The organism is Segatella copri (assembly GCF_051861805.1).
In the GTDB taxonomy this organism is placed as follows: Bacteria; Bacteroidota; Bacteroidia; order Bacteroidales; family Bacteroidaceae; genus Prevotella; species Prevotella copri_M.
In genome coordinates this window covers 3,638,014-3,690,832 of sequence record NZ_CP146520.1, presented here as the reverse complement: position 1 = coordinate 3,690,832, position 52,819 = coordinate 3,638,014, and the positions used below count along the sequence as shown (strand labels likewise).

The window sequence follows — 52,819 nt, the reverse complement described above, 5'->3', positions numbered from 1 at the left end:
TACGCAAAGTTACAATATTATTTTGAGATATGCAATACGGCGTTGAGCGGATACTTACGGTACTGCTTATATGTGGATATACAATAAGATAAATGAGTTTGCGATAATAGCAAGAAAAATAGAAAAGTATGCATAGTGGAAATAAACCTACACAAACTCATTTAGTGTATGTAATGGGCTTTAAAAAACAAATATAAAAATTAGGAGGAATATTATGGTTTCTATATTAGTTAAAATAGTCGTTATAGTTGTGAGTGCTATCGCTGGTGGTTTCTTTGGAGCATGGTTTTCTTATCGATTTCAAAGCCGAAAAATCGTCAAGGTACGTCGTATAGCAATCAAGGCATTGGAAATCTTCTTGAATTATGCAAAGAAAAGACAGACTTATGACTTGGCTGCTTCGGAATTTAACAATAAGATTAACATAGTAGAGAAAAGAGCAATATTAGTTGCTTTATGTAAGCTTGGTATTCCTATTGTAAAACCTGTTGATGATGTGTTTTGTATTGAACATGTTCGGTTTGGGCACGAGGAAATTTACCGAGATACGATCAATTTGATGATAGAACAAATCAATAAGGGTAATTGTGATGAATTATTTTTCTCAGATGTTGAAGCCTATTTCTCTTCCAATTCTCGTTTGTTGGCAGTTAGGGCTGTAGCTAAAAAATATGTAGATATAGACTTTTCTAAATGTGATTATGACAAAACGAATAATGTCATTAATCATCCTAATTTTCCTATAGAGTTGTTTACCCCAGGTGAGTTTAATGTTATAAGCGTCTTTAGACTACGTACCAATTGGGATACTTATTTCGATGCTAATGGCAAGGCAATTCCAGAGAAAATGACTACTCTAAAGAAAGAGATAGATTTAGGTATTTGGGATACCTATCTATTTTGGGATTTGGAATCTTATCAGAATATGCAAAACCAAAGCAATATGGCAAATGTTTTTGCAAAAGTGATGTTGCAAAACATGGGTATTCAGCTAAATGCAACAGCCTCTAACGAGAAGTTTGATGGTCACTAAAATGCAGATAAAAGAAGATGTTGTCTGATTGCTTAACTATCTGATTATTAGTGTTTTAGTTGTAAAAAGCTTTGAAAAAACTTGCATATGTCAGAAAAAAGTAGTACCTTTGTAGGCATGAATGACGAAATGAAGTTACGTTTGGCTTATGCTGAGATAGCTCGTCTTAAGGATGAGATGGCAACAGCGTATCGTGGGCAGGTAGATTTGATAGCTCACGATCAAGTCTTGCGTGCCGATTTCGAACGTCAGCGTGAGGAGGATCGCCAGTTCTTCAAGGCTCAGCAGGACAATATGAAGGAGTTCTATATGCAGCAGATGAAAGAACAGACTGAGCGCCATAAGGAGGAACTTAAGCATCTGCGAGAGGAAAACCTGGAAAATGTAAAGCGTATTATGAAGGATAGCAACCTTGAGTTGTCTAACAACCTGGCAGAACAAATGATGAGACACATCAAGCTGAATCTTAAGAACTGTCTGAACATCGGCAGTGAAGATTCTGCGCTTGACTATGCCTTCATGTTTTCTGTCATAGAAAGCTGTAATATGAACAAGTTATCTCCTGGGTGTTATATCAAGGAGCTAGTTAGTCGTCTTACTGCCAAGCCTGTTTGTACAGCAGAAAAAGTGGTACTTTTGCCTTGCTTTATGCAAAAATAAAAGTTAAATCCAATCATTTTTTATTTTTAACATCTCTTGAATCGCCTTTAAATAAAGGCGGTTCAGAGGGTGTATGAAAATATAGATGGTTACTTGAACCCTATCTGTGGTCTTGTTTACGGCAGATAAAAGACTATCTCTGAATAACCCTTTAAATTAAGAATAGTATTATGGCAATATCTGATAAATATAAAGGAAAGTATGTCTTCCACTTTACTGATTTGCGAAATCTAGATTCCATCGTTAAGAATTCTTTGTTGAGCACTAACGAAAAGAAAAGATTAGGAATTAAGCATCATAATATAGCAAATCAGACTATACAGGCGCGTAGGGATGAAATGGACGTTACGGTAGGACCTGGTGGTAAGGTTCATGATTATGTGCCTTTCTATTTTTCTTCTATCAACCCGATGCTACTCTCTTTATTGAATCATAAAAATTGTGATCAGAATTTGATTATCTATTTATGTATCAATATAGAGCGGCTTGATAAAGATGATGCGGTATTTACCAATGCCTCTGCTAATACCACATCACCTCCTACTTTTTATGATGATACAAGTCATCTTGATGAATTGGATTGGGATTTGATATTAAGTAGGAAGTGGAAGATTGATCCTGATGAAGCCAAGCATAAGAAGATGGCTGAAGCTTTGATACACACTAAGGTTGATATTTGTGAAATCGATGCAATTGTTGTGTTCAATGAAGGTGTGAAAGAAAAAGTAGAAAAAGTGTTTAAACAGAATGGTTTAAAAGTTCCTGACATTTTATTTGATCATGATTATAAAATCCGCGAGTATGGATTTTACTATACAAAATTCTTTTTTGACAGCAGAAAAAATGAGACTCTTGTTTTTGGTCCGCAAACTCTTCTTTTTATGTTCCATGATCTATTGAAAGAAGTGAAAAAAGTCAGGCGAGTAAACCAAAAAGGGTATCAATATAAAACAATTGGGGAACTGGTTGAAGCTTTGAACCAAGATATAAACTGTCTTCCTGAGATGAGGGATGCTGTGAAAATTTCTCAGAACTATCCTCCACACAACGATACTGTTGGTGAACATACCCAAAGAGTAGTAGCTGAGATTCGAAAATGTAACTATTATAAAAATGCTTCTAGTCAGGTACAAAATGTATTGTTGCTGGGAGCTTATCTTCATGATATGGGGAAAGGACCTGCTAGTAAATGGAAAAATGGACAGATGAAATCCGCTTATCTTGACCATCCTGTTGATGCTATACCTATGCTCAGACGTATATTGACAGAAGAAATAGAGTCCGTAAGTGATGATGAAATACGCAGGCTTTGTATGCTTGTTGTTTATCATGATATCATTGGCGATTGTTTGTTGAAAGAACGTGAAAAGCAGCAAATTGCAGATATAATAGAAAATGAGGATGATTATGACATGCTTTCTGCTATATCAATTGCAGATTCAACATCTATTAATGATGCTTGGGGAAGAATGATTAGCAAGAATGCACCCGATATGAAAGCCGAAGTAATTAATCTAAAACATGGGTAATTATGGCAAATCAACTGAAATATGTTTTTCGACTGACGCATATAGACAATATTAAGTACATCATGAGTAAAGGATTGGTGCGTGCATCCTCTCCATTGCGAGATGAAAATTATGTATCAATAGGTGATGTTCAGGTTATTCAGGTTAGAAAAGACAGGAAGTATCAAGGTTATCAATTAAGTGACTTTATGCCATTTTATTTTGGCCCCCGTTCTCCTATGCTATATGTAATTCAACATGGATTCAATGGCGTACCTAAGGTGAAACCGGAGGATATTGTATATTGTGTTATTCGGATTGAAGATATTATAAAAAATGATATCGATTGTATTTTTACTGATGGCCATGCTTTAAGTTCTCTGACTAACTATTATTATAAGAGTAGTCTTGCGAATCTTAATAATATAGTCAACTATGACGATGTATATTCCACTTATTGGAATATTGAAGATGATCCTGACTTAAAAAGACGTAAGGAAGCAGAATTGTTGATTAATGAAGACCTTCCTGCACAATATATTCGGGGAATAGTCGTTTATAATGAAACGGCAAAAGAACATCTCATTAGTATCGGCGTTGATGCCAATCTGATAGTAGTTATGCCAGGGTATTATTTTTAAAAGCCAAACAATTATGATACATTACGTTAAAGGAAATCTGTTGGAGAGCGAGGCTGAAGCTTTGGTCAACACTGTAAATACCGTCGGTGTAATGGGTAAAGGGATAGCCTTGCAGTTCAAGGAAGCTTTCCCTGAAAATTTCCGTATATATAAAAAAACTTGCCAGAAAAAAGAGTTGCAGATAGGAAGCATGCTGATAGTTAAGGATTCCAATTTGACAAGCGGTCAGAAGCTAATTGTGAATTTTCCGACTAAGACCCATTGGAGATTACCTTCTGAGTATTCATATATAGAGAAGGGGTTACTGTCGCTGCGAAAGGAAATTGAAACCCGCCATATCCGTTCGATTGCTATCCCACCACTAGGTTCGCACAATGGTGGTCTTGACTGGCTGCGAGTAAAACAGATGGTAGAGCAGGCTCTTTCTGGGGTTGATTGCGATATTTATTTGTATGAACCGTCAGATGCTATTGTAGAACGGATGAAGACAGAACGTGTTAAGTTGACGCCAGCTAGAGCCATGCTCTTGTTGATGTTTGCCGATATGAATCGTGAAGGAGAGTTTGCTTCCGTCTTTGCTGCAGAGAAGCTGATATATTTCATGCAGCGCTATGGAGCCAAGAATTACTTCCGGATAGATTTTAAACCTTATCATTATGGTCCATATTCTGGAGGTAAGGTAGCACATGTTCTTTACTATATGAATGGTAGCTATGTGAAAGGAATGGGAGGCATGAGTGCACGCCCATTTGATTATATCTGGTTAACGGAAGATGCAGCATCTGAAGCACAGAAGTATATAGATAATTACAAGGACAGTAGTTTGCAAGAAATTTGTAATAAGGCTATGCATTTTCTGCGTGGCAATTATTCCAATTATTCATTAGAGCTGCTCTCTACGGTAGATTATTTGTTGGAAAATAGACCAGAGCTGAAAGGGTGGAAAGATGCTGATGAAGAAGAAGTTGTCGCCAGTCTTGTACATGATATGAAAGATTGGAGCATTCGTAAAGGTAAGATGTTTAAGGCTTCATTCATAACGATTGCTTTGAACAAAATAAAGGAATTGTAAAAGGGGGATTATTTTATCAAAGTGTAGAATGATGTCCTACATCTTGGATAGAATAGAAAATTACGTATAGCCATGAATAATCAGATTTTTGATTTCTTGAACGAATATGCAAAACTCCCATCTCCTCAGTATGCAGTCTTGCTACGGGGAAAGTGGGGATGCGGAAAAACTTACTTTGTGAAGAATTGGCTTGCAGAGTTTGACAAGTCTAACAAACTGCCAGCCAATGAAAACAGCATCGAACTGAAACCAATATATGTTTCACTCTTTGGTATGAGAGATATCTCAGATATCAAATCAGCCATTGATAGATGCGTGAATCCATTCTTCTATACCAAGGCTGGAAAAATGCTAAAGATTGCTGGACGTATTGCAAGCAAGATAATCTTCAAGACAGAACTTGATATAGATAAAGATGGAAAAAGTGAAACATCATTCTCTGGAGCGTTGGATTCTCTATCCATTTTTGAGAATGATAATAAAGATGAAGTTAAGGGTGTAAAGTTTATTATCTTTGATGATCTGGAACGATGTCAGATACCGATGAAGCAATTGCTCGGTTTCATAAACTATTTTGTGGAACATTGTGATTGTCATGTTGTTGTGGTAGGTGAGGAGAAATATCTGGATGATAAGACCCTGCATGATTTGCTCGAATTCAAGGAAAAGATAGTTGGTAGAGAGTTTGAAATACTCCCTGATATAGAAGCTGCCATAAAGCTATTTGTTTCAGAACCTATGATGGCAACTGATTTCCTGAGTAAAGAAACTGGGATGATTCAACTGTGCTTTGAGTGTACCGCAACTCATAATTTGAGGTTGTTGCGTCAGTCACTTCTGGATTTCAGTTCGTTAATCTCGGCTTTGCCAACCAGTCTGGTAGAGAATAATCATGACTATTTGCGTTCTTTGTTGTCTTGCTACATTGCTGTTTATGCAGAATATCGGAATATAGACAATCATGATTATATTGTCGATTGGGAAAATTGGGCAGTGAAGGCTTTTGTAGATACCAAGGATGAAGAATCGCAGAAGATTAGGAATCTGATGGGGAAATATAACAGAGTTAATAGCCTTAATCAGTTTGAAGCTTTGAGCAGTGAAATGGTTCCCAAGATAGTAGAACATATAGAAAAAGGACTTAGTCTGGCTCCAATGTTTGAAAAGATTCTGTCTCAGAAATCCAGGAAGCTTACGGCTTTGGAAAGATTAGGTTCATATTGGGATAAGACGAATGATGAATTCAATGAACTATATGACTCATTACTGGAGGAATTGAAGGATGGAACCATATCCGAGCCTGCTAATATGGGCAAATCTGTTGGCTTCCTTGGATATTTTGATGCCATGCACTTTCGTGAACTGCCAGAGGATGCCATCTCTGATATAAAGAACAGATTGTTGGATGTCTATCAATCTTGTACCTGTTTGAAGAATTTGTTCAAATGTCACTATTCATTTATACAGGGCTACAATTATGTAAGAGGATGTGACCATGATAAGATGAAGACAAAATGTATCATAGACTTTATAGCTAAACTCTTTGAGCAAAAGAAGGAAGAACTGCCCGATGATATGCAATTAGCATTGCGTCAACTATCTGATGAGAATGTAGAGAGTTTAGCTTATATAGATTCTGGAACTTATCCTGACCACTCTTCTAGTTTTAGGATGCGTCCTATATTTGCTAAGGAGAATCCGCAGCAGCTCTTTGATTCTCTGCGCAAGATGAGCAATAGGGGACGTAACGCTTTTAGTCAATTCCTGGCATACCATTATGAATTCCTTGTGAATTGTGATTTTTCAGATACATTCCTTCCAGACCATGATGTCTTGCTTAAGCTGAGAGATTTGGTTAAGGAAGAAGCAAAATCAAAAGTCTCGATAGAGAAATGGTCGTATGATGGATTGATAGAGGGATTGGATAAATCCATCAAAAGGGCGAATGGAGAGTCTAGGATAGAATAGATATATAATAAACTTTCTCCCTTTTTAAAGTGGGCTCTTTAATTGAAAAATAAAATCTACAAGTATTTGATGTACAAAGATATTCAAATTATAATCATGGCTGGCAGCGTAGTCAAGGACATCCGATAGTATGAATGCAAGAACTGCGTGGTTCATGCAGCCGATGAAAGCAAGGTGGTAGTTCAAGGCTTGGATGGCTAAAGCTTAGTTAGAAGAATGGGCAACTGCTTGTTTGTTCTTTGAAAGAGAAACAGAGAATCAATGATTTTAAAAAATAAACTTCAGTTTAAGCAAAGAAATGAATCATGAAAGGATTACTTGTTTTATCGTATGTTTTCCTATATAAACTTGTTTTCTAAGTGCATTAATTGATACAATTTAGCGTTATAATAGCAAGAGAATATTGTATAGCCTTTTGTGAAGGCTACTTCTACGCCCAATTAGGCGAGAAGCTAACAAATGGCAAAGTAACAGAACATACACTGGACTTAGCTAAGGAAACGGCTCAGACATGTATAGAGCAACAGATAGCCTATTCTGGTTTTGAGGAAAAGCAAAAGCAGGTGATGAAAGAAAACGTTCATGAATGGGCTGATACTGTGATGCAGGGTTTCAAGAAACGTTTGCGTGAGAGCGGCTGATAGAATTTTGATGATGCGCCAGCCGACAAATAATCGCAACTCTGTTGCGTAGACACTTATTGGCAGCCCTTTAGGGCACAGGCTCCGCTGACGATACCAGAACTCTGGCGGAGGCTATGGCGTAGACCTTTGATGGTCCGCCAACCTTAGAGCGTAGCGGTTCTGAGCACCGGAGGGCGGTTACATCCTTCCTTCTGAGGAGGAAGGCTTGGTTAGAGGTGGAGCTCCCTTTGGAAAGGGAGACGGAGGGATTCGAAAAAATCCTTCTTTAATGGGAAAAAGCGATGCCAGTGAGTGCAATGAAAACTCGCTTTCAAATTGCCGAGTGCAGCTCGCTTTATCAACAAGGAAGGACGGGATAATTTTAGAAATTCTTTTACTTATTTTATCCGAGACAGATATAATTTATCTTATAATGTGGGCAATTGGATACATGAAACGAATGATGATATCAAGCCATTGGATATGCATGCAAAGCCATTTTGACAATCATGTGATGTAATCAGAATGAATACAACGAACAAAGGGGAACGACCAAAGACAGGTTGTTTCCCTTTGTTCGTTTAGAGGCAATTGTATCAGGTGTATCTGTCATCTCTGATTTTCCCATCAATTATCGGCTTGCGGTAATTGGTGGTGAGGAGGGACTGGTAGATGATGCCAACGCCAGGATACTGGCTGCACTATAAGCCACAAAAGTGAATAAAAAAAGGGGATTTTGTAAAATGAACCAAAATGAACCAATTTTCCTGAATCTTTACATAGAAGACACAAAAATGCCGAAAACATTCGTTCAATCAACGACTTAGAAAAATGCGTACGAAAAGAATGCTAAAAAAATGTTGAATTTCGTAGAATGATGTTATTTTTTTAACACGCATAATTTGCTAGTTTCCAACAATTTTCGTATTTTTGCAGGGAGATTCTGTGTCTCTTATATCGAGATTCAGATAATCGACATCAAAATACGAACTTGATTCGCATGATGAAAGAGACAAATATACAATCACAGGTTACGTCCACTATTGCAGGGGACGACGGCGAAGCCATGGCAAAAAGTGAAGGATATGTAGCTGAAAATGGGATAGAAAATTCGCCTTGGAGACTTGGCTTCCTTTGGAAAGACGTATCATGATAAACTCCTTTTAGCTAGCAATGCCAGCCAAAAGGAGTTATAAGAGTTAATCAAGGCGGTGTCGAGCAGCCCAGCTTCCAGCATCCAGACACGGACACTCTTTGGGAGTAGTCCCAGGCAAGTCCCGATGGCCCACAATCTTTGCTTTCGGAAAGAGAATCTTCAGATTCCTGAAAAGATCTACGAGTCTCGTTTCCTGCTCAGCCGTCATGGTGTTGCAAGGTTTGCCTTCCTCATCCAAACCACCCTCATAGCAGATGCCGATAGAGCATCTATTATAAGGTCTGGCATGAGCCCCCACCTCCAGCAATTTACGATGCTGCGACATCGTACCATCCTTTCGGATATAGAAATGATAGCCGATGTCATAAAACCCACGAGCCTTATGGTCACGTCGCAGCTGTTCCACACTATAGTCCTGGTTGCGTCGGGTAGCCGAGCAATGCAGCACCAGAAATCTCACAGAGTCGGCAGACATCATGTATTTGCCGTTTTCAACTCCGGTGAGAAGCGTACGTTCAGATCGTACATTCTCCCCACCGATTTTCATAGGAAATAAATCATTCATCATCATGGCTCAATAGTCTTGTCCTTCTTTTCGTCACCGTACTTGACGAGTTCGATGGTATCGGGAATCAGGTTGTAGATGTGAGTACCATTCTTCAACTTGTGGTATGAAGGTCGGAAGGCAGGAATGATGCTCTTCACGAGTTTGGCATTCGCATCCTTCTCATTCTCCACAGCCTTGCCTGTAAGGAAACGGAGGTAGAGCTTGCCGAATCCAAGCAACTCGATGTCGTAACCCTTCTTCAGGTTCTCCTTCACGTAGTAAGCATAGCGGTCGAGTACCGCCTTGACGTCAGCAGGAGTAGCTGTAGACTCCACTGCGATTTGGGTAGCAACCTCCTCGGTGGTTAAGGTACCGTAACTGTAAGGTCTAACAGAATAGACTGTCTGTCCCTTCTTCTCACCCATATTCATGGTCTTCTTTGACACTTTGTAACTTTTACTCATAATAGTAATCATTTAAACGTTTATAAATAAGTTGCAGAGATAAAAGATCTCCATTGCGTTGTCGGATGATTCTGTTCATCTTTGAATGCAGTGCAAAGGTACTAAATTCTGGAGTCGAAAACAAGCGTCTTAACTGGCGTTCACTATGTGTTTACTTTTCATTCACGATACGTTCACTTTTGATAAAAATCATAGTAATGGAAGATAATAACAAGGCAAATATCGTCTTTAATATCTCAGGAGGTAACAATCAGATTCTGCCCAATGCTACCAAGGCTGAGCAAAACTTCTATGGCGATAAGTATATAGAGGAGATGATGAAGGCGAAGACCAAAAGTCAAGAGTCTGCAATCTCACCAGAGTCAACCCGCCTCTCCCTATATATTAATAATGTGGAAGCATTAGCAGAATATGTAGCCAAGCTTTCTGCATGTGCCAATGCCAAGGAGTTGGCTCAGGTGGTGATGGACATGGTGAATGATCCTGGTGTAAAGGTAGACCAATACAATATGGTGAAGCAGGAGTTCATAGAAGTCTTGCAACCCTTGGCTCCCCAGGTTACGACAGGAATTGGTAATATTCGCAAGTATATCAACGAAGCATGGTACAAGTGGAAATGACCACCAGAAAAGTAACGTGGGAAGAATATTGACGAAAGGCTCATTTACGCACTCCAAAATTTCAGAATTTTCTATCACTCCAAATTCTTTTTGTAGAATCGAAAATATGAAAGTATTCTGTAAGTGATTGATAATTAGAAGTATGTGTAAAATGGAAAATGTGGAAGACCTTCGGAAAATCTATAGTTGTACGACTATAACCTCTATAGTTGTACAACTGTAACTCCAGAGCTGTACAACTATAGCATGTATGGTCGTACAACCATAGCTTTACAGTTGTACAACTATAGAATTTTTAACTCGCAAAACTTGCGGATTGTGGCCAATAAATGCTAAAATAAGGCTTTTATTGATTCTAGATGGTTAGTTTAGTATGGAGGATAAATATTTGTACATGATACGACAGGCACAGGAGTTCATGAATGAGAACCACTATGCCGACATCTCCCGTTTGCATTGTCTGCTACGCAAGATGATGCCCAAGGAGTATCATGACCTCATTGATCAAATCAAGGAGTGCCAGGATCCTCATGTCATCTTCAATATCCATGGTGGAAACAATCTCATTGCGCCCAATGCCAGCCAGGCAGAGCAGAAAGTGGTAGAGAAGTATGTACTCTCTATCAATCCGGAATATCATACCAAACTGTTCCCAGATTCCATTTTGACAAATGAGCTAAAGTATGACCTCATACAAGATGTCTCTGAAACCAATAGTATCTATAAGATATATGTCTGTTGGATGGGTGGGGTTAAGTATTTAAAGAAGGGTGATAAACTCATTATCTATCGCACCAACGATTACAAGGGGGCTGCTGCTTATCGTAGTGTCTGTACCTCTGTTTGCACCGTCTGCGAGGTAAAGACAATCAAGGACTTTGCCAACGAGGATGATTTCGTAAAATATACGAATCGCTATTCCGTCTTTGGCGAGGAAGAATTAAGAGGTTGGTACAAGAATAAGGACTATTTTACCGTTGTCAAGATGGTATACAATATAGCTTTTACCAAAAAAGTAATCAATAAGGTAATGAAAGAGCAAGTCGGTCTGAATCCCAGATATTGGGGCTTCTTCAGATTGACCGATGTGCAGTTTGACAAATTATTAGAATTAGGAGAAATTAATGAACGTTATATTGTCGATTAAACCAGAGTTTGTTGAGAAAATCTTTTCGGGCGAGAAGCAATATGAATACCGCAAGATTCTCTTCAAGCAAAAGGTTGATACCGTATATATTTACGCCAGCCGTCCCATCAGCAAGATAGTAGGTGAATTTAAGATAGACGAAATCCTTTGTGATACTCCAGAGAATATCTGGAAAGAAACCAGATGCCAGTCTGGCGTTACCCGGAAGTTCTTTGATAAGTATTATAAGGGAAGGGAGAAGGCAGTAGCATTGAAGATAAAGGAGTGTAAGGAATATAAGGATGCAATTAATCCCGAGTCATTACTCCCAAACTTCAAGGTCCCCCAATCTTTCATCTATATAGAAGATAAGATTACTCCCCTGACCGAATAGGTCTAAGGAATCTGTGTTAATCTGTGAAATCTGTGGGACATTAGAGCACAAAGCAAAAACTCCTCCAAAAATTTGGTGGTTTCAAAGAAAACCCTTATATTTGCAGGAAAAAAGGAGATACAGTAATGAAGACAATAGATCAGATTTTGAAAATAAAGGCAGTAGTGCTTTATATACTGAAAGCATTCCCTGAAGGAGTTGATTATATTCATCTCTTTAAGGTAATGTATTTTGCGCAGCAAGATCAGTTGAAAGAGTATGGATTGCCAATCATGTACGATACCTTTGTTGCAAGAAAGCATGGTCCTGTACCAGCTTTAACCTATAAGGTGTTGCGTGGTATTGAAGGCAAGGCAGACCTTTCTTCGCCAGAATTGAAGGATTTTGCAGATTCATTGAATATAGCCATCTCTCAGGATGGTCATCAACTTGTTCTAGCTTCCAAGAATACGGAATGCGATATGGATGAACTGTCTGTAGCTGATGTGAAGATGTTGGATAAATGGATTGAAAAGTGCAAGGATGTAGAATCCTTTGACCTATCTGATAAGTCACATGAAGACAGAGCTTGGAAACGTGCAAAACGTCAGGCAGACAAAACAGGTGAGGACTCCAAGATAACCATGTATGATATGGCAGCTGCGGCAGGAGCAAGCAAAGACATGCTATGTATTATTCGTGACCGTCAATCTGTTCAAAAAGCATTGTCATGGATTTAAGGGAGTTAGTTCCATTTTGGAACATACTGCCTCTGATGGCAACTTCTCTAGAGGTAATCCTCTCAAAAGTAGTATAAAAACAATATTCCTCATTCGAGCGACGACAAGTGCAGAGCGATACTGCAATGAGGAACAATATATAAAATCATGAAATCTTATTTCTCAATAAAGCCAGGAGCAACCTTCTTTTTAGGTAGCTCCCGCACCCTCGTCTATCATAAAGACGATGTCGAGATCATTTACAAGACCAAGACACCATCCGTAAATCACCATTAGCCCGTATGGCGGTACCTATATAATATATTACCTTTGCATCCGTAATCAAAACAGTTTGATAATGGAAACAAGGGAATATTTCGAAAAAGTGATGCAGGAACTACAACCAAGATCGTAAAGGTTGTAGTTTGCGCAATTATTTCAGAGGATGTGTAAGTTCCTAAATAATAAATAAGGTGATTTTCCATCGATGACTTGCCGTTCTAAGTACTTGTTTTTTTCTCCAAGCGGTCCCATCCCGCACAACCTGGCGTAGACCTTTGATGGTCCGCCAATCTTAGAGCGTAGCGGTTCCGAGCACTGAGCAGGGCGGTTACATCCTTCCCTTTTCGAGAAGAGAAGGCTTGGTTAGGATGTGGAGCTCTCCTTGCAGGAGAGACGGAGAGGTAGAAATGTCAGCACTAAGGGCGGTTACTTCCTCTCGTCCCTGAGGGAAGAGAGGCTTGGTGAGAAAGGTGGAGCCTTCCTTAATGGTAAGGAAGGTCGGGTAGGTTTTCGAAAAACTCCTTTTTTAACGCTAAAGAAGGACGGGATGATTTTAGAAAAAATGGCAGGCGAAGTGCCAGAAGCTTATTTTATAAGCTACTTTTCGGCTCCTGGCATGGAGCCTGCCTCCTTATAGATATAGAACGATAATGGAAAATAAGGTTTATTACGGAGAATATACCCTGAAACATTGGATTAAGTTGATGCTATCTGGTAATATAGTTTTGCCGGAATACCAACGTCATTTTGTTTGGCGTGAACGTGATGTAAAACGCTTATTGCAATCATTGTCCGATGGACAGTTTGTACAGCCAGTTACAATTGCATTGTATGATGATAGTACCATAAGACAGAATTTGATATTGGATGGGCAGCAGAGGCTTACTTCTTTACTTTTAGCTTATCTCGGCTATTTCCCAGACAAAAAGAAATTTGAGATGGGGGATAGCATAAAAGTGGCAAATGAAGATGATAGTGCTGTTGATGATGGGGCCTCTCCATCTGAAGGCTTCCTATGGCAATATACAGATATACTAAAGTATGGCAAGGATAAGTTTGAAATTATTAGTAACATAAATACCAGTGATAAGTATAACAGAATAACAGATGACCTGATAAATGGTCTTACTGATGAATTCTTTGAGAAAACTTATTTAGGCTTCTCCTATGTCGTGCCTGAAACAAGAATCGCAACAGAAGTACAGAAAAACTTTTCGCAGCTATTTCGAAGTATCAACTATTTTGGTAAGAAGTTGGAACCTATGGATAGCCGCAAATCATTGTATTACCAGAATCAAAAACTTACAAACTTCTTTGAAGGCAAATGCGATGATGGCTCCGATGTGTTGGGTGATTTGAGGATTATGGAGGATTTGCAACCTGTTAAGATAGACTTTGTCAGGTATTTGGCTATTCTTTCTCAATATAGTTCTTCTAATCATGATACAGCTTGTGATGTTATGATGGGATATTCAGCATATAGCTCGCGAGAAAGTTATTATGCAGACTATGTCTCATATATTCTTGGCATAGAACAGGAAGACAGAATTGATAAGTTTGATAGATTCGATTTTGCAGCTACATTCCCTGACGATGTTTGGAAAGAACGTTTCAATACATTGAAAACTACTATTAGTCACATGAAACTTCGCATGGGATTGAAGGATAATACAATATTTTCCTCATGGTATGAAGCTGATTATTGGTTGTTCGGGTTAATGTACTATGTTTTGTTTGAAGGGCGTATGATTCGGGAGCAATATGTCGTAGTGAATGATAGAGGAAGGCATGTAACATTAAAGTCGGAGATAGGAACTGCAATAGAGAGGATGAGAAGAAATCCTTCTTTTCTCAAGAACTCAAATAGAGTGACATTTATACGTAAACGATTGGTTGAATCTTGTAACATTTATTCTTCTTATGTATATTAGTCAGCATTCCGATTTTATCCTTTCACCTTTAATCAAGATATTAAAGGATGGAATTGCAGCGAGTAGGGCCATCGGAGATGGTATCGATTCCTATCCCATGGGTGAATATTTGATGCAATCTTTGTTTTTGAAAATGACAGGTGCTCAAGAACAAAAGATGAAATGTATCTGCTGGGAACTGGCTACGCATGACTATGATTATAGGTATGATTTCCTCAACAGAAAAAAGTATGGTGAATGTTCGACCTATAGCAGTAAAAATGGGATATTCAATGATTGGATAGAGGTAATACAGAAGATGCAACCTTCTTTTAAACCCTCTACTTTGATAGATGCAGCATTCTTGAATAAGATACAGGATGATATAGAGCAATTGTATTCAACTTCAAACTTATGCGTCTGGCAGAACAGGGAATATCTCTTTTTCAAGTCAGAGTTTAGAGCTGTCTTAGATATTAGTCAACTAAATTATCCTTTAGGTCCAGTTAAGTCCTATAGTTTATTTCAATCAACATTGAGTAAAAGGTATGAAGAGTTGGTTTATAGGCATCGAAACCGTTGTGCGCATAATACGCTATCCTATCAAGTAAACAAGCCTGATTTCAGTGTTCTTGCCTCTACGGATTTCTCCTATCAGAGTTATTTCTTTAGATTTGCTTTGATAGTGCTGATAGATGAGATATTCATGGCATTATTTAAGAAATATGTTAGTTTGCAGAATTGATTCTGGAAAGATGGCAATGGTGCTGGATGATTTAAAGCGAGTAAATGGTAAGTTGAATCAACTGACGAATCATTTGATAGAGTTCTTTCATTTTCCAGCGGTTGAGGCTGATACCATTTGGGAGAATGATAGAAAGAGTTTTTTAAATCAATAGAAAAGAAAAAGTAAATGTCAAATCAAACATCAGATAATAATAAACGAATAGCAAAGAATACCTTGCTTCTTTACTTCCGAATGCTCTTTATGATGTTGGTATCGTTATATACGAGTCGAGTCGTATTGAATACATTGGGAGTAGTTGACTTTGGTATTAATAATGTTGTGGGTGGAGTTATAACCATGCTGGGATTTTTGACAGGATCTCTTGGTGCAGCATCCTCTAGGTATATCACTTTTGATTTGGGAAAGGGTAATATGAGTGTGATGAAAAGAACTTTTGGTAATATCAAGAGTATTCATTATATTTTGGCAGGAGTTATATTGCTTGTAGGAGAGACTTTAGGCCTATGGTTTATGACCACCCAGTTGCAAATTCCAGCAGAACGTGAAACTGCGGCTTTCTGGGTATACCAATTTTCCATACTTTCTGCAATGATTGCAGTTATCACTGTTCCCTATAATGCAACTATTATTGCTCATGAAAAAATGTCGGCTTTTGCTTACATTACGATTGTTGATGCAGTTTTAAAATTATTGATTGTTTATTTGTTGGTTGTTATACCATTCGATAAATTAATCATATATTCTTTTTTATTCTTCTGCATTCAAGCTTTTGATCAAATTGTTTATATGATATATTGCTCTCGGCATTTTGATGAAGTACATGCAAAATGCTGTTACGACAAGAAATTATTTAAAGAAATTTTTTCATTTGCAGGCTGGACTATGAACGGAAATTTAGCAGTAATGGGATTTACGCAAGGATTGAATATCTTGCTTAATATGTTTTTTGGTCCAGCTGTAAATGCTGCCAGAGGAGTTGCTGTTCAAGTTCAGAATATATGTCAGCAATTCTGTAATAATTTTCAGATGGCACTAAATCCTCAGCTGACAAAAAGTTATGCTCAAGGCGATTTGAAAATGATGCATGGTTTATTAATAAAGAGTTCTAAATTTTCTTTTTTCATTTTGTTTTTTATAGCTATGCCTCTCATGTTTGAAGCAAATATCGTATTAAAGACATGGTTAGGTATTGTACCAGATTATACTGTGAATTTTCTCAGATTGATATTGATTGTAGGTTTACTTTTTACCTTGTCAAATCCGATTATAGTATCAGTTCATGCTACAGGACGTCTGAAAAAATTTCAGTTAATTGAAGGTACTATGCTTTTGATGATAGTACCCATAGCTTATGTTTGCTTAAAATTTCTAGGAATTCGACCAGAATATGTCTTTGTTGTGCATATATTAGTAGAAATATGTACCCAATATGCAAGACTTAGAATAGTTCTGCCAATGATAAATATGAATCTAGTTGATTATTTTAGACGGGTTGTAAAACCCATTTTGTTTGTGGTAGTATTGTCTCCGATATTGCCGTATGTTACATATAACAATCTTAATGAGGGGTATGCATCATTTTTTATTGAATGTAGCATTTGTGTACTTTGTTCTAGTATGGTAATTTACTCCGTAGGTTGTACTTGTTCAGAACGTATATTCATAAAAGGGAAAATATTTGAATTGATAAATAAAGTAAGAAATCGTAACTAGAGTAAATATGAATAATCCAAAAGTAAGTGTTATTGTACCTGTATATAATGTAGAAAAACTTCTACAACGCTGTATAGATAGCATCCTTGCTCAGACATTTATCGATTTCGAATTGCTCCTTATTGATGACGGGAGTAAAGATAAGTCGGGAGAAATTTGTGATGAGTATGCAGAAAAAGATGCTCGTATAAGAGTTTTCCATAAGCAAAATGGAGGAGTGAGTTCTACTCGTAATCTTGGCATAGATGAAGCTAAAGGAAAATATATAGCTTTTGTTGATTCTGATGATTTCCTTGATAATGATTATTTTGAGCAGCTGGTTAGACGGGATGGAGATTTGATTTTTTGTGGATTCAAAAGTACTGGTGGTAAGCCTCATCAGTTCGTTTATCCCAATAGAGTTGTCGTAGATGACGAAATTGGCTCATGTATGGCAGAATATCTCGCCGATACCCCTGTAGGTGTTCCTTGGAGTAAATTGTTTAAATCAGAGCTTCTAAAGCAGTCTGGCTTGCGGTTTGATGAATCACTTTTTTGGGGGGAAGACCATGTTTTCGTTATGAATTTTTTGATGTTTTGTAAGACCTTGGTGTTCATTAATTATGCAGGCTATAACTATTATTGTCCGCCAGTGAATAAGAAGTATCTACTTAATGAGAAGCAGGTGCTTAATTATTTGGAAAAAGAAATCAGTACACTAAGAGAGTTATGTTCGACATTTAGCTTCGGCAATCAAAAGTTTATGCAGCAAGCTTACGCCCATTCGTTAGGATGTTATATAGACTATCAACAGTCTAATTATAAATATTCATGGAGAGATTATGCAATATATTTGGATTTAGCAAGAAACATCGAATTGCCTCAAGATGTGTCATCGAGTGTTTTTTCTAAACCCGTTCGCGCTTTACTTGGAACAATAAAAGATAAAAAATATATGGTAGGATTTGTCTTGATAAGATTTGTCTTGCCTTTGTATAATGTATTGAAAACGATAATAAGAAAATGAGACCATTACACATTATAATGCCAATGGCAGGTGAGGGTAGCCGTTTCTTGAAAGAGGGATGGACTACTCCTAAACCATTGATTAAGTTGCACGATAAGGAATTGTTTCTTCGTGCCATCGGGAGTGTTAAAGTAGAAGATGCTCCTATGAAGTATTCGTTTATTGTTCGACAGGAACATATAGACAAGTATCAAATAGATGAGAAGATAAAGCAGATTCTTCCAGATGCAAATATCTTCTCAGTTCAAAAGACAACTAGAGGTGCTGTCGAGACTTGCTTGATGGCTCGTTCAGCAATTGCTCCAGAAGATTCCATTGTTGTGATGGATTGCGACTTGGAGTTTAAAAGCAAGGATTATGTAGAAAATATCGAGTCTATTCTGTCTAAGCCAATAGAAGATGTAGATGGTGGAATGCTGGTATCTTTTGACTCAGACCTTCCAAAGTATAGTTATGCTGAAGTGGATTCTGAAATGAATGTTATAAGAACCGCAGAGAAAGAGGTGATTTCTCATCATGCGCTTTGTGGTGCTTATTTCTTTTCAAAAGCTCAGAGCTTCTTGAATGCTGCAGATGCAATGCTGGCTGATACTCACTTCTCAAAGCCTGAATTTTACGTATCCTTGTTATTCAATACACTTTTGCAGAATGGTGAGCATGTAAAGTTAGCTAAAATGGAGGAGTATTACTCATACGGCACACCAGAAGAACTAAAACGCTATATGTAATGTCACAGATAAAACTATTGGTAACAGACTTTGATGGAACTTTGGTAGATACCTTCGAGGCTAATTTCTTGGCTTACCAAAAGGCTTTCTCCCAGTTTGGCTTGAATTTAACAGAGCAGCAATACCAAGATTGTTTCGGTTTCCGATTCGATGACTTTATGGAGCATATGGGAATCTCTGATACTGTCATCAAGCAAGGTATCAGAAAGGCGAAGGGTGATTGTTATCCTCTCTTCTTTGACAAGTTGAAAGTTAACTATTCTCTCCTTACTATGTTGAAGTCCTTCAAGCAAGCAGGTGGATTGACTGCTGTGGCATCTACGGCACGAAAGAAAAACTTAATGACTGCCTTGGAGCATATAGGAGCCTTGGAAGCTTTTACGCTGATTATAGCTGGCGAGGATGTTGAGCATGGAAAACCCAATCCTGAAATCTATAATAAAGTTTTAGAAAAGTTGAATATCCAACCTGGCGAAGCTTTGGTCTTCGAGGATTCTCCCGTAGGTATAGGCGCAGCCGTTGCAGCTAATCTTTCTTATGTTCAAATAACAAAAGACTATTTTTATGGAAATACAAGTAAAAGGTCATAGTGGCTGCCAAATAGATATTGTCAATGACGGCAATAATCTGTATATCTATAAGAGTACACATGACCCTAAATACATCAATCGCCTCTACTTGCAGGCTAAAAAACAGCAAGATGCATGTAGAAGAGCTTATCAGCACATACGTATTCCTGAAATCTTCGAGATAGACAAGACGGATGACCATCTCATTATCAAAATGGAGTATGTGTATAGCAAGAACTATATCGATTACTTTGAAGATGCAGGTTTCGACAATATCAGTTATTTTGTCAAGGCTTTGAAAATATTCATGAATGCCGAGATAGAAGATTCTCCTCTTCGAAAGGTCAATACTCAGGTTGTTAAAGATAAATTCTTGGATGTTTGTAATAAATGTCATGTGAATGAATTCTTGAAAGGAGATAAAGAGGTTGAGGTTTTGCTGGAGAAATGTAGCAAGGTGATTGGGCAACTTCCGATTGAGATAGAAATCCCGATGGGAAAGTGTCATGGTGATTTGACTTTTTCAAATATCCTCTTCAATGGCAACAACTATTACCTCATCGACTTCCTGGATTCTTTTATCGAGTCACCTTTGCTCGACCTTGTAAAGATTCGTCAGGATTCTCAGTATGAATGGTCCCGTTTGATGTATGAAGGAGATGTAGACTTGGTAAGATTGAGTATCATATCTCAGAAGATAGACCATGAGATTGATTCTTATTATTCGCAGTATGTTTGGTATCGTGAATATTATCATGTCTTCCAACTGATGAACTTCCTGCGTATCTTGCAGTATGCCAAGGAAGAGAAAGTAACCAATTATCTTAAGAATGTAATCAATTCAATGTTATGAGTTTGAGTTTAATAGTGCCCATAGCGGCAGACCGACCTGAGTATGAGCATACGATGCCGTATGTTTTCAATTTTTCGGAAGATGGTGTTTTGCTATGCATCAAATCTATACAAGGTTTGGATTTAACAAAGTTTGAGCATATTTATTTTGTGATTTTAGACAAACTTGATCCGAAATACCATCTGTCAGAATTGCTAAATATGCAGTTGCGTAATTTAGGGCTATCAGAAAAGGCGAAAGTCTTATCCTTGAAAGTTCCAACTAATTCACAAGCAGAAACGATATATGAGTGTGTAAAGCAAGAGCAGATAGAGGGTAGTATCTTTGTAAAGGATGCAGATGGTTATTTCACCTGTGACTTTACTGAGACAAATGGTATCGCCATTTATCCTCTGGACAAGTTGGATATGGTTAATCCTCACAATAAGAGCTATGTCGATTTGGATGACCAGTTCTACATCACTAATATCATAGAAAAGAAAATCATCAGTAGATATTTCAATGCAGGTGGTTATCTCTTTGAAAATGCCAAACTGTTTTGCTCTTATTATGAGCGATTGAGTCATTTCGAAAAACTTTATATGTCTCATATTGTTTATGCCATGTTGCTTGATAATAAGTCTTTTAGACCATTTGAGGTAGAGGATTATCAAGATTGGGGAAATGAAAAAATGTATTTAAATTCTTTGAAGTCTCGATTATATGAGTAATAATTCTTTTAAGCCGACGGTTGTTGTAACCAACTTGTCAAATAGGATTCAATATTATCAATGGTTCGTCTATGGGCTTCAGTTATTAGCAAAAAAAGGGGAAATAAAGCTAGAATTCAAGGTTCCTTTTATGCAACGCTTTTTGTTGTATAATAATAAATTCCTTGTACGATGTGTGAATAAAATACAATATCTGAAGGGTGGTCAGGCTGAGGAAAAAACAAAGGCTTATTTTACTGGTTATATTAAATATGGTACCAAGCAAAAGTACTTTTGTATAGATTCAGCTGACAGCCCTAATATGTTTTGTGGCGCACAATTGAGAAAAGTTGATGCTTATTTTAAGTTGCAATGTCCTATGGAAATAACAGAGAAAGGCTTTAAGTTGGGGAATGTATATCTACCATACTTTGATTCAGAATTTGCTAATCCTCAGGATGCTGGTAAGCAATGTGCTAAGAGAAAGTTATGTCCAGATGTTTTGGACTTAAAGGATAAAATTAAGCCATTGATGATTGGACCTCGTTCTATGGGAAGATCATGTTCTTTCCAGGAGTTAGATGCTGCCTATCATAATTTACTTACTGCGCGTTCTGTAAAGCAATCAGAAAAGGCAATGTGTTATTTTGGTAATGCTGCTGGTCCTGTGCCAACAGAACATGTAACAGAACCTGATTGGGATTGGGAGTCAGATATCTTGGGATACTTTGGTAATAAGATAAACCATCCTAATGAGAAGCGAGCTAAGATTGCCGATATTATGAATGGTCTTGGTGAAGGTTATGATGCTAGAGTTATTAATAGAGGTAACTCTGACACTGGTGTTAATACTAATGAGGAATTAGTTATACCGCTGAAAGATTTCTCTAAACACGTTGCAAAGTTCCAGTACAATGTTAATGTTTCTGGTTATCGAATGAGTATTCCTGCTCGTTTCATTGATAGCTTCGTATGCGGTACAGCCATAGCTACCGATAATCTCCATGTGAAATGGTATCATCCATTTGGTGATGAAGTGACGGAAATCGGAGAAATGGGTTATCTGCCTGATGATGAGGTTGATTATTCGGAAGTTTCTGATAAGCTGAAACATTTAAAACCAGTTAGCAAGGAATATGTTATAGAACAATACGAAAAGTATTGGGCACCAGCTAAAGTTGCTCAGTATATAATAGACTCGGTGAAAATAAATAAGATATGAATAACAGTTTATCGAAACCAATTTTATGTAACATATATTTGGTTTTAACAATTTTTGTCGGTTCAAATGTTATTCGCTATTTGCATTTGAATATCGAAGGTGATAGTATTCTCGCTTTGAGTCACTATCTAACCATACCTTTCCTTCTACTTGCATACATGTTAAATATCCATAAGGTTTCGCTATACAAGTATGAAAAGTATTTGATAATTGCATCCTGTCTTATTGGTGTATTTCAAAAAATATTTATGAATAAAAGTGCAGGAATGTCTTTTTTTATAAATAGTGTATTTGAACCGCTCATGTTATGTGCGTTGTTAAGATTGTTTAATTCTGCACAATTAAAAAGGTTACGTTTTTTTTTGTTAAGTTTTATATGCGTTGAATTCATAATAGCATTTTATGAATATTTTTCTGGAAATTTACTTTTTGCAGTTTCTGTTGATACATTGAAGATGATAACAGGTCAAGAAGAAATGAGAGCCTTTGCGTTGCAAGGACATCCTTTGCAAAATTCTTTTCTTGTATCAATAATAATGTGCGGTATTCTTTCTAGTAATTTAAATATTAATTTCAGATATGCGTTCTTCTTTATTGGCTATTTATCATTGTTTTGTTTTAACTCAAGAAGTTCTATATATTTTATGGGAATCATTTTGTTGATGAACTTATGGAGGGATTTTGTTATAAAAAAACAAAGTTTATGGAAGAAAATATTTTTGTTTTCATTCTTGGGAATTTCTATTACCTATCTTTTGATCTTTGTTCAAAGTCATAATATGGGAACTCGTTTGGCTATAGGAATGGATTCAAATGATGGTAGCTCTTATGCAAGATTTATTTTAGTTAAAATCTTGACGAGTGATATGAGTATAGCTGATATCCTTATTGGATTGCCGACAACGATATCTACGTCTTTTATGGTAAAATATTCCTTAGTTGCGATAGAAAATTCAGTCGTAAATTTAATTTTTGGTTTTGGAATTATTTATACCATACTTTTTTTCTTGTATTGGTTTAAAATATATAAGTCGATAAATTTAAATAAGTTTACATTGTTGTGCCTAGTTATTATAATGTTTTTATTATTTAATACTAATAATGCTTTGCAGACAGATTGTCCTATAATTCCAATGTCTATAATGACGTTATATGCCTTCAAATATGAAAAAAAATAAATATTTAATATGATACCAAAGATTATTCATTATTGTTGGTTTGGACGGAAGCCTAAACCACAGAAAGTATTGGAGTATATTGAGACTTGGAAGAAATTCTTTCCAGATTTCGAGATAAAGGAGTGGAACGAAGACAACTTTGATGTCAACATGATTCCATATACAAAAGAAGCTTATTTTGCAAAAAAATATGCTTTTGTGTCTGATGTTGCTCGTTTGTACGCATTAATTAAAGATGGAGGTATCTATTTTGATACTGATATCAGAGTTTTAAAGCGCTTTTCTGATGATTTGTTGAATTCTGATGGTTTTTTAGGATTTGAACATGAACAATATGTTACAACAGGTGTAATCGCAAGCAATCCCAATAATGCTCTATTAAAAGAAATATTTTCGAATTATTTTGTTAGAAAATTCTTTTTAGGTTTAAAATATGATGAAACTACTAATGTTAGTTTTATTACTGATTTCTTTAAATCAAAAGGATTGGTTTGTGATAATAAAATGAAATTATTTAGAGGCTTTGTTTTTTTGCCACAAGTTTATTTATGTGCAAATGATTGGAGAACTAAAAGTCTATATAATAATGAAGAAACATATACTATTCATGATTTTAGTTATACGTGGGGAAATTCTAGTAGACTGAGAAAAAGAATAGTTCAATTATTAACAATATTAAAATATCAAATTCGATATGATGATAATTCAAAAATTGATAAATAAAATACGTAAATTATATTACACTTCTTCGTCTGAAAGATATTTAAAATATATAAAAATGGGGGGGGTAAAAGTTGGAGATGGAACTTATGTACTTGATCCCAAGCATATTCAGATAGATATGAGTCGCCCTGAGTTGGTGGAAATTGGTAAGAATGTATTTTTGCATAGTGGAACAATAATTTTAACTCACGATTGGGCTTCTTGGTGTTTCGTTAATTCTTATGGAGAATTTCTTCCAAGTCATGGTAAAGTGAAAATTGGAGATAATGTTTGGCTGGGTGAAAATGTGACAATTTTAAAGGGTGTAACTGTTGGTGACAATGTTATTATCGGCATAGGGTCTATAGTGACCAAGGATATTCCTGCAAATAGTGTTGCGGTAGGTGTTCCTGCAAAAGTTATTTGTACATATGAAGATTATTATAAAAAACGAATAAAACAATACATTGATGAATGTATTGAATATGCGTTAGCTATAAAAAAAACAGGTAGAGATGTTCATATTGATGACTTCTATGACGATTATCCTTGTTTTGTTGATGGTAGCAATTATCAAAACTATAATTATCCTTATCACAACATTTTTAGTCCAGCTCAATTTGAAATTTGGAAAAGACATCATATAGCAAAGTTTGCTGGTTTTGATGAATTTAAACAATTCTTGGAGAATTTAGACTAGTCAGCTTAAATGTCTTTTCCTTTAAAATCATAGATATGATAAAAAATTGTGCAGAATTAAATTATATTATAGAGTATGATAAAAATGTTTATTCTCAATATATGTTTTCAACAAGGAAAAGACGTTTTTGGGCTTTCTTGAAAAATGAACCAGAATGGTTGATTTTAAGATGGCAGATTATATCACGCATTACTGATTATTATACGTATAAATTGCATCATTCTCCATCGTTGCTAGATAAAATTAAATATATATATTATATTCGCAAACGTAATCGTTTAGGGGCAGAACTTAACTTAGAGATAGGTACATGTAACATAGGACCAGGTTTGTTGGTGTATCATTTTGGAGGGGGCTGTGTTGTAAATGGAGGTAGTGTGATTGGAAAAAATTGTCATTTGCATGGCAATAATTGTATAGGTAATGCTGGTCCACAAGATCTTCGTTGTCCTGTTATAGGTGACAATGTAATGATTGGAGTTGGAGCTAAAATTATAGGTAATGTAAATATTGCAGATGGCATTAAAGTCGCAGCAGGGGCAGTAGTTGTTCATTCTTTTAATGAACCAAATATAACTATAGCTGGTGTTCCTGCAAAAAAAGTAAAATAATTATGATACATCCAAAAATAAGTATAATAGTACCAATTTACAATGTCGAGAAATATCTCAATCGTTGTATGGACTCTTTGCTTAATCAGACATTGGAGGATATTGAGATTATTATGGTGGATGATGGTTCTCCTGATAATTGCCCTCAGATGTGTAATGAGTATGCAAAGAAAGATAGAAGAGTAAAAGTCTTACATAAGGAGAATGCTGGATTGGGGTATGCTCGTAACTCTGGATTAGAAATAGCTGAAGGTGAATATGTCGCATTTGTGGATTCTGATGATTATGTAGATTTGAACATGTATGAGAAGCTATATAATACTGCTAAAGATAATAATAATGACGCTGTGTTTTGTGGTTTTAAAAAAGAATTTAGTCCTAATCGTTTTATTGAGTGTAAGGAGTGTGATTCATATACTGAATATACAAGTGAAAGAATGAATGAGCTTTTACTTGATTTCATTGCTGCTCCGCCACATTGCAAATCTGAGTATATACATGATATGTCTGTTTGGCATTCTGTTTATAAGCGTTCTGTAATTACAGATAATGAGATAATGTTTATATCGGAGCGTGATTATGCTTCGGAGGATATTCCTTTTCAAATAGATTTTCTTAAATGCTGTAATAGCGTAGGGTTTATACCAGATGTCTTTTATGTGTATTGTTTTAATGGTGGTTCTTTGACGAAATCTTTTAAGCCAGAAAAGTTTGAAAAGATTCAGGCTTTATATCATTTACTTAAAGAACGAACAATGGAACTAGACAAAGATTCTCTACGTGCCAAACGATTATTCATAGGGTATATCCGCTCAATGATAAGATTGATAGTTTCGCTTGATATACCTAAAGCACAAAAGCTAGAGTATATAAAAAATATTATTACGGCAAGTATATGGGAAGAAATAAAGCCAATATATAAAGCAAACTTTTTGCCTATTCACCAGAGAATCATGACCTCTCTTATGTATAATGGAAAAAGTAATTATGTTTATGTTTATGCAAAAATGATGAATATGGATATAGCTGCTTTGCTGAAACAAATGGGGGGGGCGAATTTTTCTAGTTATATATTATGGATTTGCTTCGCGTTTGCCAAGTTCGTATTCTCGTTTTGGTGGGAGGTTATTTAATGCTATGAGAATATTTTGTTGTCGCAGAATATTCAAGTATTGTGGTAAAGTTTCCACTATTGATCGACATGCCTATTTTGGTGATGGAAGAGATATAGAAATAGGTGATTACAGTGGTATTGGTGAAAATTGTGTTATTCCAAACAATACTATTATCGGTAGATATGTGATGATGGCTCCTGAAGTACATATCGTTGCCAATAATCATACATTTAGTGATACAGAAAAGCCAATGTGTTTCCAAGGTTCTATTGAAGGAAGAACGCCGACAATAATAGATGATGATTGTTGGATAGGTTTAAGGGTAATCATGACGCCTGGTCATCATATTGGAAAAGGTTGTATTTTGGCAGCTGGTTCTGTAGTAACTAAAGATGTGGAACCTTATAGTATTGTTGGAGGAAATCCTGCAAAGTTAATAAAAAATAGAAAAAATGAAAGATCATTACATTAATGGCCTGTTCTTTTCTCAAAAAGTAACGGGCGTTCATCGCTTTGCTCGTCAGCTACTTCAAGAAATAGATAAAATTTCTTCTACTGGCGAGATTAAAGTTGTTGTCCCTTATGGAGCAAATGTTCCACGTTTTCAAAATATCTGTGTTATAGAGTATGGTAATCATAAAGGGTTATTATGGGAACAAATTGATTTCCCAATATTCCTAATGAAGAACCATGGAATTAGTGTTAATCTTTGTAATAGTCAGCCTTTAATACATCCTGGCGTTATATGTATTCATGATGTTGCTTATAAAACACATCCTGAGTACTTTAAAACTCTTCATGGCAAATTATCAGTAGCTTGGCATAAATTGGTTTATCGAATTGCCGCTTGGACGAATTATGATATATTGACTGTTTCTTATTTTTCAAAATATAGTTTAATTGATACATATCATATTGATTCTAAGCGTATTCATATAATAAGTAATGGGTGGCAGCATATAACTCAAATTATTCCAGATAATGCAATCTTAGAAAAGAATAATTTGAAAGAAAATTCTTTTTATTTTACTTTAGGTAATATAAATTATAACAAAAATACGAAGTGGGTTGTTGAATATGCCAAAAAACATCCTGAAGAAGTATTTGTATTGAGTGGAATTCGTGTTAAAAATAGTGATATAGATATTGATAATGTTCCAAACTTAAAATGGTTAGGTTATCTCTCAGATGGAGAAATAGTTTCATTATATAAGAATTGTAAGGCCTTTATTTTTCCTTCTATTCATGAAGGTTTTGGTATTCCTCCAATGGAAGCTTTGAGCCAAGGTGCTAAAATTATAGTAGCAAATACAACATGTTTGCCAGAAATATATCAAGGTTGTGCTATTTATGTTGATCCTTATGACACTAATGTTGATTTGGATAAACTTTTAAAAGATAATAAAGTTGATGACTCAAATAAGGTTTTAGAGAGATATAGTTGGAAAGAGTCAGCTTTAAAATTATATAAACTCATTAAATAAAATGTTATGAAAGTATTAATGATAGGAGTTGATAGAACTTCGGTAGGTGGGATGTTAACTGTAGTTGATAATTATCTTAATGATAAGTCTTTTTGTGATTATACACATTTAGAGTATATACCTTCTGTTGTTAATTCCTCAAATTTTCAAAAAATTGTTTTTTTTATAAAAGCTCTTTGTGTTATTACTTGGAAAATATTTATAAAACACTATGATGTTGTGCATATACATATGTCTACAAGAACAAGTGTTTGGAGGGAGGGAATTATAGCAAGAGTTTCTAATTTTTTAGGGTCTAAGGTCTTGATTCATATCCATGCTGATGTTGAGCCTTGGGTTGATTCTTTATCAGTAAAAAAACAGAGATTAGTTTCATATTTGCTATCTTCTGCTGATACGATAGCTTTATTAGGTTTTAAATGGGAACCGTTTATCAGAAGAATTACTAAGGGTAATGTCAAAATTAGAGTCTTGTACAATGCTGTCTTTGCTCCAGATGTTAATTATTATAATGTTGAGTCTAAAAAAATAATTTTTCTAGGAATGTTAACACCTTTAAAAGGGATAAACGAAATCTTAGAGGCTGTTCAGCAAATTGATAGTAAGATTCCGCAAGATATAGAATTTAATCTTTATGGTGCTGATAAAAATCATAATATAGAAGAGCTTATAAATCAGTATGGAGTTAGTAAAAGAATTAATTATTGTGGTTGGTTAACACCAAAAAACAAACCAGCTTGTTTTAAAGATGCACTTATATGTTTGCTACCTTCATATACTGAAGCATTACCAATGACAATTTTGGAAACGATGGCTTATGGTATACCTAATATTGCAACACCAGTAGGTGCAATACCAGAGGTCATAACATCTGGTGAAAATGGTATTCTTATAGAACCGAAGTCTTCAGGTCAACTTGCTGACGCAATTTTGTCTCTTTTACAATCAAAGAAGTTGTTGAAGACTTTTAGTAATAAAGCTTTTGAGACTATTCAAAATAAATTTTCGATAGAGAAAAATTTAGAAGAAACTATATCTTTATATGAATCCATGTTATAAGCATTCATGTTTGTATAGATTGAAAAATATGTGAGTTGATAATTTTCTTGTATTTAAGAATAGTTTTTGTGGGCTTACATTTAAAATTGGGAAAATGCAATATTGTGATATTCAAATCATTATCATGGCTGGTGGCGTAGGTAGCCGCTTCTGGCCTATGTCAACCCCCGATTACCCAAAACAATTCATTGATGTGATGGGTGTTGGCCGTTCCCTCATTCAATTGACAGTAGATAGATTGAAGCCAATCTGTCCTGTCGAAAACATGTGGGTAGTGACAAACGAGAAATATATCAGCATTGTCAAGGAGCAAATCCCTGACATGCCAGTAGATAACATATTAGCAGAGCCGGAGGCTCGCAATACTGCTCCATGTATTGCTTATGCCTGCTGGAAGATCCAGAAGCTGCATCCTGATGCCAACATCGTGGTGACACCATCCGATGCCCTGGTGATCAATACATCGGAGTATCAGCGAGTGCTCAGCAAGGCATTGAGCTATACATCTGATAAGAACGCCATCGTTACCATCGGTATCAAGCCAAGCCGCCCGGAAACAGGCTATGGCTATATCGCCGCAGCAGAGCCAACATCCGTAGATGAAATCTATAAGGTTGAGGCTTTCAAGGAAAAACCAAACCTGGAAACTGCAGAGCAATACCTTGCCGCTGGCAATTACTATTGGAATGCCGGAATCTTCGTATGGAACATTGATACCATCAGCAAGGCAGTCCGCACCTTCCAGCCTCAGCTTGCCAGCATCATGGATGAGATGGCTCCTTCTTTCTATACCGAACAGGAGAAAGAGGTAGTTGGCAAACTCTTCCCAACCTGCGAGAAGATAAGCATTGACTATGCCGTGATGGAGAAGTCGAAGGAAATCTATACCTTGCCAGCCGAGTTTGGTTGGAGCGACTTAGGCAGCTGGGGCAGCCTCCGCACCTTGCTTCCACAAGATGATGATTGTAATGCTAAGGTAGGCAATGACATCCGATTGTATGAATGCAAGAACTGCGTGGTTCATGCAGCTGATGAAAGCAAGGTGGTAGTTCAAGGCTTGGATGGCTATATCGTAGCCGAGAAGCATGGACAACTGCTTGTTTGCTCATTGCGAGAGGAACAGAGAATTAAAGAGTTTGGGAAATAGAGGACGATAGCGGTGCAATCGGTACCATTGTATTGCTCTTTCATCCAATACACTGGCTCTTCTCCCAGATGGGATGTTATCATGGTTCTAAAATCATCCCGTCCTTCTTTACCATTAAAGAAGGCTCCACCTTTCTCACCAAGCCTCTCTTCCCTCAGGGACGAGAGGATGTAACCGCCCTCTGGTGCTCAGAACCGCTACGCTATAAGGTTGGCGGACCATCAAAGGTCTGCGCCAGATTGTGCGGGCTGGGACCGCCTGGGGGTAGGGATTCTCAATTGCTTGTTGATGTAAGAATGGTGGTAGTTTTAGACTTAGTTGGCTGTATCAATGGGAGTCGAGGCTTAATGACTTTGGAAAAATAAAATCATTATATAAAAATATAGATATGATAAAACAGCTTGTAATAGAAGGCTTATATGATTTGTATTCGTATGATATTAAATTTGATAATGAGCCTAATGTACAGATCGTTACAGGACCAAATGGCTTTGGTAAGACAACTATTTTGCAAATTATCAATCATTTTTGTTCAAGACAGTTTTGGTATTTCTATTTTCTTCCTTTCTCTACTATAAAAATCCAGTTTGATTCAAATGTTAGTTGCTGTTTGAATCGAAAGGTAAACAGAACTAGCATTAGTGGAGTCTTGATTGATGCTACTGTTCATATAGAAATGAACAAAGATGGGAATAGAATAGAGATTGCAGATTTAGATGTTGTTTATATATCTAATTTGCTGAAATATTATGGTATTCAACCAAATGAAGACTTTGATTATTCTCGAATTGATGAAAAGTTAGATTGGAAGTATCTGTATCAAAATGATACTTTTGTTATGAATAACTTTCCAAAAATTTTGGATTTTTTGGAGGGTAGAGAGTGTATAATGATAAAGGAACAACGCCTTGTAAATTATTTGCGTACGACAGATGATAAATTACCTGTTAAAACTGTAGATGATATACAGAAATACATAGAAGAATTTTTCTTGATAGCGCAAAAGGCTTATAATTTGATGAGCTTGAAAGTGGATGGCTCTTTTGTAAAAAGATTATCGAATTTAGCAGAGAATAAAACGATTAAACATATCAAAAGAGATGTTATTCATAAGCAAGTCTTAGATAAAATCGCAAAATTTAAAAAGTATGGCTTGGTTGGTGAACTCGAAATAGTTGAAAAATTAGGTATTCATTATGAAGAAGTATTGAAACTATATCTAAAGGACTTGGATAATAAACTTTCAACTTTATCGCCTTTCTATGCTAGGCTATCTACATTCGACCAGCTTGTCTCTTCTAAAGGTTTATCATATAAACATTTAGCTTTTAAAGATGGGAAAATGTATGTTATAAGTGAATCCGGTCACGAAATTCCTCCTCATAATTTATCTAGTGGTGAGCAGAATCTGCTAGTCTTGTGCTATAAATTAGTTTTTGGATTATCAAATAGTAAGATTCTATTAATTGATGAGCCTGAAAACTCTTTGCATATGGCATGGTTGGATAAGCTTTTGGAAGATTATTTGCAAACAGCTAAGGTAACTGGATGCCAGATGATTATTGCTACACATTCACCAACATTTATTCATGGATTTTGGAATTTAACTTATGATCTTTGTGAAAATGGGAAAATTCAAAAGTTTAAAGGAAATTGATAGTGGGCAGAAAAGAATAGCACGCTCTATCATCTTGGGTCATAAGATGCCATTAACTATAAGTAAATTTTTAGTTTTGGTGGAAGGTATTGATGATGTTGTTATATATAATAATTTTTTTAATATTGATGAAGTGGATATAAAAGATTGTAATGGTTGCGATCACGTTAAAACTGTTCATGAAACAATAAAGGAAGAGACAAACTATAGATTTTTATCTATATTGGATAGTGACTTTAAACGTTTGGATGGTATTGATCCTTTCGACACAAATGTTTTTTTTACTGATGGTCATGATTCAGAGTTGATGCTCATTGAAAACAACAATGTATGGAGAAAAGTTTTTAAGTCCGTTCAACCTTCTTCTGCCTTTGTCGATTTTAGAAAACAAGCAAAAAATGAATTATACAATGTTTCTTTGATAAAATGGTTTAATATGTATCGAAAATTATCTTTTGTATTTGAAAAATTGGATCTTATAAATTTATGTCCAGGAAAACCAATATCAGAAGCTCTTGCATTGCAGTATTTTAAACCCTCCAAAAAAAATTATCGTCTTTTTCCAAGAAAGACATTCCAAAAGTTTAAAAATAATCACGCTAATCCCAATTCAAATCAATTGACGAATGGGCACGATTTGATTACTAGAATAGCTGGTATCTTTCGACATAGATTTAAAAAGCAAATTAGTGATAAGGACTTGAGAGAATGTTTCTCCCAGAACTTTACTGAAAATGAAGCTAAGAGGACAGAACTATTTAAGAGCTTAGAAAAATGGTGCAAAGAGAATAAGGTTAACATATTGCGATAAAATTATTTAGTTGTAAATTTTTATTATGAAATTATTGTTGATTTTTGGAAATGGTTTTGATTTAAACTTAGGTATGCCAACTTCTTATCGGCATTTTTTGAAATATTTTATGGATTCATCTGCTTATGATAATTCCGAAAATATTATAAAACTAAAATCCCTTATCAATAAAGACTATGATAAATGGGCAGATTTTGAGGTTGCGTTAGGTGAGGTTTCTTCACAATTTGACGATTCTGATAGTTATATTGATGCTGTTGAAAACGTTTCTCAAGCTTTAACTATTTATCTGTCTGAAATAGATAAAAGGTTTGAACCTAATCCTAATATAGTAATGAAATTTTTCAAAGATATAGAAAGTTTTGAGGGGTATTTTGATTTGAAACAGCAACATTTGTGGAGCCATTTTGGAGAATCTAGACAGATCGATACAAAAAAGTGGGAATATGATATTATGACTTTCAATTATACATCATCTTTGGAGAAGATATTACGTATGGCTGTTGGTGATTTAGGGGCTAATGTATCTTCAATTAAAAATATTGAACATATACATATGACTCTAAAAGAGGGTTTGCTAATGGGGGTAAACGATGAAAGCCAAATTGCAAATAGATATTTCCAGTCTAGTTATCCAGTAAAGTCTACTGTTGTTAAGCCCTTTGTTAATAGAGAGTTTGATGATGGTATTGATGCAAAATGTCGTAAGATGATTAATGGCGCTGATGTCATTTTATTGTTTGGAGTATCTTTGGGTAAGACAGATGCAGATTGGTGGAATTATATTGGAAAAGCTTTGCTAAACACCAATAAAATTCTTGTTTATTGTCCATTTGATACGGAGTATCACCTTCAACAAAAGACTCAGATACTACGTAGAAATCATGAATTCTCTATGAAGGTAAGAGCTGCTTTGATGTCCAAAGACATAGATGTTTTGGCACCAATGGGAGAAATTCTTCCGATTAGAGAAAATAGAATGTTTGACTTTGGTATTGACCACAGCACTTTAGATGTCAATTTTCAATTAGTTTATCAGGATTTATTAACTAGTGAACCAATAAAAACGACATCGTTTCCTACGAGATAATATTTTTCTTAAAAAAAATAAAAATGAAAACAGTAAAAGTATTAAATATAGATATTCAGAACATTACTCGTCAGGAACTCTTGGAGAACCTGAAGGAGGGTGTTTTAGTGACTCCTAATCTTGATCATCTGATTAAGCTTCAGAAGGACAAGGAGTTTTATGATGTGTATCAGAATGCGGAATGGGTGGTGTGCGATAGCAAAATACTCTACCTGTTCGGTAACTTGTTGAAGACTCCAATTAAGGAAGCGATTCCGGGTTCCAGCTTCTTCACCTCTTATTATATGTATCATAAGAATGATGCTGACTGCAAAATCTTCTTGCTTGGTGCTAAGGAGGGTATTGCAGCCAAGGCAATGGAACGTATCAATGAGAAGGTAGGTCGCCAGATGGTGGTCGGTGCTCATTCTCCTTCCTTTGGCTTCGAGAAGCATGAGGATGAATGTGAGGAGTTGGTTCGCATCGTGAACGAGAGTGGTGCAAATGTTCTGCTCGTTGGTGTGGGTGCTCCAAAGCAGGAGAAATGGATAATGAAGTATCGTGATAAGATGCCTGGCGTAAAGGTGTTCATGGCTCTGGGTGCTACCATTGACTTCGAAGCTGGAACATTGAAACGTGCGCCTAAGATTTGGCAGAAGATTGGTATGGAGTGGTTGTATCGTTGCATGAAGGAACCAAAGCGCCTCTTCAAGCGTTATTTCGTGGATGATATGCAGTTCTTCTATTACTTCGGTAAGCAGCTCTTGGGAATATACAAGGATCCTTTCCGAAAAAAGTAGGATTACTTTCTTCGGAAGAACTTACATAGCAAGGCTATCGGAAGAAGGATGATAGCTGCTATGTAGGATAATATGATGCGTATGGCTTGTTTCATGCGTGCAAAAGTACAACTTTATGTTGAAACAACAAAAGATTTTCTTTGATTTCTTGCGATTCTGTATTGGCTCTGCTAAGGAAATACCTGGTTCTTTGAAGGAAGCGGATTGGAAAGTGCTATATGCCATTGCCAAGAAACAAGCCTTGCTTGGTGTTCTGTTTTATGGCATCCGGCGATTGCCAAAGGAGTTGGCACCAGAGCAGAAGCTACTGATGCAATGGATGGTGATGGCGGAACAGATACGAAAACAGAATATCAGACTGTTTCAGGATTCCGTAAAAGTTTGCCAGAACTTCGAAAACGAGGGCTTTGCTAACTGTATCTTGAAGGGGCAGGGGAATGCGTTGCTTTATCCTAACCCTTATATGCGAACGCCTGGGGACATTGATATCTATCTTTCGGGTGGTCGCAGGAAAATCATGAAGTATGTTGATCGAGTGTGTCCGAATCAGGTGATGCGGTATCATCATGTGGATTTTCCTGTGATGAAGACGGCGATAGAGGTGCATTTCACTCCTTCGTATATGTTCTGTCCGATTCATAATCGGAGAATGCAGAAGTGGTTTCAGGAGGTGATGGGCGAACAGTGTAATCATCGGGTTTCATTGCCTGATGGTTATGGAGAGATTCATGTGCCTACGGCTTCGTTCAACGTTATCTATATCCTTTCTCATCTGTATCGGCATATCTTTACAGAGGGAATCGGATTGAGGCAGCTTCTGGATTACTACTATGTGGTTTGCGACTTTTGTAAAGTCTATCAAATCTCTTCGAATCATCTAAGTAATTTTTCGAATCACCCCGTCCCTCTTTCCAAAGAGGGCTCCACTTTCTCCCCAAGCCCCTCTTCCTCAGGAAGCGGGGATGTAACCGCCCTCCGGTGCTCGGAACCGCTACGCTCTAAGGATGGCGGACCATCAAAGGTCTCGCCAGATTGTGCGGGCTGGGACCGCCTGGATGGTAGTGGGGATACGACTTCGGCTTGTTCTTTGGATGCCGGCTCTTCTTTTTTCTCTGCCTGTTCTTCTGTTGCTTTAGATGTGGTGCAGAGGGAATTGAAGCATCTGGGTTTATGGAAGTTTGCCCAGGCTGTGATGTTCGTGATGAAGGAGGTGTTCGGGCTATCAGAAGATAGGATGATTGCGCCGATGGATGAAAAGGAAGGTAGGTTCCTGCTTGATGAAATCATGAGAGGAGGAAATTTCGGACAGTATGATGATAGGATGGGAAGTAAGGTAGATGAAAGTAAGATTCATCGTTACTTCAGAATGAATCTCAGGAATCTACGATTCGTGAAGCATTATCCTACTGAGGCGGTGTGCGAACCGGTTTTTAGAACCTGGTTCGCAGGATGGAAGTTTTTTATAAACAGAATTAAATAACATTACTATTATACCTTCTATCACCCAGAGGCAGATGGAGGTATCTCTATCTTGGATGAATCTCTTGGCATTGATTGGCGCATTCTTACGGAACACACTAATCTTTCGGAGAAGGATACAAAACATGAGGTATTGAAGGACTTTGATAGTCCTTTCGAATACTAAACGGATTCTTTCCTAAAAAATATTTTGTTTTCGAATTCATCTGTCTCCATTTAGTAGATATAAAAAAATCGTTTGTATGAGACAATTTTTTAAAAGTTATAGGATGGTAAGAACCTTGACTCAAGGCTCCATTATAAATAATTGTATAGCTGATAATTATGCAGAAAAATTAGATGTTTACGGTTTGATTATTACCCCTCGATGTGATTTAGCTCATGAGGGTAAAGTAAATACAGTACATTATTTACCTATTGTGGATTTTGACGATTGGTTATGCTGTGATGGAGAGGCATATCTTCTTAACAAATGGGCAGTAAAAAATAAATATAAATTTGAGCAATTGTGTAAAAAACATAATATTCCATCTGATTTAAAGGAAAAAGAATTATATGTTAAAATCGCAGAAAGAATTTTCACAGAAAAATCTCAATGTACTAATTTCTTAGAAAAGGTTGATGTGTTATTCTGTTCTGACAAGCAACGGCACAAGGCTTTTGAAGATTATTGTCACAAGGAAGATACTCGAAACACGTTAATTTCTAATCTTTTAAAAGACGAGTTACCTGCATATTATTTGATAGATGATTGGGATACAGCAAGAGCAACCCCAAAAATTATCCTTCTTAGAGAATTAAAACGAATAAGTTACGAGACATCACAAAAAATAAGCAAGGGTATGTATGCTTCAGACATAAAAATGGCAATTGATGAACTAAAAAAGGTCTCTCCTGATAATGAAATTTATCATGTATGTGCAGAAGTTAATTCACCATTTATAGAACATATTATGCAAAAATTTTCTCATAATTTCTGTCGAATAGGTGTTGATGATAGGGATTTTATACCAACTTTTGAAATATTATCAAATAAAATGAGAATATTATGATTATGGATTACAATTATATATTTTTAACCTACGATGCTTTATTGGAGTTTGCTTCAGGCAGAACTTTCCAAAGTGCTGAATTTTCTCAAAGTGAGCAACTTTGCGAAATCCTTATGAGAAAAGATAGAAAGTGGAGTCATCCTAAAATCTTTATTAAACATATAGAGAATAGAGGGATTATTTTCTATACCCATTCTATAGATAAGAAAAGAGGGCTTTTGTATGATTTGTCAACTTTTTCAGGGTTCAACCAGCAAAGTTCTGAATCTGTTATCACAATTTTTCAAAAAACAATCAAGTATGCGATTCATTATTTTGATAAACAGCCATTGGCACCTTGTGAATATAATCTGTCTGGTGATATTGCTATAGTTTATCCATATCCATTTACGGCAACGCATAATGTTGAAAAAGTTTTGTTGGATAAAAATTCAACAAAACAGAATAGAAAAGAGCAGAATTTTTTGGTTGCTTATTATTTTGGAACAGATACGGGTACTTTTGTACAAACTAATTTAAATAAAGCAGTCACAGACTTATTATCTATTTCAATTGTCGATAATTTAAAAGAAACAGAGGCTGTGGATAGTTTAATCGTTTCAAAAATAGAAAAGCCAAATCTGTCTATAAATTCTCCTCTACATTATGATGAATGGAATAGCTATTTGACTAAAACGCAGCGAAATTTTATATCGCGTCCACTTAAAGGTGCAGAACGTCTCGAAGGTCCTGCTGGTTCAGGTAAAACCTTATCTCTTATTTTAAGATGTATTTATCTTTTAGAGAAATCAGTTCGAGATGGAAATGAATATAAAATAATATTCATAACTCATTCTCTTGCAACAAAAGATAGAATTCTAGATTTGTTTTATGCAATCTATCCTACTATAGATAAATATCTTGAAACTGCTGATAGTCATCCAAGTGTTTCTATATTGATTACGACATTGCAGGAGTGGAGTAAAAATAACCTTGGAGGGAATATTGTTTATGATACGGAATTAATTGACAAGGATGCTGGAATTTCTAAAGGTTATCAACTGATGATGATAGAGGAGGCATACACTCAGTTGAAATGTAATGAATGGAAGGGATATGAGATAATTTGTTCGAAAGATTTTGTTGATTTCATAAATAAAACCCAACTTAGTGACATTTTGGATTTGCTTCAATATGAAATTTCGGTTGTTATTAAAGGACGTGCTGATGGTAATTCGGAGAAATACAAACAAATAGAACGCCCAGTATTAGGATTGCCGTTGAAAACTGATGAAGATAAGATGTTTGTTTTAAAAGTTTTTGAGAAATATCAGCAATCATTGGAACGCAGCGGACTTTTTGATACAGATGACATAACCCTTTCTGCGCTTGGACAATTAGATACACCTATTTGGAAACGACGTAGTATTAGAGAGGGATATGATGCTTGTTTTATTGATGAAGCTCATTTGTTCAATTTTAATGAATTATCCGTTTTTCATTATTTAAATAAGCCGCAATTAAAGAATCATATAGTGTATGTTTTGGATAAATCGCAAAACTCTGGTGAAGTTGGATTTACGGAAAATGAATTGTCTACTTTGGAGGATGTTCAAACTGTAAAAACAAAACTTAATACAATCTTCAGATCATCTCCGGAGATAGTAAATCTAGCATTCAATATACTTTCTTCTAATGTGGCACTTTTTGCTCATTTTGAAAATCCATTGGATTATTGCTCTTCTTCATTTACATCGGAAGATGATAAGAAATGTATTAAACCGACCTATACTCTTGCTGCAACTGATGAAGAAATGATTTCTCGTGCAATTTCTGATGTTGAAACATATTGCAATAAGCATAAGGTAAGAAGGTCAGATATATTAATTGTGACTTCGGATCTACAATTACTTAATATTTTGCTTAAAACCTTGAAAAATGCAAATAAGCCTCACATCGAATTACAGAGTAGGAATGATTATAATACAGTAAAAACAGCCATGAATGACAATAAATATATTGTTGGTGGAATAGACTATGTAGGAGGTCTTGAATTTGATGCTGTATTTATTTTAGGTGTAGATAAAGGAAGGGTACCTCCTGAAGGTAAAGATAAAGGAAATCATTATCAGTTTACTAACTTTGCTTGGCATAATAGGATGTATGTTGCAATCTCCCGTGCAAAATATTATGTAGCTCTCTATGGAAACAGTCAGAATGGCTATAGTGCTGTGTTAGATACAGCAAAAAATAATGGCATTATCGATTGTGAATAGAATCAATAGTTAATAGAAAAGCTCATAGCGGTCCAAAGGAAACACCACAATTCTCACCAAGCCTCTCTTCCCTCAGGGACGAGAAGATGTAACCGCCCTCCGGTACTCGGAACCGCTACGCTCTAAGGATGGCGGGGCATCAAAGCCCTCGCCAAATTGTGCGGGATGGGACCGCCTTGCTATAGAGGAAGATAATTCTGCTGGTTCAACTACTGCTGTTACTTCTTCTGCCTCTACTGCTTTAGTTGTGGTGCAGAGAGAACTAAAATATTTGGGATTGTGGAAGTTTGCAAGGGCTGTGATGTATGTGTTGCATGAGACATTGGGACTATCAGAGGAGAAGATGATAGCTCCAATGGATGAGAAGCGAGGAAGGTTGTTGCTGGCAGAGATACTGAATGGTGGTAACTTCGGAAGGCATTTCACCAAGTATGGACATTTCACACAACAAGGAATGGCAAAGAAGTATTTCCTGAAGATTTGGAGGAACATGCACTTCGTGAGATATTATCCTGCTGAGGCTTTGAGTGAGCCTATTTTCAGAACTTTGCACTTCTTCTGGAGACTTAAACACAGGAGGTAATCTCTTGGAATCTTCTTTTCTTGAAGCCCTGCTCGGGCTTGAAAGGTCACGCGGATTTCGCAGATGACGCAGATTTTCTTCTTTGCTGTTTATTAGTCCCACAGATTTCACAGAATTCCACAGATTTTTGCCCTATGCGGGCTGGGATTTCGCAGATAATGCAGATGACGCAGATTTTTTTTGCAGCTCATCTATCATCCATCACGATTTTTATATAAAAATCAGATAAGTCGTTGATAGTTAATGGAATCGCATGCGTGACTGATGGGCTAAAATGGGGCTTTATCCCTCACGCATCAATCACGATTTTGGCTTTATCCCTCACGATTTTGCTTATGCTGTAAAGCAAAAAGACTTTTTTGCGATTGAAACTGGCTTCACTTGCATTTGGAGTAAGCTTCATTTGATTTTGAAATAAGCTTCATTTCGAATTGGTTTGGGGCTCAGATAAAGTTTACGTGGGGCTCTATTAAGGTTTACGTGAGATTCACTTCGGATTCAAATGAGGTTCAGTTCGATTTCTTTCTGTTCTTCTAATGAAGCGTAAACGAATTCGTATTTATACCTCGTATAAATCAAAAAACAGTGTAGTGTAGTATTTGAAATCACATATTTACAACACAAACTATTACTAATGGAAAAAAGAAAAGAAAGAATAAACAACTTAGAGGAAACTCCTCATTCACAAAGGACAGTCTTAAATTTGCAGAGAATCATGACGAAGCTATCCATCTTCAGATACGAAGGACATAACTATCTGGTGCCCTTCCTCATCATCAGCAGCCTCTTCTTCATGTGGGGCTTTGCCCATGGCATTCTCGAGGTGCTGAATCCGCATTTCCAGGAGTCGTTCCATATCAGCAAGGCGATGTCGGCCTTGACGCAGGCTGCTGTCTATGGTGCCTACTTTCTGATGGCGTTGCCTGCCGGATGGATTATCCGGAAGTGGGGCTACAGAAGGGGTGTGATAACAGGACTGGTTCTCTTCGGTATCGGTGCCCTGATGTTCATACCGGGAAGCAGAATCAACAGTTTCTACTTCTTCGTTCTGTCGCTGTTTGTGATAGGATGCGGACTGACCTGTCTGGAAACGAGTGCGAATCCTTATACTACGGTATTGGGACATCCTGACAAGGCAGAGAGCAGAATCAACCTGTCGCAGTCGCTCAATGGTATCGGATGGATTGTAGGACCGCTGGTTGGCGGTCAACTCCTGTTCTCGGGTGTCAATATCGCCATTCCTTATGCCCTGGTGGGTATCTTCGTGCTTGCTGTGGCACTGGTCCTGTCAAGGATTAAGTTGCCGGACCCAAGGAGAGCGCATGAGGCGGATACGAACGAGATGGTGGAGGAGAAACCGATGCGAGTGATGGCATTCGGTTTTGGTATGCTGACCTTGTTTCTCTATGTGGCTGCCCAGACGGGTGTGAACAGTTTCTTCATCAACTATGCAGAGGAGAGTATTCATATAGAGAAGCAGACTGCCAGTCTGTATCTCGCCTTTGGCGGAATGGGTCTGTTCTTTATCGGCAGGTTGGCTGGTGGTGTCATCATGAATTATGTCCAGCCAAGGCTGGTGCTGCTGGTCTGTGCCATCCTCACCTTTGTTGCCACATTGATTGTGGTGGTATGTAGCGGAACTTTATCGCTCATTGCGTTTTTCGCCCTGTATCTGGGAGAGAGCATCATGTTTCCGACTATCTTCTCGCTGGCATTGAGAGATGCGGGTACTAAGACCAAGCTTGCTTCTTCGTTGCTTATCATGACGATAGTGGGTGGTGCGGTTGCTCCTGTAATCATGGGGTATATTGCGGATACTACGGGGAGTATGGCGATTGCATTCCTTATACCGTTAGTATGTTATGGGGTGATTGGAGGGTATGCACTGTCGAATCGCCACGTTCCTCTTTAGATAAAAGGAGGATTTTTCGAAAATCACCCCGTCCCTCTTTACCCTTAAAGAGGGCTCCACCTTTCTCACCAAGCCTCTCTTCCCTCAGGGACGAGAGGATGTAACCGCCCTACAGTGCTGTATTTGCCCCACCTGTCCCTCCCCTGCGGGAGGGTCCTTAACCCACTCCCAAGCCCTCGCCCTTTCCAAAAGGGCAAGGGATGTAACCGCCCTCCGGTGCTCAGAACCGCTTCGCTCTAAGGTTGGCGGACCATCAAAGGTCTCGCCAAGTTGTGCGGGATGGGACCGCATGGGGAAAGGTGGCGGAGAATGTGATAAGTCTGATATGTTGCTAAAACCCTATAATAAGTATCGTGCTGTATCTTATGAGTTGGATGCATACTAAAGAAAAAAATAAGAATAAAAGATATTACTTATGGACACATCTATAAAAATACCTCCTTCGTTAATTTCTAAACTTGAACAAGTCAAGCTTTATATGGCGAAAAGACGTGTTACTGCTTTCATTGGGGCTGGTTTCAGTCTCAATGCGGAGATGCCGTCTCATGTAAAGATGAAGACCTGGGTACAGTTAAGAGAAGACTTCTTGAATAAACTGTATGGAGATGATGAAGAGGCAAAAAAGGAGGACCACAACGATGTTGTTCATTTGGCTTCGCTTGTTGATGCAGAGTTTAAACGCAATGAACTTGATGAAATTTTAGAGACCGCATTGCCTGATAAGCTGATTAGACCCGGAAAACTTCATCGAATGTTGGTAAGGTTGAGGTGGCGTGATATTCTTACCACCAATTATGATACTCTTATAGAAAGAGCGGCAGAGGAGGAAGTGCAAGAATATAAGTTGGTAACGAATAAAGAGACATTACTCTACCAACCTTCACCTCGCATTATCAAATTGCATGGAAGCTTCCCAAACATCCGCCCTTATATCATGACCAAGGAGGACTATCGCAAATATCCGATGGAACATCCTGAGATGGTGAATACGGCAAGACAATGTTTCTTGGAAAGTCTGATGTGCTTGATTGGCTTTTCTGGTGACGACCCAAACTTTCAGTCGTGGATAGGGTGGCTTAGGGATGTGATAGGTAGAGACAGAATATGTCCGACCTATCTTGTAACATTCAGGAAAGGTTACCATGAAGCAGAAAAAGCTCTGATGGCTCAGCTGGGTATTGATATCATCAATCTTGCAGAAATTCCCGGTATAAAAGATTTCAAAGAGGCTTATTCCTTTTTTTTAAAATACCTGTTGAAATCCCAGGAAAATCAGGAATGGGATGGTAAGATAGATGTTTTTGCTTATCATTTTAAGGATGGTCAAGAAAAAGAAGGGATGGAGGCTTTAATCGAGCAGATGACTTCTGTTAGGCAAAGTTATCCAGGTTGGATGGTTCTTCCTACAAGGTTCTATGATAACTTTAAGGATGCAAGTGAACGTGTCATGTTTACGAGAGGGTACTTTGGCAAGGTACAAGGTGAGTGGAATCTAAAACTTCGATTTCTTTATGAAATGGATTGGAGGTTGACGATTTCGTGCACTCCTAAGAATATAGATTGGCTTACTCCAACTATAGAAGATGTTATAGGCCATATATTGTCTCCAACAGATGAGGAACGAAAGATCATAATTGAGCTAAGGTTGTCGCTATTACAGATTTATCGTCTTGAACACAATAAGGAAAAGTTCAATAAACTTTGCGAGTTATTGTTGGCTGATCCGATGAATCTTCCCAAGGGATATGTTATTTATCAGCAAATATTATATGCTCAGACTTTGCTGAACTATAAAAAAATCCAACAGTATCTTGCGGATTGGGATACTGACTATGGTGAGTATGTGGACTGCATCCATAAGGCAAGTGTGCTTCTCATGATGAATAGTAGTAGAGATGCATATGATATACTGGATAAGTGTAGAACTGAACTGAGTAAGTCTTTGATTACTTATGGGGCAGACGCTTATATAAGTTCATGTTTAGTACATGTATTGGAACTCTTGTGCTATTGTAATGGCAATAAGTATAAAATACCAGAGCAGCTGCGGCAAGATTTAACAATGGATGATTTTAATATCTATTGTTGTAAGAAAGCTTATGAGAGACAACCTGAGCATGGCTTCAAGGTGGTTCATAATTTCAAGTTAGGGTCTTATTCCAACTCATGGAGTATGGGACCTGGTGGTTTTGTTTCTGATTACTTGTATCCGCAACGCTGGTTTTCCTTCAAGGAAAAGATAGGTATGGCATTTAACGTTGTTGATGATAAATTTTATCTATACAGTGTGGATAAGATGTTTAATTATGATTGGCATTTTGCAATGGACAAACTTCTGGTTACATCTGATGGGAAATTTGTCAAAGAAACGCTAACAAGGAAACATCTTTCGATGATTAGCAGAGATGATGCAAATAACTTCTTTGATTCATATATTGAATATGTGGAGCAGTTTGATGCTATAGTGAATCCTCTTCTTAGATGGATAGTTTATAATAATCTGGTTCATATTCTTGGTAGATTATGTTGTGTTATTACTGAAGAACGCATACTAAGATATGTAAAGGCTTTGATGGCATTTGATGAGCATGTTGTAAGTGAGATTATGGGCTATGTTTATGATTCTGTTAGCTCGGATAATCTTCCAAGTGTAATTTCATTAGTTCTTAAGAATCATGAAGTCATGACACCTTATAGTAGTGGAGTTTCTCTTCCGACGAAAAGAGGTGTTTCATATCCGGTAGAAAAGAATCTCTTGGACAAAATCTATGAGGGATTCAATTCTAAAAGTGAAGAAGAGCAAAGTCGTTCCTATAATTTGTTGAGTATTATATGGGATAATAAAATGCTTAACCAACGGGATAGGGTGGAACTGGAGTCTGCGGTAAGGGTATGGAGGTCTACAGCTTATTCCGCTGATGTCCTTTTTTCGTATAATCTTATAAAGCCTCATGAAGATGAGGTTGTAAGATTGAATGAATTGATAGCGAAATGTGTAGATGATTTCTGTATTGGTGATTATACTTTTAAAGGATCTTCTATTCCTTTGAGCGATTGGGTTGATAAACTTGAGAAAGTATGTATTCAAAGTTCCCGATTGACAGAAGAGCAAGCCATAAGAGTGTTTGAACATATTGAAAAAATGCTTTTTGTGAATATTGATGCTTTTACCAAAGACGATGGAGATAATATCGTCTTTGGGGGTATAAGGTCTAACATAGATATGATTATGAAATTGGTATCAAAGTTTGTATGCAAGCATACTGATGATATTATTGGTAATGATAATTTATGGATGTTCAGTGATATGTTACAGAAACTATTGAAGAAAGGGTATCATTGTTTGCCGATGCTGGTATGGTTAACTTCTGGCCGGGAAACCTTGTTGATGGATGATGAAATGAAGGAGCGATTAAAGAATAGTTTGTTTTCTAAAGAGCCTTCTATGAGAGGACAGACCATTTCCGCAATTGTTTATGCTTGGAAGAACTGGAATAATGATATAACAGAAATCTTGGATCATATGTTTTCTGTATTGAAGGTCATTCAAGATGAGCGTGTTGTCGATAGTCTGATATTGATAGAACGGCTTTTGATGGAAGAATTTGATTCAGATTTGTATTTTGGCAGTAAAGTGGAATCGCTGTTAACTAAGATACATAATAATGTGAACGACTATGATCTGGAAACAGATGAAAAAATAGAGTTATGCTATCATGCAAACTTTATAGCAGGAGTAGGAAGTGTGAAATATAAGAATCGAACATTGCTACCATTGAACTTTCCATATTTCGACCAAAATGAGTCTGGATTTAATGATGTATTCTTGGGATATGAAAGAGGTAAGCAAATAGCAGAATCTTAATGATATTATTTTATGGGAGAAATGATAAATCTCGCTACTGTCTGGATTTTATCCGGGCAGTAGTGATGATACACATATAAAGAATAATAAAATGCAGTTTGATATTAATAATAAATTGATGGATTTGTCTTTACTCTCTAATGGTGATGACAATTTCTCGTTAGTTTCAGATTCGGGTAAAGTATACCTGAAACTGAAGGCTGATGCCCCTGGACATTTGGAATATGACTTACCTTCTTTGTTTGCTGAATCTGAAGAGGTTGTTGCAAACAAATTGGATGAACTGTATAAGGTTTTCTTACAAGATTCTTATACGGGTATCGAAAGTGATGAAGATGAGAAAATTACCGATCCGTTTAATCCTGAAGATATCTCCATTGAAACTAGGGTCACGCCAATGGAGACGATCCTTAGAAGAATAAAACAGGGTACTCTGATCCTTAATCCGGATTTTCAAAGAAAGGAAGTGTGGACTGACGTTAGAAAGTCGCAGTTGATAGAGTCTATACTTCTGGAAATTCCTATACCTATGTTTTATGTCTCGTCTGAGGAGGATGGTAAATGGACTGTAGTAGATGGGCTCCAGCGAATTAGTGCTTTCCGTGACTTTGTGCTTGGAATAAATTTTGTGAATGGCAGAAAGGCAAAGGAAGAGGGGGCTGGTATGAGACTTACCGGTTTGGAGTTTCTGAAAGAATTGGAAGGTAAGCAAATGAAAGACTTGCCTACCAAACTTTATAATAGGATATTAGAAGCTGAATTTTCTGTTACGGTCATTAATCCTGGTACTCCAGAGGAAGTAAAGAGAAATATCTTCAAAAGAATCAATACGGGTGGTATGCCTTTGAGTCCTCAGGAAATTAGAAATGCTCTTTATGGTGGAGCTGTTTCTGTACTTTTGAATGACATGTCTGAAGAAAGGATATTTAAAAGAGCTACGGGTAATTCTGTTAAAGATTTACGGATGGAAGATAAGGAACTGTTGTTGAGATTTTTGTCTTTTGTCATTCGACCTCCTCATACTTATAAAAAGACTCAATCAATTGATACTTGGCTTTCTGATACCATGATAATCTATAATTCCTTTCCTTCCCTGAAGAACAGGGATTTGATAAGGCGTGAAAGGGAGGGTATGGTCTCTGTGAGTGATGTGCGAGTACTTTCAAAAGTTGAGATTTTGGATATCTTTCTGATTGCTATGAGACGGGCACGCAAAATGTTTGGAGATCATGCTTTCAGAAAGAGTTATGGAAATATGAGAAGAAGACCTATCAACAAATGCCTATTTGAAACATGGGGCGTTTTGTTGGGGAATATGTCCGATATGGATTTTACGAAGCTTTTTGTCCATAGGAATCAGTTTATGGATGACTATTCTAAGTTGCTGGATGATGAAAAGTTCATCATTGCAATATCCCGTGACAGTATGCGCCCTAGCTCAGTAACCCTACGTTACAATACATTAGAAAAATTAATTAAAAATTATACGCTATGATTACAAAAATAGAATTAAAAGGGTTTAAGTCTTATGTGGATTATACATTTGAATTGAAACCATTAACGATATTGACTGGTTTGAATAGCAGTGGCAAAAGCTCTGTTATACAAGCTATAAGGATGATGGATAACATGAGCAGCCGAGAGAATGGCGGTTCTCATGTCTGGAATCTTGGGCTTGGATCGGATTCTGAGCTTGTAAATCCAAATTGTGGGAATTTCCAAATTTCAGCTTATTTAAATCATCAGGAACCTACTTGTTTTGTGTATAATAGTTTAGGGATGGATAATTGTATAATCCCAATGCCAAAATGTATATATGTTGCGGCAGATAGATTGGGGGCAACTCCTACTATTCCCATATATGTAGACGAGGCTCTTGGAGGACGTGGTGAGAACGTTCTGAGACGTATAGATCATTTCAGGGATGAGCAGCTGCCTGAAATGTTGCGTGGAGATGCTGAGGGAACCACTTTGAATTATGTTTTGAGATATTGGCTTCAGAAAATATCTCCAGGGGTGAAATTTGATTATCGTATTGAAGAGAAGGCTGATGTGTCTTATTCTTTATATGACAATCACCGTTCTGCTAATGTGGGATATGGATTGAGCTATTCCTTACCTGTCATTGTAGCCTTGCTAACCTCAACTTTGGAAACTGGATCTATTGTGTTGATTGAGAATCCTGAAGCGCATCTTCATCCACAAGGACAGGCAGAGATGGCTCGTTTGATTTGTCTTTGTGTTGAAGCCGGTGCACAGGTAGTTGTAGAAACGCATAGTGATCATTTGTTTGATGGCGTTAGAATCTATGCCAAAGAGAGTGAGAATCATTTTGCAAATAAAGTTGCAACTTTTTGGTGTCAGTTGGATGATAACCGAAATACACAAGTAGACAGATGTCAAATCCAGGAAAATGGCAGATTGGATCATTGGCCTGAGCATATGTTCGACCAGTTCTTGTTGGATTCAGAAAAATTGCTGTAATTTATGGGAAAGGTATTTTTGCTTAATGAACTTATGCCTGAAGAAGAAATTGATGGCGTAAATGTTCAGAAGTTATTTGTTGATACAATAAAATCTTTTTCTTACTTGTGTGCCGAAAGGAAACTTGACATAGAAAAGAAAATCTTGACTGTTAAAGAACCGCAAGAAACTTTTATATGTGGTAGCACCTTAAAAAAAATGATTTCGGATATTGGTGATAGGGATTTGAAAACTTATGCCATGGGCATGTTCTTGCATGGACAGATACTGGCAGATCAATACCATGTTGATAACTGGCCTGATGATTTGGTGGATGACATTCTGTATCTTACTGATGGCAACGGAAAAGATGCAATGAATGAAGGTATTGCCAGTATTTGTTCATGGGGGTTATTGTCTCTTCCTGTTTCAGAAGATTTTAAAAGGGATTATTTCGAATTTAAAGGCAGACAGGCTTATCAAGTACTAAACTATTATGGACAGAATAAGAAAAATATAGTGTATAGCATTCTTGACTCAGATGAGTCTAAAGAGGCGATGGAGTTAAAGCTACAATATGCGCTTGATCTTTATCAGATACATTTGGCAGATGAATTTAAGGAGGTTTATACCCGAATGCGCGTAAATGAGCGAGAAGTTATGATTTCGAGATTGGTTACTGCCCACGAAAAGAAATGCTTGATAAAACAGGTAAAAGACGACAATTTACTTAGAGAGTGTACTTGTACTAATGATAAGCATATGTTTGAACTTAAATCTAACAGTGAATTAGGCATACGCTTCTTCTTTAAAATTTTCGACATGAATCATATCGTATTTTCTTTAATAGGGCATAAGAGTGATTATGGGGATAAGTCTAAGAAGAAAAAAGGTGCAACGGCTCAAAATAAGGATATGATGCGTGCCTTAGATATAGCTAATCACTATATGGAGTCGAAAATACTGAAGTAAATCGATGAGTCCACTTTGAATAGAGGCTTATTTTGAATACAGTCCGATTAGTGTAGTCCATCTGTTTGCGTGTAGCAATGAACTTTATTCGTCCTAAGCTGGTGCTTTCGGACTTTTCCCTGTTTGTTGTTGCTCTGCATGACGATTGTGGGTGAAGCGGTTGCTCCGATAATCATGGGATATTGCGGATACTACGGGGAGTATGGCGATTGCCTTTCTCATACCGTTAGTATGTTATGGGGTGATTGGAACGTATGCGTTATCGAATCGCCACGTTCCTCTTTAGATAAAGGAGGATTTTTCGAAAATCACCCCGTCCCTCTTTACCCTTAAAGAGGGCTCCACCTCTCACCCCTGCCCTCTCTCCTCAGGAGCGAGGGAGGAAACCGCCCTACAGTGCTGTATTTGCCCCACCTGTCCCTCCCCTGCGGGAGGGTCCTTAACCCACTCCCAAGCCCTCGCCCTTTCCAAAAGGGCAAGGGATGTAACCGCCCTCCGGTGCTCAGAACCGCTTCGCTCTAAGGTTGGCGGACCATCAAAGGTCTCGCCAGGTTGTGCGGGATGGGACCGCCTTATTATAGCTTGCTGAGGTAGGGAATAGCAGGTTATAGTTTACAGTTAATAGTTTATAGTTTACGGTTGATTTCGTGGTTATTTGCTGATAACTTGCAGATTTCTTGTTAATTTCTTGGTGGTTTCGAGAAAAAAGCGTAACTTTGGCGGCAAGTTATATAAACTAAATAATAGGAGATAAGATTATGGCAATAGCTATTAAAACAATTCCAGTATTGACTGGTGATGTTGCAGAGCGCTTTATAGAGATTGCAGAGAGTAGTAGAAATACTGCCACAACTGTAATTCCTGAAGGTGCACAAGATGCAATCCGTCGTATGATGGAACGCTCAAAAAATGTAAAGATTAAACTTCCTCTTTAATTAAATTGGCTGGTGAATAATTATCAATTTGATATTATGGAAAGATGCGACTTCATGCCTTTGACCGCAGAACTTGCATCTTTGCCTTTTTGTTGTGGTGAAACAGAAGGAGATAAAGACTTGGAAGACTTCTTTCATCACAATGCCTTGTTGTATGCTCAAGAGCGACTTGGTAAGACTTATTGCTTTGTCAACAATGAAGGTGAGTTCTCTGAAATCGTTGCATTCTTTACTGTATCAAATGATAGTGTAAAGACAACTTTTATTCCAAAACCTTCTGCTAATAAGGTTCAACGAACTATACCAGGTCAAAAACATCTTCGTACTTATCCTGCCGTATTATTGGGAAGACTAGGGGTTAATAAGAAATATCAAGGACGAAATTTCTTAGTTGGTCAACAAGTGATGAACTTTATCAAGACGTGGTTTGTACAGGAGGATAACAAAACAGGATGTAGATTCTTGGTTGTTGATGCGTATAATCAGCCAAAAGTTCTTAGCTTTTATGAGCGCAACAAGTTCAAGTATCTATATGCCACAGAAGAATTAGAAAGAGCAGAACAGCATTTTCCGGAAACTTCTCCGGTTTATACCAGGCTCATGTTCTTGGATTTATTGCATACTCAGATATTGGAATGTCCTCGGGTAATTATATAATATAACTTGCAGATTTCTAATGATTTTCTTAGTGATATACAAAAAATGACGTTATGGATGAAAATGAATATTACTTGCAATTGATAAAGGGAACTTATGATAATGTAAAGAATTGTGTTTGTCAAAGGCTAACCCGCATAAATTTCAATGCAGACTTATTTAAGCTAGAGGAAAATGCGTCTGGAAATGGAGAGCCTTATCTTGTTGTTTCTTATGATTCTAAAGCTTATCTTATTATTAGACCTTATCGTAGAAGTTATAGAAACTTGTCAGGACAATTATGTTTAAGGACTAGTATTTCTCTTATCCGAAAAGATGATGCAGCCTGGTATAATAAAGAGTATAAAACTGTTACGGTTTCTGTGAATGAAAATATGGTATGGAAAGTAGATAAAAAAGAATATGATACAGATACTTTCCTGAACCATTTTTTACCTGTAATGGATGAGCAAGTTTGTGAGATAATAAAAAATGATTTGTCCACTTTAGATTTTTCCATAGATGATATACTCTTTGATACTATGAATCAGAGATATGTTTTGAATGTGGATTTCTTGGATTTTCTCAACCCTAAGACGGATTATAAAGGGCCGGAATTGGTCTTGTGTAAGTATATGTCTCTGGATACTTTTTTGTGTATAGCACAATCTAATAGCATAAGGTTAAATTCTGTTGTTTCTATGAATGATTCTTCCGAAAGTTTTTTCTTAGGTGATTATTTGTGCAATGCATATGATGATGTGAGACGAAAGAACATAGATTTTGATTTTTATCAAAAATATCCTGACGCATTGAGATTTAGTAAAATTATTGAGCATAAGAATTATCTTATAATGTCGTTGACAAATCGAATAGATGATGCAATGATGTGGAGGTTATATGGAGATAATGGTCGTGGCGTTTGTTTATGCTTTAGAGTTCCGACTGATCTAGTCAAGCCTATTATTTATATATCGGAAAAAAATGAAAAACTTAATTCTCTTAAGAATATTGTTTCTAGATGGCGAGACAAAAATATCAATGTTACATTTGGTGCAATTGATAAATATATGTTTTTTACCAAAAGTCTTCAGTTTGAATATGAGGATGAGTACAGAATATTGAAGGTGTGTGCAGACGATGACTTGAAAATAGCAAAATATGGTAATCTCATAAGCTTTTATAACGATTATAAGATTTCTGATTTAGCTATAAAACCGGCAAGTTTATATATAGGTAGTAATTTACCAAATAGAGATGTCAATTATCCGTTACTTGTTGATATTGCCAAAAGGCTGTTACATGTTTTTGCTGTAAATAACAGTAGTGTGGATCAGTTGCGTGTTTAGAATTCTTGTTTACTAAAGCTTCGTAAGTGAAAATTCACAAGCGTGATTTAACGTAATTTTGAAATAAAAAAGGCTCTGAAGTTTGTATATCTCACAGAAAATGAGTATCTTTATAATCATGGGTGTGATGGAACATATAAATATACGCTCCAGCCAGATTGGAGTAGAGAAGAAAGAGAACTGCAAGTTCACTACTTTGCAGGTACTCAACCTCCTCATGCTCTTCCTATTCTTCATAGTCAAGAATGCGAGTCGATACTCAAACTCGTACTGCCCCTTTTCTCGACTGCCACTTGCCAGTTATGAAGATCGGGCAGCCTTCAAGATCTTCGTCCTGGATGTCGGGCTTCTAGGTGCGATGTCTAATCTCAAGGCAACGACAATAGTGTCCGTTTCATCGTATGGCAGTTCATCCAATCCCCTTTTATCCTTGGCAGCCTGGTTTCTCTCCCAGATCCATTCGGTGGTAAGCGGAGTACCGACAACGATGGCAAGTTTCACCTCATAGTCAATCTATTTGTCATCTTATTCTTTCTTTTTGGTTATACCTTTATAATATAGTAATATGAAGGGAAAATTTCAAAAATAAGCGCCAATATTTTGAAAGAAAGTATTGGCGCTTGATTATTTAAATGATGTCAATCTTTTGCAATGAAAAGGGTGCTGAGTTAGAAATTGAATCTTAAACCAGCGTATAAGTTCAAGCCATCACGCTTGTATCCTGTAGGTTCAAAGAAAAATTTCTCCGGATTGTT

49 protein-coding genes and 1 pseudogene (1 of these 50 cut by a window edge) are annotated in these 52,819 nt (G+C 36.9%); 46 read left to right on the top strand and 4 right to left on the bottom strand.

Features of this window, described 5'->3' with window-relative positions:
* Positions 1 to 214: 214 nt before the first annotated feature.
* The 7 genes from V8Z93_RS14650 to V8Z93_RS14620 all read left to right on the top strand — a co-directional run bounded on the left by V8Z93_RS14650 (position 215) and on the right by V8Z93_RS14620 (position 7,523).
* Positions 215 to 1,033: a hypothetical protein gene (locus V8Z93_RS14650; RefSeq protein ID WP_439431989.1), complete on the top strand. Its 819-nt coding sequence runs from the start codon at positions 215 to 217 to the stop codon at positions 1,031 to 1,033.
* An 87-nt stretch (positions 1,034 to 1,120) separates the two neighbouring features.
* Positions 1,121 to 1,693 (top strand): IS66 family transposase, encoded by a 573-nt coding sequence (locus V8Z93_RS14645; protein WP_439431988.1) that lies wholly within the window; start codon positions 1,121 to 1,123, stop codon positions 1,691 to 1,693.
* Between the two features lie 170 nt (positions 1,694 to 1,863).
* Positions 1,864 to 3,222, top strand: coding sequence for a type II toxin-antitoxin system toxin DNA ADP-ribosyl transferase DarT (gene darT, locus V8Z93_RS14640; protein WP_439431987.1), 1,359 nt, complete (start codon positions 1,864 to 1,866; stop codon positions 3,220 to 3,222).
* 2 nt (positions 3,223 to 3,224) lie between these two features.
* Positions 3,225 to 3,842 carry a type II toxin-antitoxin system toxin DNA ADP-ribosyl transferase DarT gene (darT, locus tag V8Z93_RS14635; RefSeq protein WP_439431986.1) on the top strand — a complete coding sequence of 206 codons (618 nt, stop codon included), beginning with the start codon at positions 3,225 to 3,227 and terminating at the stop codon, positions 3,840 to 3,842.
* Positions 3,843 to 3,855: 13 nt separating this feature from the next.
* Positions 3,856 to 4,914: a type II toxin-antitoxin system antitoxin DNA ADP-ribosyl glycohydrolase DarG gene (darG, locus tag V8Z93_RS14630; protein ID WP_439431985.1), complete on the top strand. Its 1,059-nt coding sequence runs from the start codon at positions 3,856 to 3,858 to the stop codon at positions 4,912 to 4,914.
* Positions 4,915 to 4,986: 72 nt separating this feature from the next.
* Entirely contained in the window at positions 4,987 to 6,882 is a 1,896-nt protein-coding gene (locus tag V8Z93_RS14625; RefSeq protein WP_439431984.1) for a P-loop NTPase fold protein, read from the top strand.
* A gap of 368 nt (positions 6,883 to 7,250) precedes the next feature.
* Positions 7,251 to 7,523, top strand: coding sequence for a hypothetical protein (locus tag V8Z93_RS14620; protein WP_439431983.1), 273 nt, complete (start codon positions 7,251 to 7,253; stop codon positions 7,521 to 7,523).
* Between the two features lie 1,181 nt (positions 7,524 to 8,704).
* Here the strand turns inward: V8Z93_RS14620 and V8Z93_RS14615 are convergent.
* Positions 8,705 to 9,229, bottom strand: coding sequence for an N-acetylmuramoyl-L-alanine amidase (locus V8Z93_RS14615; protein WP_439432869.1), 525 nt, complete (start codon positions 9,227 to 9,229; stop codon positions 8,705 to 8,707).
* Positions 9,229 to 9,672 (bottom strand): HU family DNA-binding protein, encoded by a 444-nt coding sequence (locus V8Z93_RS14610; RefSeq protein WP_203041567.1) that lies wholly within the window; start codon positions 9,670 to 9,672, stop codon positions 9,229 to 9,231. Before V8Z93_RS14610 ends, V8Z93_RS14615 begins: the two co-directional genes overlap by 1 nt.
* 197 nt (positions 9,673 to 9,869) lie before the next feature.
* On the opposite strand from V8Z93_RS14610, the gene V8Z93_RS14605 reads away from it, so the two are divergent.
* The 39 genes and pseudogenes from V8Z93_RS14605 (at position 9,870) to V8Z93_RS14415 (ending at position 52,064) form a co-directional block, all read left to right on the top strand.
* A complete protein-coding gene (locus tag V8Z93_RS14605) occupies positions 9,870 to 10,292 on the top strand; it encodes a hypothetical protein (RefSeq protein WP_439431982.1) in 423 nt (140 codons plus the stop codon).
* 394 nt (positions 10,293 to 10,686) lie between these two features.
* Positions 10,687 to 11,439 (top strand): hypothetical protein, encoded by a 753-nt coding sequence (locus tag V8Z93_RS14600; protein ID WP_439431981.1) that lies wholly within the window; start codon positions 10,687 to 10,689, stop codon positions 11,437 to 11,439.
* Positions 11,417 to 11,812: an ASCH domain-containing protein gene (locus V8Z93_RS14595; protein WP_439431980.1), complete on the top strand. Its 396-nt coding sequence runs from the start codon at positions 11,417 to 11,419 to the stop codon at positions 11,810 to 11,812. Before V8Z93_RS14600 ends, V8Z93_RS14595 begins: the two co-directional genes overlap by 23 nt.
* Before the next feature lie 125 nt (positions 11,813 to 11,937).
* Positions 11,938 to 12,531, top strand: a complete 594-nt coding sequence (locus tag V8Z93_RS14590) for a Panacea domain-containing protein (protein ID WP_439431979.1) — start codon at positions 11,938 to 11,940, stop codon at positions 12,529 to 12,531.
* 911 nt (positions 12,532 to 13,442) lie between these two features.
* Positions 13,443 to 14,723 carry a DUF262 domain-containing protein gene (locus V8Z93_RS14585; protein ID WP_439431978.1) on the top strand — a complete coding sequence of 427 codons (1,281 nt, stop codon included), beginning with the start codon at positions 13,443 to 13,445 and terminating at the stop codon, positions 14,721 to 14,723.
* A complete protein-coding gene (locus V8Z93_RS14580; protein ID WP_439431977.1) occupies positions 14,713 to 15,447 on the top strand; it encodes a hypothetical protein in 735 nt (244 codons plus the stop codon). The genes V8Z93_RS14585 and V8Z93_RS14580 overlap by 11 nt, the downstream gene beginning before the upstream one ends.
* A gap of 168 nt (positions 15,448 to 15,615) precedes the next feature.
* Positions 15,616 to 17,163 (top strand): lipopolysaccharide biosynthesis protein, encoded by a 1,548-nt coding sequence (locus V8Z93_RS14575; protein ID WP_439431976.1) that lies wholly within the window; start codon positions 15,616 to 15,618, stop codon positions 17,161 to 17,163.
* Between the two features lie 7 nt (positions 17,164 to 17,170).
* Positions 17,171 to 18,169 (top strand): glycosyltransferase family 2 protein, encoded by a 999-nt coding sequence (locus V8Z93_RS14570; RefSeq protein WP_439431975.1) that lies wholly within the window; start codon positions 17,171 to 17,173, stop codon positions 18,167 to 18,169.
* The gene (locus V8Z93_RS14565) at positions 18,166 to 18,897 is read left to right on the top strand and encodes a glycosyltransferase family 2 protein (RefSeq protein ID WP_439431974.1); all 732 of its coding nucleotides are present in this window, start codon (positions 18,166 to 18,168) and stop codon (positions 18,895 to 18,897) included. Before V8Z93_RS14570 ends, V8Z93_RS14565 begins: the two co-directional genes overlap by 4 nt.
* Positions 18,897 to 19,487, top strand: coding sequence for an HAD family hydrolase (locus tag V8Z93_RS14560; protein ID WP_439431973.1), 591 nt, complete (start codon positions 18,897 to 18,899; stop codon positions 19,485 to 19,487). The genes V8Z93_RS14565 and V8Z93_RS14560 overlap by 1 nt, the downstream gene beginning before the upstream one ends.
* Positions 19,462 to 20,319: a phosphotransferase gene (locus V8Z93_RS14555; RefSeq protein WP_439431972.1), complete on the top strand. Its 858-nt coding sequence runs from the start codon at positions 19,462 to 19,464 to the stop codon at positions 20,317 to 20,319. The genes V8Z93_RS14560 and V8Z93_RS14555 overlap by 26 nt, the downstream gene beginning before the upstream one ends.
* Positions 20,316 to 21,029: a hypothetical protein gene (locus V8Z93_RS14550; protein ID WP_439431971.1), complete on the top strand. Its 714-nt coding sequence runs from the start codon at positions 20,316 to 20,318 to the stop codon at positions 21,027 to 21,029. The genes V8Z93_RS14555 and V8Z93_RS14550 overlap by 4 nt, the downstream gene beginning before the upstream one ends.
* Complete coding sequence (locus V8Z93_RS14545) at positions 21,022 to 22,230, top strand: hypothetical protein (RefSeq protein WP_439431970.1); 1,209 nt, start codon at positions 21,022 to 21,024, stop codon at positions 22,228 to 22,230. Before V8Z93_RS14550 ends, V8Z93_RS14545 begins: the two co-directional genes overlap by 8 nt.
* The gene (locus V8Z93_RS14540; RefSeq protein ID WP_439431969.1) at positions 22,227 to 23,408 is read left to right on the top strand and encodes a hypothetical protein; all 1,182 of its coding nucleotides are present in this window, start codon (positions 22,227 to 22,229) and stop codon (positions 23,406 to 23,408) included. The genes V8Z93_RS14545 and V8Z93_RS14540 overlap by 4 nt, the downstream gene beginning before the upstream one ends.
* 9 nt (positions 23,409 to 23,417) lie before the next feature.
* A complete protein-coding gene (locus V8Z93_RS14535; protein ID WP_439431968.1) occupies positions 23,418 to 24,131 on the top strand; it encodes a glycosyltransferase family 32 protein in 714 nt (237 codons plus the stop codon).
* Positions 24,103 to 24,810: an acyltransferase gene (locus V8Z93_RS14530; protein WP_439431967.1), complete on the top strand. Its 708-nt coding sequence runs from the start codon at positions 24,103 to 24,105 to the stop codon at positions 24,808 to 24,810. Before V8Z93_RS14535 ends, V8Z93_RS14530 begins: the two co-directional genes overlap by 29 nt.
* A gap of 35 nt (positions 24,811 to 24,845) precedes the next feature.
* Positions 24,846 to 25,421 (top strand): serine O-acetyltransferase, encoded by a 576-nt coding sequence (locus tag V8Z93_RS14525; protein WP_439431966.1) that lies wholly within the window; start codon positions 24,846 to 24,848, stop codon positions 25,419 to 25,421.
* 2 nt (positions 25,422 to 25,423) lie between these two features.
* Positions 25,424 to 26,554, top strand: a complete 1,131-nt coding sequence (locus tag V8Z93_RS14520) for a glycosyltransferase (protein WP_439431965.1) — start codon at positions 25,424 to 25,426, stop codon at positions 26,552 to 26,554.
* Positions 26,478 to 27,008 carry an acyltransferase gene (locus V8Z93_RS14515; protein ID WP_439432868.1) on the top strand — a complete coding sequence of 177 codons (531 nt, stop codon included), beginning with the start codon at positions 26,478 to 26,480 and terminating at the stop codon, positions 27,006 to 27,008. Before V8Z93_RS14520 ends, V8Z93_RS14515 begins: the two co-directional genes overlap by 77 nt.
* Positions 26,989 to 28,020 carry a glycosyltransferase family 4 protein gene (locus V8Z93_RS14510; RefSeq protein WP_439431964.1) on the top strand — a complete coding sequence of 344 codons (1,032 nt, stop codon included), beginning with the start codon at positions 26,989 to 26,991 and terminating at the stop codon, positions 28,018 to 28,020. The genes V8Z93_RS14515 and V8Z93_RS14510 overlap by 20 nt, the downstream gene beginning before the upstream one ends.
* 6 nt (positions 28,021 to 28,026) lie before the next feature.
* Positions 28,027 to 29,079: a glycosyltransferase family 4 protein gene (locus V8Z93_RS14505; RefSeq protein ID WP_439431963.1), complete on the top strand. Its 1,053-nt coding sequence runs from the start codon at positions 28,027 to 28,029 to the stop codon at positions 29,077 to 29,079.
* 94 nt (positions 29,080 to 29,173) lie between these two features.
* Positions 29,174 to 30,226 carry a mannose-1-phosphate guanylyltransferase gene (locus V8Z93_RS14500; protein ID WP_439431962.1) on the top strand — a complete coding sequence of 351 codons (1,053 nt, stop codon included), beginning with the start codon at positions 29,174 to 29,176 and terminating at the stop codon, positions 30,224 to 30,226.
* A gap of 388 nt (positions 30,227 to 30,614) precedes the next feature.
* Entirely contained in the window at positions 30,615 to 31,883 is a 1,269-nt protein-coding gene (locus tag V8Z93_RS14495) for an AAA family ATPase (protein ID WP_439431961.1), read from the top strand.
* Entirely contained in the window at positions 31,852 to 32,694 is an 843-nt protein-coding gene (locus V8Z93_RS14490; RefSeq protein WP_439431960.1) for a hypothetical protein, read from the top strand. The genes V8Z93_RS14495 and V8Z93_RS14490 overlap by 32 nt, the downstream gene beginning before the upstream one ends.
* Positions 32,695 to 32,719: 25 nt before the next feature.
* Entirely contained in the window at positions 32,720 to 33,784 is a 1,065-nt protein-coding gene (locus tag V8Z93_RS14485; protein WP_439431959.1) for an AbiH family protein, read from the top strand.
* Between the two features lie 23 nt (positions 33,785 to 33,807).
* Positions 33,808 to 34,563: a WecB/TagA/CpsF family glycosyltransferase gene (locus V8Z93_RS14480; protein ID WP_439431958.1), complete on the top strand. Its 756-nt coding sequence runs from the start codon at positions 33,808 to 33,810 to the stop codon at positions 34,561 to 34,563.
* Between the two features lie 115 nt (positions 34,564 to 34,678).
* Positions 34,679 to 36,043 (top strand): nucleotidyltransferase domain-containing protein, encoded by a 1,365-nt coding sequence (locus tag V8Z93_RS14475; protein WP_439431957.1) that lies wholly within the window; start codon positions 34,679 to 34,681, stop codon positions 36,041 to 36,043.
* A gap of 15 nt (positions 36,044 to 36,058) precedes the next feature.
* Positions 36,059 to 36,208 (top strand): annotated as a pseudogene (locus V8Z93_RS14470) (dTDP-4-dehydrorhamnose 3,5-epimerase family protein); the annotation flags it as partial.
* A gap of 76 nt (positions 36,209 to 36,284) precedes the next feature.
* On the top strand, positions 36,285 to 37,094 hold the full coding sequence (locus V8Z93_RS14465; RefSeq protein ID WP_439431956.1) for a hypothetical protein: 810 nt from the start codon (positions 36,285 to 36,287) through the stop codon (positions 37,092 to 37,094).
* A 2-nt stretch (positions 37,095 to 37,096) separates the two neighbouring features.
* Positions 37,097 to 39,349: a UvrD-helicase domain-containing protein gene (locus V8Z93_RS14460; RefSeq protein ID WP_439431955.1), complete on the top strand. Its 2,253-nt coding sequence runs from the start codon at positions 37,097 to 37,099 to the stop codon at positions 39,347 to 39,349.
* 277 nt (positions 39,350 to 39,626) lie between these two features.
* A complete protein-coding gene (locus V8Z93_RS14455) occupies positions 39,627 to 39,932 on the top strand; it encodes a hypothetical protein (RefSeq protein ID WP_439431954.1) in 306 nt (101 codons plus the stop codon).
* A gap of 715 nt (positions 39,933 to 40,647) precedes the next feature.
* Entirely contained in the window at positions 40,648 to 41,844 is a 1,197-nt protein-coding gene (locus V8Z93_RS14450) for a sugar MFS transporter (protein ID WP_439431953.1), read from the top strand.
* 415 nt (positions 41,845 to 42,259) lie between these two features.
* Positions 42,260 to 45,709 carry an SIR2 family protein gene (locus tag V8Z93_RS14445; protein ID WP_439431952.1) on the top strand — a complete coding sequence of 1,150 codons (3,450 nt, stop codon included), beginning with the start codon at positions 42,260 to 42,262 and terminating at the stop codon, positions 45,707 to 45,709.
* Between the two features lie 91 nt (positions 45,710 to 45,800).
* Positions 45,801 to 47,204: a DUF262 domain-containing protein gene (locus V8Z93_RS14440; RefSeq protein WP_439431951.1), complete on the top strand. Its 1,404-nt coding sequence runs from the start codon at positions 45,801 to 45,803 to the stop codon at positions 47,202 to 47,204.
* Positions 47,201 to 48,193, top strand: coding sequence for an AAA family ATPase (locus tag V8Z93_RS14435; protein WP_439431950.1), 993 nt, complete (start codon positions 47,201 to 47,203; stop codon positions 48,191 to 48,193). Before V8Z93_RS14440 ends, V8Z93_RS14435 begins: the two co-directional genes overlap by 4 nt.
* A 3-nt stretch (positions 48,194 to 48,196) precedes the next feature.
* Positions 48,197 to 49,144, top strand: coding sequence for a hypothetical protein (locus V8Z93_RS14430; RefSeq protein WP_439431949.1), 948 nt, complete (start codon positions 48,197 to 48,199; stop codon positions 49,142 to 49,144).
* A gap of 758 nt (positions 49,145 to 49,902) precedes the next feature.
* A complete protein-coding gene (locus V8Z93_RS14425) occupies positions 49,903 to 50,079 on the top strand; it encodes a hypothetical protein (protein WP_154482363.1) in 177 nt (58 codons plus the stop codon).
* 36 nt (positions 50,080 to 50,115) lie between these two features.
* Positions 50,116 to 50,736: an N-acetyltransferase gene (locus V8Z93_RS14420; RefSeq protein WP_439431948.1), complete on the top strand. Its 621-nt coding sequence runs from the start codon at positions 50,116 to 50,118 to the stop codon at positions 50,734 to 50,736.
* Between the two features lie 53 nt (positions 50,737 to 50,789).
* Positions 50,790 to 52,064 (top strand): DUF2971 domain-containing protein, encoded by a 1,275-nt coding sequence (locus V8Z93_RS14415; protein WP_439431947.1) that lies wholly within the window; start codon positions 50,790 to 50,792, stop codon positions 52,062 to 52,064.
* 300 nt (positions 52,065 to 52,364) lie between these two features.
* Here V8Z93_RS14415 and V8Z93_RS14410 read toward each other — a convergent pair whose 3' ends face one another.
* Both V8Z93_RS14410 and V8Z93_RS14405 read right to left on the bottom strand, forming a co-directional pair.
* Positions 52,365 to 52,565 (bottom strand): hypothetical protein, encoded by a 201-nt coding sequence (locus V8Z93_RS14410; protein ID WP_439431946.1) that lies wholly within the window; start codon positions 52,563 to 52,565, stop codon positions 52,365 to 52,367.
* A gap of 167 nt (positions 52,566 to 52,732) precedes the next feature.
* A protein-coding gene (locus tag V8Z93_RS14405) for a hypothetical protein (protein ID WP_439431945.1) crosses the window boundary here: on the bottom strand, positions 52,733 to 52,819 show its 3' portion. It continues 1,458 nt past the right edge of the window; the window shows 87 of its 1,545 coding nt (coding positions 1,459-1,545); its start codon lies off the right edge, out of view; its stop codon occupies positions 52,733 to 52,735.

Bases quoted from the DNA above. Each gene is read 5' to 3' on its own strand.
- V8Z93_RS14610 (WP_203041567.1), bottom strand. From the start codon at position 9,672: ATGAGTAAAAGTTACAAAGTGTCAAAGAAGACCATGAATATGGGTGAG.
- V8Z93_RS14565 (WP_439431974.1), top strand. From the start codon at position 18,166: ATGAGACCATTACACATTATAATGCCAATGGCAGGTGAGGGTAGCCGT.
- V8Z93_RS14415 (WP_439431947.1), top strand. From the start codon at position 50,790: ATGGATGAAAATGAATATTACTTGCAATTGATAAAGGGAACTTATGAT.
- V8Z93_RS14580 (WP_439431977.1), top strand. From the start codon at position 14,713: ATGTATATTAGTCAGCATTCCGATTTTATCCTTTCACCTTTAATCAAG.
- V8Z93_RS14460 (WP_439431955.1), top strand. From the start codon at position 37,097: ATGGATTACAATTATATATTTTTAACCTACGATGCTTTATTGGAGTTT.
- V8Z93_RS14420 (WP_439431948.1), top strand. From the start codon at position 50,116: ATGGAAAGATGCGACTTCATGCCTTTGACCGCAGAACTTGCATCTTTG.
- V8Z93_RS14430 (WP_439431949.1), top strand. From the start codon at position 48,197: ATGGGAAAGGTATTTTTGCTTAATGAACTTATGCCTGAAGAAGAAATT.
- V8Z93_RS14530 (WP_439431967.1), top strand. From the start codon at position 24,103: ATGATGATAATTCAAAAATTGATAAATAAAATACGTAAATTATATTAC.
- V8Z93_RS14605 (WP_439431982.1), top strand. From the start codon at position 9,870: ATGGAAGATAATAACAAGGCAAATATCGTCTTTAATATCTCAGGAGGT.
- V8Z93_RS14555 (WP_439431972.1), top strand. From the start codon at position 19,462: ATGGAAATACAAGTAAAAGGTCATAGTGGCTGCCAAATAGATATTGTC.
- V8Z93_RS14625 (WP_439431984.1), top strand. From the start codon at position 4,987: ATGAATAATCAGATTTTTGATTTCTTGAACGAATATGCAAAACTCCCA.
- V8Z93_RS14600 (WP_439431981.1), top strand. From the start codon at position 10,687: ATGATACGACAGGCACAGGAGTTCATGAATGAGAACCACTATGCCGAC.
- darG (WP_439431985.1), top strand. From the start codon at position 3,856: ATGATACATTACGTTAAAGGAAATCTGTTGGAGAGCGAGGCTGAAGCT.
- V8Z93_RS14590 (WP_439431979.1), top strand. From the start codon at position 11,938: ATGAAGACAATAGATCAGATTTTGAAAATAAAGGCAGTAGTGCTTTAT.
- V8Z93_RS14545 (WP_439431970.1), top strand. From the start codon at position 21,022: ATGAGTAATAATTCTTTTAAGCCGACGGTTGTTGTAACCAACTTGTCA.
- V8Z93_RS14560 (WP_439431973.1), top strand. From the start codon at position 18,897: ATGTCACAGATAAAACTATTGGTAACAGACTTTGATGGAACTTTGGTA.
- V8Z93_RS14585 (WP_439431978.1), top strand. From the start codon at position 13,443: ATGGAAAATAAGGTTTATTACGGAGAATATACCCTGAAACATTGGATT.
- V8Z93_RS14440 (WP_439431951.1), top strand. From the start codon at position 45,801: ATGCAGTTTGATATTAATAATAAATTGATGGATTTGTCTTTACTCTCT.
- V8Z93_RS14510 (WP_439431964.1), top strand. From the start codon at position 26,989: ATGAAAGATCATTACATTAATGGCCTGTTCTTTTCTCAAAAAGTAACG.
- V8Z93_RS14575 (WP_439431976.1), top strand. From the start codon at position 15,616: ATGTCAAATCAAACATCAGATAATAATAAACGAATAGCAAAGAATACC.
- V8Z93_RS14435 (WP_439431950.1), top strand. From the start codon at position 47,201: ATGATTACAAAAATAGAATTAAAAGGGTTTAAGTCTTATGTGGATTAT.
- V8Z93_RS14465 (WP_439431956.1), top strand. From the start codon at position 36,285: ATGAGACAATTTTTTAAAAGTTATAGGATGGTAAGAACCTTGACTCAA.
- V8Z93_RS14525 (WP_439431966.1), top strand. From the start codon at position 24,846: ATGATAAAAAATTGTGCAGAATTAAATTATATTATAGAGTATGATAAA.
- V8Z93_RS14520 (WP_439431965.1), top strand. From the start codon at position 25,424: ATGATACATCCAAAAATAAGTATAATAGTACCAATTTACAATGTCGAG.
- V8Z93_RS14495 (WP_439431961.1), top strand. From the start codon at position 30,615: ATGATAAAACAGCTTGTAATAGAAGGCTTATATGATTTGTATTCGTAT.
- V8Z93_RS14550 (WP_439431971.1), top strand. From the start codon at position 20,316: ATGAGTTTGAGTTTAATAGTGCCCATAGCGGCAGACCGACCTGAGTAT.
- V8Z93_RS14645 (WP_439431988.1), top strand. From the start codon at position 1,121: ATGTCAGAAAAAAGTAGTACCTTTGTAGGCATGAATGACGAAATGAAG.
- V8Z93_RS14475 (WP_439431957.1), top strand. From the start codon at position 34,679: ATGTTGAAACAACAAAAGATTTTCTTTGATTTCTTGCGATTCTGTATT.
- V8Z93_RS14595 (WP_439431980.1), top strand. From the start codon at position 11,417: ATGAACGTTATATTGTCGATTAAACCAGAGTTTGTTGAGAAAATCTTT.
- V8Z93_RS14650 (WP_439431989.1), top strand. From the start codon at position 215: ATGGTTTCTATATTAGTTAAAATAGTCGTTATAGTTGTGAGTGCTATC.
- V8Z93_RS14615 (WP_439432869.1), bottom strand. From the start codon at position 9,229: ATGATGAATGATTTATTTCCTATGAAAATCGGTGGGGAGAATGTACGA.
- V8Z93_RS14535 (WP_439431968.1), top strand. From the start codon at position 23,418: ATGATACCAAAGATTATTCATTATTGTTGGTTTGGACGGAAGCCTAAA.
- V8Z93_RS14505 (WP_439431963.1), top strand. From the start codon at position 28,027: ATGAAAGTATTAATGATAGGAGTTGATAGAACTTCGGTAGGTGGGATG.
- V8Z93_RS14485 (WP_439431959.1), top strand. From the start codon at position 32,720: ATGAAATTATTGTTGATTTTTGGAAATGGTTTTGATTTAAACTTAGGT.
- darT (WP_439431986.1), top strand. From the start codon at position 3,225: ATGGCAAATCAACTGAAATATGTTTTTCGACTGACGCATATAGACAAT.
- V8Z93_RS14480 (WP_439431958.1), top strand. From the start codon at position 33,808: ATGAAAACAGTAAAAGTATTAAATATAGATATTCAGAACATTACTCGT.
- V8Z93_RS14540 (WP_439431969.1), top strand. From the start codon at position 22,227: ATGAATAACAGTTTATCGAAACCAATTTTATGTAACATATATTTGGTT.
- V8Z93_RS14450 (WP_439431953.1), top strand. From the start codon at position 40,648: ATGACGAAGCTATCCATCTTCAGATACGAAGGACATAACTATCTGGTG.
- darT (WP_439431987.1), top strand. From the start codon at position 1,864: ATGGCAATATCTGATAAATATAAAGGAAAGTATGTCTTCCACTTTACT.
- V8Z93_RS14445 (WP_439431952.1), top strand. From the start codon at position 42,260: ATGGACACATCTATAAAAATACCTCCTTCGTTAATTTCTAAACTTGAA.
- V8Z93_RS14500 (WP_439431962.1), top strand. From the start codon at position 29,174: ATGCAATATTGTGATATTCAAATCATTATCATGGCTGGTGGCGTAGGT.
- V8Z93_RS14425 (WP_154482363.1), top strand. From the start codon at position 49,903: ATGGCAATAGCTATTAAAACAATTCCAGTATTGACTGGTGATGTTGCA.
- V8Z93_RS14570 (WP_439431975.1), top strand. From the start codon at position 17,171: ATGAATAATCCAAAAGTAAGTGTTATTGTACCTGTATATAATGTAGAA.
- V8Z93_RS14490 (WP_439431960.1), top strand. From the start codon at position 31,852: ATGGGAAAATTCAAAAGTTTAAAGGAAATTGATAGTGGGCAGAAAAGA.